The 57671-nt window shown below is 37.1% G+C and carries 52 protein-coding genes (1 of these 52 running past the window's edge); 36 read left to right on the top strand and 16 right to left on the bottom strand.

The window, feature by feature from the left end; genetic code table 11:
* The 10 genes from V7124_RS17360 to V7124_RS17315 all read left to right on the top strand — a co-directional run.
* Positions 1-1023, top strand: partial view of a fatty acid desaturase gene (locus V7124_RS17360; protein ID WP_335491476.1) — the 3' portion only. 9 nt of this gene lie to the left of the window's left edge; the window shows 1023 of its 1032 coding nt (coding positions 10-1032); its start codon lies off the left edge, out of view; its stop codon occupies positions 1021-1023.
* Between the two features lie 145 nt (positions 1024-1168).
* Positions 1169-2302, top strand: a complete 1134-nt coding sequence (locus V7124_RS17355; protein ID WP_335491473.1) for a sensor histidine kinase — start codon at positions 1169-1171, stop codon at positions 2300-2302.
* Positions 2303-2305: 3 nt separating this feature from the next.
* A complete protein-coding gene (locus tag V7124_RS17350) occupies positions 2306-2905 on the top strand; it encodes a response regulator transcription factor (protein WP_335413332.1) in 600 nt (199 codons plus the stop codon).
* Between the two features lie 243 nt (positions 2906-3148).
* Positions 3149-3913 (top strand): MerR family transcriptional regulator, encoded by a 765-nt coding sequence (locus V7124_RS17345; RefSeq protein ID WP_335491469.1) that lies wholly within the window; start codon positions 3149-3151, stop codon positions 3911-3913.
* Between the two features lie 237 nt (positions 3914-4150).
* Positions 4151-6682 (top strand): EAL domain-containing protein, encoded by a 2532-nt coding sequence (locus V7124_RS17340; protein ID WP_335491467.1) that lies wholly within the window; start codon positions 4151-4153, stop codon positions 6680-6682.
* Between the two features lie 30 nt (positions 6683-6712).
* Positions 6713-9967: a response regulator gene (locus V7124_RS17335; RefSeq protein ID WP_335491463.1), complete on the top strand. Its 3255-nt coding sequence runs from the start codon at positions 6713-6715 to the stop codon at positions 9965-9967.
* A 23-nt stretch (positions 9968-9990) separates the two neighbouring features.
* Complete coding sequence (locus V7124_RS17330; protein WP_335491458.1) at positions 9991-10833, top strand: CheR family methyltransferase; 843 nt, start codon at positions 9991-9993, stop codon at positions 10831-10833.
* Positions 10834-11024: 191 nt separating this feature from the next.
* Positions 11025-11276: an aspartyl-phosphate phosphatase Spo0E family protein gene (locus V7124_RS17325; RefSeq protein ID WP_335491451.1), complete on the top strand. Its 252-nt coding sequence runs from the start codon at positions 11025-11027 to the stop codon at positions 11274-11276.
* Complete coding sequence (locus tag V7124_RS17320) at positions 11239-13347, top strand: EAL domain-containing protein (protein WP_335491448.1); 2109 nt, start codon at positions 11239-11241, stop codon at positions 13345-13347. The genes V7124_RS17325 and V7124_RS17320 overlap by 38 nt, the downstream gene beginning before the upstream one ends.
* Before the next feature lie 4 nt (positions 13348-13351).
* Positions 13352-13816, top strand: a complete 465-nt coding sequence (locus V7124_RS17315; protein WP_335491446.1) for a PAS domain-containing protein — start codon at positions 13352-13354, stop codon at positions 13814-13816.
* Between the two features lie 27 nt (positions 13817-13843).
* Here V7124_RS17315 and V7124_RS17310 read toward each other — a convergent pair whose 3' ends face one another.
* On the bottom strand, positions 13844-14431 hold the full coding sequence (locus V7124_RS17310) for a YdcF family protein (protein WP_335491440.1): 588 nt from the start codon (positions 14429-14431) through the stop codon (positions 13844-13846).
* 280 nt (positions 14432-14711) lie between these two features.
* Here V7124_RS17310 and argC point away from each other — a divergent pair, with 280 nt between their 5' ends.
* The 9 genes from argC (at position 14712) to argH (ending at position 27037) form a co-directional block, all read left to right on the top strand.
* Positions 14712-15749 carry an N-acetyl-gamma-glutamyl-phosphate reductase gene (gene argC, locus V7124_RS17305; protein WP_335491438.1) on the top strand — a complete coding sequence of 346 codons (1038 nt, stop codon included), beginning with the start codon at positions 14712-14714 and terminating at the stop codon, positions 15747-15749.
* A 46-nt stretch (positions 15750-15795) separates the two neighbouring features.
* Positions 15796-17025, top strand: a complete 1230-nt coding sequence (gene argJ / locus V7124_RS17300; RefSeq protein ID WP_335491433.1) for a bifunctional ornithine acetyltransferase/N-acetylglutamate synthase — start codon at positions 15796-15798, stop codon at positions 17023-17025.
* A 14-nt stretch (positions 17026-17039) separates the two neighbouring features.
* Positions 17040-17834, top strand: a complete 795-nt coding sequence (gene argB, locus V7124_RS17295; RefSeq protein ID WP_335491430.1) for an acetylglutamate kinase — start codon at positions 17040-17042, stop codon at positions 17832-17834.
* A complete protein-coding gene (locus tag V7124_RS17290; RefSeq protein ID WP_335491427.1) occupies positions 17834-19021 on the top strand; it encodes an acetylornithine transaminase in 1188 nt (395 codons plus the stop codon). Before argB ends, V7124_RS17290 begins: the two co-directional genes overlap by 1 nt.
* A 19-nt stretch (positions 19022-19040) precedes the next feature.
* Positions 19041-20117, top strand: coding sequence for a carbamoyl phosphate synthase small subunit (locus V7124_RS17285; RefSeq protein ID WP_335491573.1), 1077 nt, complete (start codon positions 19041-19043; stop codon positions 20115-20117).
* On the top strand, positions 20104-23340 hold the full coding sequence (gene carB / locus V7124_RS17280; RefSeq protein WP_335491424.1) for a carbamoyl-phosphate synthase (glutamine-hydrolyzing) large subunit: 3237 nt from the start codon (positions 20104-20106) through the stop codon (positions 23338-23340). Before V7124_RS17285 ends, carB begins: the two co-directional genes overlap by 14 nt.
* Complete coding sequence (gene argF, locus V7124_RS17275) at positions 23324-24304, top strand: ornithine carbamoyltransferase (RefSeq protein WP_335413352.1); 981 nt, start codon at positions 23324-23326, stop codon at positions 24302-24304. Before carB ends, argF begins: the two co-directional genes overlap by 17 nt.
* Positions 24305-24380: 76 nt before the next feature.
* Positions 24381-25592 carry an argininosuccinate synthase gene (locus V7124_RS17270; protein WP_335413354.1) on the top strand — a complete coding sequence of 404 codons (1212 nt, stop codon included), beginning with the start codon at positions 24381-24383 and terminating at the stop codon, positions 25590-25592.
* A gap of 68 nt (positions 25593-25660) precedes the next feature.
* Entirely contained in the window at positions 25661-27037 is a 1377-nt protein-coding gene (gene argH, locus V7124_RS17265; protein ID WP_335491420.1) for an argininosuccinate lyase, read from the top strand.
* A gap of 708 nt (positions 27038-27745) precedes the next feature.
* Here the strand turns inward: argH and V7124_RS17260 are convergent.
* Together V7124_RS17260 and V7124_RS17255 are read right to left on the bottom strand one after the other, a co-directional pair.
* Entirely contained in the window at positions 27746-27934 is a 189-nt protein-coding gene (locus V7124_RS17260) for a YfhD family protein (RefSeq protein ID WP_090760423.1), read from the bottom strand.
* A gap of 157 nt (positions 27935-28091) precedes the next feature.
* Positions 28092-28226, bottom strand: coding sequence for a YfhE family protein (locus V7124_RS17255; RefSeq protein ID WP_335491416.1), 135 nt, complete (start codon positions 28224-28226; stop codon positions 28092-28094).
* A 146-nt stretch (positions 28227-28372) separates the two neighbouring features.
* On the opposite strand from V7124_RS17255, the gene recX reads away from it, so the two are divergent.
* Positions 28373-29212: a recombination regulator RecX gene (gene recX / locus V7124_RS17250; protein ID WP_335491414.1), complete on the top strand. Its 840-nt coding sequence runs from the start codon at positions 28373-28375 to the stop codon at positions 29210-29212.
* Positions 29190-29513 carry a YfhH family protein gene (locus V7124_RS17245; protein WP_335413367.1) on the top strand — a complete coding sequence of 108 codons (324 nt, stop codon included), beginning with the start codon at positions 29190-29192 and terminating at the stop codon, positions 29511-29513. Before recX ends, V7124_RS17245 begins: the two co-directional genes overlap by 23 nt.
* A 43-nt stretch (positions 29514-29556) precedes the next feature.
* Here the strand turns inward: V7124_RS17245 and V7124_RS17240 are convergent, their stop codons facing one another.
* Complete coding sequence (locus tag V7124_RS17240; RefSeq protein ID WP_335413391.1) at positions 29557-29730, bottom strand: small, acid-soluble spore protein K; 174 nt, start codon at positions 29728-29730, stop codon at positions 29557-29559.
* Positions 29731-29870: 140 nt separating this feature from the next.
* Here V7124_RS17240 and V7124_RS17235 point away from each other — a divergent pair, with 140 nt between their 5' ends.
* Positions 29871-30122 (top strand): YfhJ family protein, encoded by a 252-nt coding sequence (locus V7124_RS17235; RefSeq protein WP_335413369.1) that lies wholly within the window; start codon positions 29871-29873, stop codon positions 30120-30122.
* Positions 30123-30153: 31 nt separating this feature from the next.
* Here V7124_RS17235 and V7124_RS17230 read toward each other — a convergent pair whose 3' ends face one another.
* A complete protein-coding gene (locus tag V7124_RS17230) occupies positions 30154-31137 on the bottom strand; it encodes a metal-dependent hydrolase (RefSeq protein WP_335491409.1) in 984 nt (327 codons plus the stop codon).
* A gap of 162 nt (positions 31138-31299) precedes the next feature.
* On the opposite strand from V7124_RS17230, the gene mutY reads away from it, so the two are divergent.
* Positions 31300-32400, top strand: coding sequence for an A/G-specific adenine glycosylase (mutY, locus tag V7124_RS17225; RefSeq protein ID WP_335413373.1), 1101 nt, complete (start codon positions 31300-31302; stop codon positions 32398-32400).
* Positions 32401-32427: 27 nt separating this feature from the next.
* On the opposite strand, the gene V7124_RS17220 is transcribed toward mutY, so the two are convergent.
* The gene (locus V7124_RS17220; RefSeq protein ID WP_335413375.1) at positions 32428-32652 is read right to left on the bottom strand and encodes a hypothetical protein; all 225 of its coding nucleotides are present in this window, start codon (positions 32650-32652) and stop codon (positions 32428-32430) included.
* Between the two features lie 108 nt (positions 32653-32760).
* Between V7124_RS17220 and fabL the strand changes: the two genes are divergently transcribed.
* The 5 genes from fabL (at position 32761) to V7124_RS17195 (ending at position 36922) form a co-directional block, all read left to right on the top strand.
* Complete coding sequence (fabL, locus tag V7124_RS17215) at positions 32761-33510, top strand: enoyl-[acyl-carrier-protein] reductase FabL (protein WP_335491405.1); 750 nt, start codon at positions 32761-32763, stop codon at positions 33508-33510.
* 75 nt (positions 33511-33585) lie between these two features.
* A complete protein-coding gene (locus tag V7124_RS17210) occupies positions 33586-33894 on the top strand; it encodes a gamma-type small acid-soluble spore protein (protein WP_335413379.1) in 309 nt (102 codons plus the stop codon).
* A 151-nt stretch (positions 33895-34045) separates the two neighbouring features.
* Complete coding sequence (locus V7124_RS17205; protein WP_335413380.1) at positions 34046-34303, top strand: YgaB family protein; 258 nt, start codon at positions 34046-34048, stop codon at positions 34301-34303.
* Positions 34304-34498: 195 nt separating this feature from the next.
* Complete coding sequence (ntdP, locus tag V7124_RS17200; protein ID WP_045520047.1) at positions 34499-35029, top strand: nucleoside tri-diphosphate phosphatase; 531 nt, start codon at positions 34499-34501, stop codon at positions 35027-35029.
* Between the two features lie 117 nt (positions 35030-35146).
* A complete protein-coding gene (locus V7124_RS17195) occupies positions 35147-36922 on the top strand; it encodes an ABC transporter ATP-binding protein (protein ID WP_335491403.1) in 1776 nt (591 codons plus the stop codon).
* Positions 36923-37080: 158 nt separating this feature from the next.
* On the opposite strand, the gene V7124_RS17190 is transcribed toward V7124_RS17195, so the two are convergent.
* Positions 37081-37791 carry a glycosyltransferase family 2 protein gene (locus tag V7124_RS17190; protein ID WP_335491564.1) on the bottom strand — a complete coding sequence of 237 codons (711 nt, stop codon included), beginning with the start codon at positions 37789-37791 and terminating at the stop codon, positions 37081-37083.
* 23 nt (positions 37792-37814) lie between these two features.
* Positions 37815-38732 (bottom strand): NAD-dependent epimerase/dehydratase family protein, encoded by a 918-nt coding sequence (locus tag V7124_RS17185; protein WP_335491401.1) that lies wholly within the window; start codon positions 38730-38732, stop codon positions 37815-37817.
* Positions 38733-38929: 197 nt separating this feature from the next.
* On the opposite strand from V7124_RS17185, the gene V7124_RS17180 reads away from it, so the two are divergent.
* Positions 38930-39628, top strand: a complete 699-nt coding sequence (locus tag V7124_RS17180) for a glycosyltransferase (RefSeq protein WP_335419421.1) — start codon at positions 38930-38932, stop codon at positions 39626-39628.
* A 21-nt stretch (positions 39629-39649) separates the two neighbouring features.
* Here V7124_RS17180 and wecB read toward each other — a convergent pair whose 3' ends face one another.
* Positions 39650-40810, bottom strand: a complete 1161-nt coding sequence (gene wecB / locus V7124_RS17175) for a non-hydrolyzing UDP-N-acetylglucosamine 2-epimerase (protein ID WP_335491399.1) — start codon at positions 40808-40810, stop codon at positions 39650-39652.
* A 215-nt stretch (positions 40811-41025) separates the two neighbouring features.
* On the opposite strand from wecB, the gene V7124_RS17170 reads away from it, so the two are divergent.
* Positions 41026-42138, top strand: coding sequence for a glycosyltransferase family 2 protein (locus V7124_RS17170; RefSeq protein WP_335491397.1), 1113 nt, complete (start codon positions 41026-41028; stop codon positions 42136-42138).
* A gap of 49 nt (positions 42139-42187) precedes the next feature.
* Here V7124_RS17170 and V7124_RS17165 read toward each other — a convergent pair whose 3' ends face one another.
* Positions 42188-42952 (bottom strand): glycosyltransferase family 2 protein, encoded by a 765-nt coding sequence (locus V7124_RS17165; RefSeq protein WP_335491393.1) that lies wholly within the window; start codon positions 42950-42952, stop codon positions 42188-42190.
* Positions 42953-42990: 38 nt separating this feature from the next.
* Positions 42991-43740: a serine/threonine-protein kinase gene (locus V7124_RS17160; RefSeq protein ID WP_335419461.1), complete on the bottom strand. Its 750-nt coding sequence runs from the start codon at positions 43738-43740 to the stop codon at positions 42991-42993.
* A 177-nt stretch (positions 43741-43917) separates the two neighbouring features.
* On the opposite strand from V7124_RS17160, the gene V7124_RS17155 reads away from it, so the two are divergent.
* A complete protein-coding gene (locus V7124_RS17155; protein ID WP_335491389.1) occupies positions 43918-45075 on the top strand; it encodes a glycosyltransferase family 4 protein in 1158 nt (385 codons plus the stop codon).
* 118 nt (positions 45076-45193) lie between these two features.
* Here the strand turns inward: V7124_RS17155 and V7124_RS17150 are convergent, their stop codons facing one another.
* From V7124_RS17150 to V7124_RS17135, 4 genes are all read right to left on the bottom strand, one after another.
* Positions 45194-46174: an NADPH:quinone reductase gene (locus V7124_RS17150; RefSeq protein ID WP_335491387.1), complete on the bottom strand. Its 981-nt coding sequence runs from the start codon at positions 46172-46174 to the stop codon at positions 45194-45196.
* A gap of 83 nt (positions 46175-46257) precedes the next feature.
* A complete protein-coding gene (locus tag V7124_RS17145; RefSeq protein WP_335419438.1) occupies positions 46258-47331 on the bottom strand; it encodes an FUSC family protein in 1074 nt (357 codons plus the stop codon).
* Positions 47332-47519: 188 nt separating this feature from the next.
* Positions 47520-51989 (bottom strand): glutamate synthase-related protein, encoded by a 4470-nt coding sequence (locus tag V7124_RS17140; protein ID WP_335491384.1) that lies wholly within the window; start codon positions 51987-51989, stop codon positions 47520-47522.
* Positions 51990-52291: 302 nt separating this feature from the next.
* On the bottom strand, positions 52292-53587 hold the full coding sequence (locus V7124_RS17135; RefSeq protein WP_335419443.1) for a glutamate-1-semialdehyde 2,1-aminomutase: 1296 nt from the start codon (positions 53585-53587) through the stop codon (positions 52292-52294).
* 196 nt (positions 53588-53783) lie between these two features.
* Between V7124_RS17135 and V7124_RS17130 the strand changes: the two genes are divergently transcribed.
* From V7124_RS17130 to perR, 4 genes are all read left to right on the top strand, one after another.
* Positions 53784-54146, top strand: a complete 363-nt coding sequence (locus tag V7124_RS17130; RefSeq protein WP_335491380.1) for a potassium channel family protein — start codon at positions 53784-53786, stop codon at positions 54144-54146.
* A gap of 66 nt (positions 54147-54212) precedes the next feature.
* Positions 54213-54671, top strand: a complete 459-nt coding sequence (gene bcp / locus V7124_RS17125; protein WP_335491377.1) for a thioredoxin-dependent thiol peroxidase — start codon at positions 54213-54215, stop codon at positions 54669-54671.
* A 248-nt stretch (positions 54672-54919) separates the two neighbouring features.
* Positions 54920-55474 (top strand): cob(I)yrinic acid a,c-diamide adenosyltransferase, encoded by a 555-nt coding sequence (locus V7124_RS17120; RefSeq protein ID WP_335419453.1) that lies wholly within the window; start codon positions 54920-54922, stop codon positions 55472-55474.
* Between the two features lie 106 nt (positions 55475-55580).
* Positions 55581-56018 carry a peroxide-responsive transcriptional repressor PerR gene (perR, locus tag V7124_RS17115; protein WP_335419455.1) on the top strand — a complete coding sequence of 146 codons (438 nt, stop codon included), beginning with the start codon at positions 55581-55583 and terminating at the stop codon, positions 56016-56018.
* Between the two features lie 32 nt (positions 56019-56050).
* Here perR and V7124_RS17110 read toward each other — a convergent pair whose 3' ends face one another.
* Positions 56051-56404, bottom strand: coding sequence for a YgzB family protein (locus tag V7124_RS17110; RefSeq protein ID WP_335419465.1), 354 nt, complete (start codon positions 56402-56404; stop codon positions 56051-56053).
* 145 nt (positions 56405-56549) lie between these two features.
* Here V7124_RS17110 and V7124_RS17105 point away from each other — a divergent pair, with 145 nt between their 5' ends.
* The gene (locus tag V7124_RS17105) at positions 56550-57425 is read left to right on the top strand and encodes a nucleotidyltransferase-like protein (protein WP_335491373.1); all 876 of its coding nucleotides are present in this window, start codon (positions 56550-56552) and stop codon (positions 57423-57425) included.
* Positions 57426-57671 lie beyond the last annotated feature (246 nt).

Here is a 57671-nt window from a genome sequence, read left to right as displayed (position 1 = left end):
CAAAACCAAAAGAGTTTACGGAAACAAGTCGCAGCGTATGAAAAATCCAATTTACGAGCAAGTATTTGGCAATTGATCAACACACTAGTACCTTTCTTTTTATTGTGGATGCTTGCTTATCAAAGTCTTTCACTATCGTACATACTTACCTTGGGGATCTCGGTTATTGCAGCTGGTTTCTTGGTGAGAACATTCATTATTTTTCATGATTGCTGTCATCATTCTTTTTTGAAGAATCGGAAGGCAAATATGATTCTAGGAACCATTACAGGAATTTTGACGTTTTTCCCCTACCACCAATGGCAGCATGAACATTCTGTGCATCATGCAACGAGCAGTAATTTGGATAAGCGGGGAACTGGTGATATCTGGGTACTGACCGTGGAAGAATATTTAGCCGCTTCGACATGGGAAAGATTAAAATATCGGTTGTATCGAAATCCACTAGTAATGTTTGGATTAGGCCCAATTTACGTTTTTCTTCTTAAAAACCGGTTTAATCGCAAATGTGTACGATTCAATGAACGTATGAACACGTATATTACAAATGTAGGGATATTGATGATATCCACTATTCTTTGTTTAATGTTAGGCTGGAAGCAGTTCTTGTTCGTTCAAGCACCAATCTTTTTTATTTCAGGCTCTTTGGGAATATGGTTGTTTTATGTGCAGCATACGTTTGAGGATTCATACTTTGAAGAAGATACACATTGGGAATATGTGAGAGCAGCGGTTGAAGGCAGTTCCTTCTACAAGCTTCCAAAGATTTTGCAATGGCTGACAGGGAATATTGGTTACCATCATGTTCACCATTTAAGTCCAAGGGTACCTAATTATAAGCTAGAACAGGCACATAATCATACACTACCTCTTCAAAATGTTCCGACCATTACGCTAGCTACCAGCTTAAGTTCACTCAAATTTCGGCTATGGGATGAGCAGGCAAAAAAGTTTGTTGGTTTTAAAGAAGTAAAAGTTCTAGTAAAAAAACAAAAAGAGTATTTACGACCTGAGAAAGCGTAGAAACGACAAGCCCGCTAAAAATGGGCTTGTCGTTATTTCTGTTCTAATAAGGCATTGGTCGAATACATAGTAGTAAATGAAGATATTGGGGAATTATGATAAGATTAAGTTTATTAACTAACAAAAGCTGAAAATGAGGTCTTTTATGATTAAAAGGTATATGACATTCCAAAAAAATAGTGGTATATCACCTTATATATGGACAATTCTTTGCATATTACCATTCTATTTTATATTTCAAACGTCTTCGCCTATTAAAATTGTTGTTGGAATTATTCTTACGATTCTCTTTTTTATCTTCTATCGAATTGCATTTATTTCAAAAGGGTGGCCAGTATACCTTTGGACTTTCATCCTAATCGGGATATCTATCACGTCAACTAGCCTTTTCAGCTATGTTTATTTTGCCTTTTTCCTCTCTTATTTTATCGGAAATATAAAAGATAGGGTAACGTTCTTAACCTTATATTTTATTCATTTGATCAGTACATCTGCATCAATTAACTTTAGCATTGTCCAGCAGGATGAATTTTTTCTTAAACAATTGCCATTTGTCATCATCATCTGGATAAGTGTCATTTTGCTTCCCTTTAATATTCATAACAAGAATGAGATGGGGCAGTTAGAGGAAAAACTTGAGGACGCTAATAAGCGGATTTCAGAGTTGGTTAAGTTAGAGGAGAGGCAGCGAATTGCCCGAGACCTTCATGACACATTGGGTCAAAAGCTTTCACTCATTGGGTTAAAAAGTGATTTAGCAAGGCGATTAATTACAAAAGATCCGGATCAGGCTCGTAGTGAATTAAAGGATGTACAGCAAACAGCAAGGACTGCATTAAGTGAAGTAAGAAAAATGGTATCATCCATGCGTGGGATTCGTCTAAAGGATGAGATTGTACAAGTAAAGAAAATATTGAAGGCAGCAGAAATTAACTTCGAAGGAAACCAAGAGCTTTCATTAAAAAATGTCCCGTTACTAACAGAGAACATTCTCAGTATGTGCTTAAAAGAGGCCGTAAACAATGTGGTAAAACATAGTGGTGCCAGCTCGTGTTCTATCTCCATTGAGCAATCCTGGAAGGAACTGGTGATGACCATTCATGATAATGGTATATTTAAAAGTGATGATGTTATAGAAACAAGGGGCAGCGGTCTTTTAGGAATGAGAGAGCGCCTTGAGTTTATTAATGGCAGCTTAGAACTTTTGAAAAGAGAAGGTACAACATTAGTAATCAGAGTGCCCAATGACGTAAAGCCATTAAATAAGGGGGAGGCGTAAAGAATGATTAAAATCGTAATAGCGGAAGACCAGCAAATGCTATTGGGCGCCTTCGGTTCACTTCTGAATTTAGAAGATGATATGGAAGTGGTGGGAAAGGCATCGAATGGGGAAGAGGCCGTTGCGTTGGTTCGAAAGCATCAGCCGGATATTTGCATTATGGACATTGAAATGCCAGGAAAAACAGGACTTGAAGCTGCAGAAGAATTAAAAGGGTTAGAGTGCAAAATCATTATCTTAACTACCTTTGCGCGAACTGGTTATTTTCAGCGTGCCCTAAAAGCAGGAGTACGAGGCTATTTGCTAAAGGATAGTCCAAGTGAAGAACTGGCAAGCTCCATCCGTCGTGTCATGGAAGGAAAACGCATTTACGCACCTGAACTTATGGACGATGTCTACAGTGAAGAAAATCCACTTACAGACCGTGAAAAAGAAGTACTTGAACTCGTCGCAGACGGCAAAAATACACAAGAAATCGCAGAACAACTCAGCATCAAAACAGGCACCGTCCGAAACTACATCTCAACCATCCTAGACAAACTAGACGTAAAGAACCGCATCGAAGCCATCAAACAATCCAAAGAAAAAGGCTGGTTCAAATAATTGTGGTGCCTGTCACCGACGCTGCAGAGCAGCAGCGGTGACAGGCACCACTCGTGGACACTTTCCACCCCAGATGGACAATTTTACAAATTAGAAACAGGATATTGGTCCTGTTTCTTTTTATTCTGGCGTTCATGGTACATTCAGTTATTATAGTGCCTTTATTTTTAAAAAAATAGGCAAACTAGTTATTGACCTTACCGTTACGTAAAGGTGTATCGTTGTTTATGAGGAGATGATCACATGGAATATACCATACAAAAACTAGCAAGTCTTGCAGGTGTCAGCACCCGAACACTTAGGTATTATGATGAAATTGGCATTCTTAAGCCGGCAAGAATCAATTCATCAGGCTATCGAATCTATGGTCAAGCGGAAGTAAACCGATTGCAGCAAATTCTTTTCTATCGAGAATTAGGTGTCGGTCTAGACAGCATCAAGGAAATTGTTACAGCACCTTCCTTTGATGGAACAAAAGCACTGCAGGAACATCGTGAAAAACTCCTCGAAAAAAGAGAACAATTAGACTTATTAATTGCCAATGTTGATAAAACGTTAGCTGTAACGGAAGGAAGAATGACGATGTCAAATAAAGAAAAATTTAAAGGCTTTAAGAAAAAGCTGGTTGAGGATAACGAGAAAAAGTATGGCAAAGAAATTCGTGAAAAATATGGCAAGGATGCGGTTGAAGCGTCGAATGCAAAGGTAATGAACATGACGCAGGAACAATATGATGAAGTAACAGCTTTAGGAGAAAAATTGAGCCTTACCCTGGCTGAAGCTTTCAAAACTGATGATCCTGCTTGTGAATTAGCCCAAAGGGCCGCAGAACTTCACAAGCAATGGCTTTGCTTTTATTGGAAAGAATATAGCAAGGAAGCCCATGCAGGTTTAGCGCAAATGTATGTGGCCGATGAAAGATTTACAGCTTACTATGATAAAGAACAGCCAGGTACAGCCGAGTTCTTAAGAAATGCGATTCATATTTTTACAGGTCAGATAGAATAATAGGAATGAATTCACTCAACCATTTGTTGGGTGAATTTTTTTATGTCAAAAAATTCAATACTAACCAGAAAATTTCCATGTTAAATTTTGTCGATTGTATATCAATTTTTACATAAATTTGTCATAATTAATAAAAAAAGTTAACAACATATCAATAGTGAAAACCTATCAAATATTTCTAATCCTCAGAGGGGATTGGACTTCTAGAATGTGTTCTAGTTGAAGGGGGCAATAATAATGAACAATAAAGATAAAATTAATATCCTATTAGTTGATGACCGACCTGAGAACTTACTAGCTTTAGAAGCAATCATCGAGCAAGAGGACTACAATTTAATTAAAGCCTTTTCCGGAGAAGAAGCACTGAAATGCCTATTGAAACATGATTTTGCTGCGATTTTATTGGATGTTCAAATGCCTGGAATAGACGGTTTTGGGACGGCAAAAATCATAAAAGCACGTGAAAAAACAAAAAATATCCCGATTCTTTTTATCACGGCTAATTATTTGGATTCAGAGCATATTTTCACAGGTTATTCCGTTGGGGCGATTGATTATATTCTAAAGCCCTTTGATCCTACGATTCTAAAAGCAAAAGTAGAAGGTTTTGTCGACTTATATAGATTAAATCAACAATTAATTCATCAGGCAGATAGTTTAAGAGAGAAAACGAAGGAGATAGAACATGCCAACCTAGAGCTTTCTAAAACGGCTGCAGAACTACGTGTTTCAGAAGCAATTGCAACTGTAATTAGTGAAACATCTATAGATACCATGTTGGTAATTGACGAACATGGGATTGTCCTAAAAGTGAACCCTGCTGTAGAAAAGATGTTTAACTATATAGAAGACGAAATAGTGAATCAACATTTATCTGTTTTGTTTTCCGAAGAAAAATCTAAAATTTCTATCGATACTATTCTAAAAACGATTAAAAACGTAAATTATATTATAGGTTACGAGAATTTATATGAGGTTACTGCTTCACGAAAAGATGGATCTGCCTTTCCTGTTGAAATTCAAATAGGAAAAAGATATGTTCAAAATCGTAATCTAATAGCTTTTACGATTAGAGATATTACCAAAAAGAAACATGACCAAGAAATAATCACTCAGATGGCATATCATGACAGTTTAACGAATCTACCTAATCGACGGCTATTTAATGAACAGCTTACGTTAAAACTTAATGAAGCAAGGCAATCATATCAACCGCTTGTCATCATGTATGTTGATATGGACCGTTTTAAATATATAAATGATTCACTTGGCCACATGATGGGGGATCGTTTACTGCAGAAAATAGCAAAAAGACTATCAGAAAGTATACGTAAACAAGACCTTGTAGCAAGGATGGGCGGAGACGAATTTACAATTCTACTTCCTGAAACAGATCGAGAAAGCGCGCTAGAAATTGCAGAGGAAATATTCAAGGTTTTTAAAAGTCCATTCTACATAGATAACTATGAATTATTTCTTACCACCTGTATAGGAATAAGTACTTTCCCTTATGACGGGGAAGACTCCCAAGTTTTATTGCGGAATGCCGATGCTGCTTTACACCGTGCCAAAGAACAAGGGAAAAACCAGTATAAGGTATTCCACACAGGAATGAATATCCAATCTTATCGAACCTTTATTATGCAAAATGATTTAAGAAAGGCAATCGAACAAGAGGAATTAACCCTCGTTTATCAGCCGAAGGTTGAAATTGAATCTGGGACAGTAAAAAGTGCGGAGGCACTACTACGATGGAATCATCCAAGCTGGGGAACCATTTCACCTGCTGAATTTATTCCTTTAGCTGAAGAATCTGGACAAATTGTTGATATTGGTAACTGGGTACTAAGGAATGCTTGTGAACAAAGTAAAGCGTGGGAGGCTGCAGGCTATAATCCAATACCCATTTCAGTGAATTTTTCAGCACAACAATTTCTACAAAAGGATTTGATTGACAATATACAACGGATTCTCGCAGAGACAGAAGTCAGTCCCGAGTTAGTAGAGATTGAAATTACGGAGTCTATGCTTCTAGGCAATGGCGAAATTATTACTAGAACGTTAAATCAGTTAAGAAAGATGGGAATAAAAATTAGTATCGATGACTTTGGGACGGGTTACTCCTCACTAAGTTATCTAAACCGCCTGCCATTAGATACAATAAAAATTGATCAAACGTTCATTCAAGAAATTTCCTCCGAGTCTTCTAAAGGTAAATCACTTATTTCTGCCATTATATCGTTAGCCCATGGATTAAATATGAAAGTGGTAGCAGAAGGGGTGGAGACAGAGGAGCAGCTTAAATTTCTTAAACTCCATCAATGTCAAGAAGCACAAGGATATGTATATAGTCCTCCTATTTCTCCAAAGGAATTTGAAGGTTTTTTAAAACATCATCATAAGGAAACGTCCAATCGAAAAGGAGTCATCTACTTAGAAAATAAAGTAGTGAAGCCAAAAGTTGCCAAGGAAGCGGCTATTGTTGTAGAGAATAATCTAAAGGGCGGTCCCAGCCAACACATCCTTGTTGCCGCATTGGAGCGGACAAAAAATATTTACTCCATTTCATCAAGGGAAATGGATGTTTTTAAGTTGTTGGTGAATGGGTTAAGTAATAAAGAGATTTCAGATGAATTATTTATTAGTGAACATACAGTGAAAAATCATATTACACGGATCTTCCAAAAACTTGCTGTCAGTGATCGTCTACAGGCAATGGCTAAAGTCTATCAGGCTTGTATTGAAGAAGGGGGTCATTTCCGTGCCTAGTAAAGGAAAATATAGATTAGGGAGAACGGCATGAAAATCAAAACTAAATTATTACTAGGACTTAGTGCAAAACCTTTTATTATTATTTTGCTTATAGTTGTTGGCATCATTCAACTAAACAGCCTAACTAAACTTAGTGAAACGACACAGAGAAATTACCAACTATCCTTGTTAGCTGAACGCATTCAAACAGAAGTGAAGAATGAAGCAATAAGTCTAAGAAATATTGTTATTTTTACAGAGGACCAGCAAATACAAAGAAATATACATAGTTTGCAAAAGGGACAGACTTCTATTAATGAAAAAATAATAAAAATGGAAGCAATTGTGGAATCAGATGAACAAAAAATAATTGTAGGAGAATTAAAAAGTACCAACGATAAATTTAATAACTACGCAGAAAAAGTGGTTAATCAAATCTCCCAAGGGAATAAGGAGATTGCAATTAATCTGATTAGAAATACTAGTGGACCTATTCAGGATGAGTTCTTAAATATCATTTCAGAAATGACTAAACAGTTCGAAACGAATATGAATACTTCATTTAATAATGTCACAAAGGATTTCGAACAACAAATATGGGTTACCAGCCTTATTTCTTTACTAAGTGTCATCCTAATAACAGCCTTTGTTTTTCATACCGTTTGGACCTTTGCTATAAGGTTAAGCAAAGTATCGAGTATTATGACAAACATAGCGAATGGAAGTTCTGAATTGAGTAAGAAGGTCGAAGTGAAGGGTGATGATGAGATTGACGAAATAGCCCACTCCTTCAATAGGATGACTGAAACATTAGAAGAGCAAATGGCAAAGGAGAAAAATTTGCTTTGGGTTAAATCAAATAGTGCCGACATCATTACGAGTATAAGTGGTACTCATCATTTAGGAGCTTTGTCACGTACATTTCTTTCGAAAATTGTTCCATTACTTGAATCGTGTCATGCAGTCATGTATGCGAAGGATAGTGGGAATCAAATTGGTGGTGAGCCGATCTTTGACTTACTTGCTTCCTATGGTTTAGAAGAGGGTGGAAATCATCCTAAAAAGATTTTTCCTGGCGATGGACTTATTGGACAGGCTATACAAGAAAAAAGATCAATTGTCTTATCTGATATTCCTTCGGATTATATTAATGTTAGGACAGGATTGGGAGAAGCAGGACCGAGTCATATCTATCTACTACCTGTTACATTTGAAGGAAATGTTATAGCAGTTTTAGAATTTGCTTCCTTCAAATCATTTAGTTCAAAACACCATGCTTTATTAGCAGAAATAATCGACGGACTCGGGATTATCCTAGATAGTGTGTTTGGAAGAATTCAACTAGGTCGTGTATTAGAAGAAACACAAGTGCTAATGGAAGAGGTTCAAGCACAGTCAGAAGAATTACAATCGCAGCAGGAGGAACTGAGGGTAACAAATGAGGAACTGGAGGAACAAACCCAGTCCCTTCGTAACTCAGAGGAAATACTTCAGACACAGCAAGAGGAATTGGAGAAGACTAATGCCGAATTACATGAAAAAACAAAGATTTTAGAAGAACAAAATAAGATGTTTGAGCTGACCAATCGGGAATTGGAAAATGCCCGTTTAAAGCTTGAAGAAAAAGCAAAACAGCTGGCGTTAAACTCAAAGTATAAATCTGAGTTTTTAGCAAACATGTCCCATGAGCTCCGGACCCCATTAAATAGTTTATTAATTTTATCTAAATTACTTGCTGACAATCAAACAGAAAATCTATCAGAAAAACAAGTAAAATATGCAGATACGATATATTCTTCTGGCAGTGACTTATTAAGGTTAATTAATGATATTTTAGATCTCGCAAAAATTGAATCAGGTAAGATGGAAGTCCATTCAAGTAAGGTGTTCCTAACCAATTTACATGATTTCGCGGAAAGTAGGTTCCGTCCTATTGCAAATGAAAAGAACCTGCGTTTTACGATTTCCTTGGAAGATGACCTTCCACTTTACATCAATAGTGATGAACAGAGACTGCAGCAGGTCTTGGAAAATCTATTGTCCAATGCCTTTAAGTTCACTCATAAAGGAGAAGTGAGGCTTGAAATTCGAGTGGAGCCAGATTCGGGCATTGCTTTTTCTATTGTTGATACAGGTATAGGGATACCGAAAGAGAAGCATGAATTAATCTTTCAAGCGTTTCAACAAGCCGATGGGACAACAAGTCGAAAATATGGCGGGACTGGTTTGGGATTGTCCATCTCTCGAGAAATTGCTAATTTAATAAATGGTGAAATTAGAGTTATAAGTGAAGAGAATAAGGGGAGTATATTCACCTTATATGTACATGATTTAGATGAAGAGGAAAGTGACTTTCAAAAGCAACAGATTATTATCCCTCTTGAAGAGTCAGCCGTTTCAAAAGAGACCGTTGTTGGGGCCCCGCACATTGCTCATTTACCAGAACCAGAACCAGAACAGACACAGGTCTTTGAGCCAAAAAGGAACATAATGAGACTGTTAATTGTCAACGACGATTTAAAACAAGGAACTAGTTTAATGGAACAGATTGGAGAAAAGGATGTCATTATTAAAGCTGTTTCTTCAGCATCAGAAGCTGTTGATGTATTAAAGGTTAATCATTTTGATTGTATGATTCTAGATTTAGATCTAAGGGATGCCAATGGATTCGAGTTACTCGAAAAAATAAAAATGAATGGAGAAAATGAAAGTTTACAAGTTTTTATTTACACTGGACGTAATTTAACCCAAAAAGAGGAAACCTTCCTTAATAGGTATGTACATTCGATCATTATTAAGGATACTTATTCACTACAACGGTTAAAAGATGAACTTGATTTATTGTTAAATTTAAGAAATAAACAAGGCCTTATAAATGAAGAATTAGAACCAAGTGTAAATTTTGGAAATGCTGGTCTTGAAGGAAAAAAGATTCTTTTGGTGGATGACGATGTCCGGAATGTTTATGCCCTAATGAGCTTCTTAGAACAATATAATATGGACATTACATTTGCTGAAAATGGCAGAGAAAGCCTCGAAATTTTAGAAGAACATTCTGATTTCAACTTGGTATTAATGGATATCATGATGCCAGAAATGGATGGATATGAGGCCATAAAGAGGATAAGAGCAATTCCTCAATTTTACAGCCTGCCTATCATTGCATTAACTGCAAAAGCGATGAAGGAAGATCGAGAGAAATGTATACAAGCTGGAGCTTCAGATTATATTGTGAAACCATTTGATCCGGAGCAATTAATTTCTTTAATTCAAGTATGGCTTTATCAAAAAAATGAAAAATGAATGTCTAGAGATAGAGGGACAAAATGAATAAATATCAAGAAGGCTCTAATGAAAGTCTTGAAAAGCTAGAAATTGAATTATTATTACAAGGATTATATACTTGGTGCGGATATGATTTTAGAAATTATGCTTATAATTCAATTAGAAGGAGGATCTGGCATAGGGTTCATGCAGAAAAGTTACCTAGTATTACTGGACTATTAGATAAGGTTCTGCATGATTCTTCCTGTTTACAGAGATTAATCGCAGATTTCTCGATTACTGTTACGGAAATGTTTCGAGATCCATTGTTTTTTTTGAGATTTAGAGAAAAGGTGATACCGCTATTACGTACCTATCCTTCCATCAGAATCTGGCATGCTGGCTGTTCCACTGGTGAAGAAGTTTATTCGATGGCAATGCTTCTTCATGAGGAGGGACTATATGAAAAGACAAAAATTTATGCCACTGATATTAATCCAGATGTACTAAAAACGGCAAAAGCAGGACTTTTTCCAATAGAAAATATGAAAAAGAATACGATTAATTATATTAATGCTGGCGGTATGAATGCATTCTCAGATTACTACCAAGTTACTAAAAGTAGAGTAAAATTTCATTCGTATCTTACACAAAATGTTGTCTTTGCTCAGCATAATTTAGTTACAGATCATTCTTTCAATGAATTCCATGTTATCCTCTGCAGGAATGTGCTTATTTACTTCAATAAAGAATTACAAGAAAAGGTGCATAATCTTTTTTATGAAAGCTTGGGAATGTTCGGTGTTTTAGGTCTTGGAGATAAAGAAACGATCACCTTTATTGAGAAGGCAGGCTGCTATGAAGCTATAAGTAAAACACAGAAATTATATAAAAAAATTAAATAGCATTCCTTTGTTTCTATAAATGGCCAGCTTGGCCTATTTTTTTTGTCTAATAACCGATTTTTATATAGGAATGTCTTCCTGATTTCATTGATTTAAAAAATGGGGAAGGATAGGTGATTTATTATATCGTTATCTTACTACATACTGAATGCAAGATATAACATTAGAAAAGTAAAAAACGGAGGGTGATTATGGACCACACATCATCTTTGCTAGTAAGTATGGCGATCCAAATAAAAATGAAAAGAAATGAACTGCTAGGACTATTCGAGAAAAACGGTTTAAAAGATAGCAAGGTATTGAAATGCAGTCAGGAACTGGATTTATTAATATATCAAGTACAGTTAATACAAAGGGAAATAAATTTATTAGCTAGTCAAAGTTATGGGGAATGGGGAATGAGTAGTGGCAGTGTTGAACATGGCAAAGAGTCTATCTGTTAAACCAGATAATCCAAACTTCTTTTCAATAATCGATCATCATCCAGATACAATTTTTGCTATGGATATCAGTGGGAATATTTTGAGTTGTAATAATAATGTTGAAGGTATTCTGGGGTACACCTCTAGTGAAATCCATGGTCCTTTTCATAGATTAGTCAAAAAAGACAATCTGAATAAGGTAATAAACCATTTTGAAATGGCTGTTTCTGGAGTAGTACAAAATTATTCATGTATTACCATCCACAAAGACGGATATTTTGTTGACTTACAGATTACAAATATTCCAATGTTTTCAAATGGTGAAATAATAGGAGTTTATGGTATTGCAAAAGATATTACTACTATAAAAATTACTGAAACGCGTCTAAAGGAAAACGAAAAACAAAACCAACAGATTTATAATAGTTTAGATGTTGGAGTTTGGTCCTTGGATATCAGGCTACATAAAATATTATATGTATCAAAAGCCATCGAAGCCATATCAGGCATAAACCCCGAGGATTTTAAAAAGGGTTTTCATAATTGGAGAGAAATTATCCATCCAGCGGATATCGCAGAGTTTAAGAAAAACCAAATTGAACTTAGAAAGGGAATACCTTGTCAATATCAATACCGAATCATTGATATAAAGGGAAATGTCAAATGGGTTGAAGCAAGGACTTTCCCAGTCCTAAACTCTGAAGGGGAATTGGTACGACTAGATGGATTAATTACTGACATAAGTAAAAAGAAACTAGAAGATGAAAAAATAAATTTTTTTGCTTATCATGATTATTTAACTGGTTTGCCAAACAGAAGGAAGTTTGAAGGAGAACTTAAAAAAATAATTACTACAAAACAAGCGGCAGGAGAAAAGTTCGCTTTGCTATACTTAGACTTGGATCGCTTTAAGTTTGTAAATGATACGTTAGGACATTCGGTGGGGGACGAGCTTCTTAAAGCAGTTTCAAATAGATTGGGCAACCATCTTAAACCACAAGACCATTTAGCAAGAATTGGCGGAGATGAATTTGCTATCATTGTAAACCAACTTAATGATGCTAATGAACCCATCAACATTGCCTCAAACATCATAACAGAAATAGAAAAACATTTTAAGATTAATGAGTATGACCTACATATTACAACCAGTATAGGAATTGGAATCTACCCACAAGATGGTCAAACTGTATCTGATTTATTAGCCAATGCAGATGTGGCACTTTACCGTGCAAAATCAATGGGGAAGAACAATTTACAAGTATACAGCCCAACTATGAATATTGAGTCCTATAAGCAATTTGTATTGGAAAATGATCTGCGCAGTGCCGCTTTTGATAAGGAGTTCATCCTTCATTATCAACCTAAGGTGGATCCGAAGACACGACAAACCATAGGGGCAGAAGCTCTTATTCGTTGGAATCATCCAGAATGGGGAATGCTTAGCCCTTCTGAATTTATACCGTTAGCTGAAGAAACAAATATAATATTTGAAATAGGGGATTGGGTTTTATCTTCAGTCTGCAAGCAGATTAATCAGTGGAAAATAGAGGGACAACCAATTGTTCCTGTGTCGATTAATATTAGTGCTAAGCGCTTCTTAAAGGATGACCTTGTAATAAAATTATTAAAGATTCTTGATGAAACGAACCTAGAACCCAAATGGTTAGAATTTGAAATCACGGAGACATCTATCATTCAAAATGAGGAAAAGTCTTTGGCAATGATAAAGTTATTGAAAAAAATCGGGATTACTATTTCTCTGGATGACTTCGGTACAGGCTATTCTTCGATAAGTTATTTGAAAAAATTCAAAGTAGATTACTTGAAAATTGATCGGTCATTTATTAATGGCATCCATTCCTGTATAGATGACGAAGCCATTGTAAAATCAATTCTTCATTTAGCACATGATTTAAAAATGAAGGTAGTAGCAGAGGGAGTAGAAACAGAAGAACAGCTCGCATTTTTATTACAACATCAATGTGATGTTATTCAAGGATATTTGTTTAGTAAGCCATTGGAGAGGTCAGAATTTATGGCACATCTCTCAAATAATCAAATACTTACAGATGATTATGAAAGGATTTAGTTTAATGATTGAAAAGTTCAATTTAGAAATGTTAAATAGACTCGATCTGTTTTTTCAGTTGTTTAATAATATGACTGATTTAGTATTCTTGGCAAAAGTAAATAGTGATAAATCCTTTAGTTATGTTTTATTAAATAAACCAGCTAAAGACATTTATGGATTAACAAATGAATCCTTTGGAAAACCGATAAAGGAAGTTCTTCCAGAAAATTCCTACAGAATTATCAAGAGCAAGTACCAAGAGGCAATAGAAAAGAGAAAGCCTATCATCTATGAAGATATGATTAACGTTTCAACTCCACCTCAAAACATTAATAATAGTAAAGAGTTAATTTACTGGGAATCAACGATAACTCCTGTATTCAATCAGGATGGTGAATGCACCCATTTATTATCCATTGTTCGTCATCTAACGGAGCGAAGGCAGAAGGAAAAAGGAAGAAATATTTATCCTATCTATAATGACTAAGAACCCGGCTACTGTAGTAAGCCGGGTTTATTTTTGAAAAAGTTTAACAAGATAATATTTGGTTATAGCAAGATATTCCCGGCTGTATGATTTGGGAATGGCAACGACTGGAGTTTTAGCAGGAAGACCTTCTAAATTTAATCCTTGATCTCGCGCAATAGACTTGGCGCGATAAAGGTGAAAATCATTTGTTACGAGTAATCCAGTATGGAGATTTTTAGGAATGAGTTTTTTTGAATACTTGATATTCTCAACCGTATCAGTTGATTTATCTTCTAAAAGTATCCTTGACTCATGGATTCCGTGTTGAACTAACCCTCTTTTAATTGATTCCGCTTCACTAATATCCTCGCCTGCACCTTGTCCTCCAGAAGCAATCGCAATCGTCTGCTGATTATTTTTCATATACAAGGCTGCCGCATCTATCCGATATTGTAGTGCCAACGAAGGAACTTCCCCTTTAACCCGTGCTCCAAGAATAATGATATAGTCAGCAGGATTTGACGCTTCCATTTCGCTATGTTCTCTTATCTTCGTATGTAAGATAGCAAAGTAAATAAGGACAATGAGTATGAACAACCCTAAACCGATAAAAAAAGTTTTCCGTGTTTTCATAGCTTCCCAACCAATCTTAATAGGTAATAACACCCTTTTATTCTACCATGGTTTTCCATTCCAATAGAGTTTTTTGTACGTTCACGGTTAAATCCCCTGCTTTTTTATGCAATTTTCTGCATGTTTTTTGTATAATCATACAAAGGCATTTGTAAGCGTTTACAAATAATTCCTTAATAAAATTTAATAAAAACTGAAAATTAGGCAATTTTTATGTTGAATAATTATTACATCGTATGTATAATAATTCATTATAAAGAAATCGCAGGAGATGAAATGTATGAGAGCAGCGATTATTGGCGGAACTGGGTATGGAGCTATCGAGTTAATAAGACTAATAAACAAGCACCCGCATTTGGAAGTTGGATCGGTTATTTCCAACTCTCAAGCTGGTAACGACTTCAGTGAATCCTACCCACATCTCACCAACATTGTTAACCAGACACTTGAAAATTTTGATCCTGAAATGATTAGGAAACAAAATGATATAGCATTTCTTGCCACACCGTCAGGAGTCAGCAGCAAAATGGTTCCACAGCTGCTACAAACCGGTATAAAAGTAATCGATCTTTCCGGGGACTTCCGGCTAAGGTCGCAAACTGAATACGAAACATGGTATAAGCATCCAGCACCTGAAGAGAAATATTTGAGCAAGGCAGTGTATGGATTGAGTGAGATTTACGAAGAAGAAATCAAAGGTGCGTCCCTAATTGCCAATCCGGGATGCTACCCAACAGCGACCACCCTTTGTTTGATACCTATTTTGAAAGCAAATCTTGCTGATAAAAAAAGCATTATCATTGATGCAAAATCAGGAGTATCCGGTGCAGGCAGAGGACTTTCATTAACATCGCATTATGCAGAAATAAATGAAAACCTTAAGGCCTATAAACTAGGAGCACATCAACATATTCCAGAAATTGAGCAAGTACTTAAAGATGAGACTGGTAGTTTAATAACCATTTCGTTTACAACACACTTAGTTCCGATGAATAGAGGAATTATGACTACAGCATATGTAAATTTAACAGGAAAGATTTCAACGAGTGAAGTAAATGAATTATATAACGAATTTTACAAAAATCATCCTTTTGTAAGGATTAGGCCAGAAGGTACCTACCCAGCAACAAAAGAAGTGCAAGGGAGCAATTACTGTGATATTGGCTTACATGTTGATCCGCGTACCAATCGACTTACCGTCATTTCAGTAATCGACAATTTAGTTAAAGGTGCAGCAGGGCAAGCCATCCAGAATGCGAATTTAATGAACAATTGGGATGTCAGGACGGGTCTAGAGAGCATACCAATGTATCCATGATAATAACTTTCGAGATAAATAGTTTAGTAACAAGGGGGAAATTAAATTGACGTCAGCCATATCAAATAAAGAAATCATTGTACTAGAAGAAGGAAGTGTTACCCTGCCAAAAGGCTATACAGCAGGTGGCATGCATAGCGGGATTAAAAAGAAGCGTCTTGATCTAGGGTATATCGTGTCCGAAGTTCCGGCAACAGTTGCTGGCGTTTATACAACGAATATTTTTCAAGCAGCACCACTTTTACTTACTCAGGAGAGTATAGCAAAAGAAAATAAAATCCAGGCTATCATCGTCAATTCAGGAAATGCCAACGCCTGCACAGGGGAGCAGGGATTGTTAGACGCTATTGAAATGCAAAAAGGATTTGCAAATGAATTAGGTATCCAGGATCACTTGGTTGCCGTTACATCCACTGGTGTTATTGGTGAACCTATGCCAATGGATAAAATATCAGCTGGGATTAAACAAATCCTCAATCCGGAATATCAAGACGAGCAAAATTTCAAAAAAGCAATTTTAACAACTGACACTTGCATTAAGCAAGTTGCCGTTCAAATAAAAATTGACGGAAAAACAATAAGCATTGGCGGTGCGGCGAAAGGCTCAGGGATGATTCACCCTAACATGGCAACCATGCTTGGATTTATTACTTCAGACGCTAATATTGCGCATGAAGATTTGCAAACAGTCCTAAAAGACATTACGAATCAAACGTTTAATATGATTACCGTTGATGGTGATACAAGTACAAACGATATGGTTCTCGTCCTCGCAAATGGGTTAGCCGGAAATGACCAGTTAACAAAAGACCATCCAGATTGGGATCTATTCAAATCAGGCTTAAAACTAGTAAGTGAAGAGCTTGCTAAAAAAATTGCCAGAGATGGTGAAGGTGCCACGAAGCTTGTTGAAGTTCACGTAAACGGAGCTTACAGTCATGAAGCAGCAAGAGCTGTTGGAAAATCCATTATCTCTTCAAATCTTGTGAAAACAGCAATCTATGGAACGGATCCGAACTGGGGAAGAATCGTCACAGCAATCGGATATTCAGGAATACCAGTTGAGCCGAATGCACTAGTAGTAGCAATTGGTCCATACAAAGTATTTGAAAATGGCTTACCTTGTCCGATTGTAGAAGAAGAAGTAAAAGAGTATTTAGAAATGGAAACCGTAAAAATTCTTGTTGAACTCAATCAAGGTAAAGATAGTGCAACAGCTTGGGGCTGCGACTTAACATACGATTATGTAAAAATCAACGCATCCTACCGTACGTAAGTGGAGGGACAATAATGAAATATATAGTCATTAAGTGTGGCGGAAGTGTGTTAGAAAATCTGCCAAGGTCGTTTTATGAAGATGTCATTTCCCTCCATCAAAAAAGTGAGTGGACACCGATTATTGTCCATGGTGGCGGACCTCTAATAAATAAATTATTAAAAAGCTTAAATGTTGAAACCACGTTTGTAAATGGATTAAGAGTAACCAATCATGAAGTGTTAGATGTGGTAGAAATGGTTTTAAGCGGAACTGTGAATAAACAAGTTGTAAGGAACATCATTGAAGCAGGCGGAAGCTCATTAGGTGTTAGTGGAGTAGATGGAAGTTTGTTAAAAGCCATCCCGACCTTAGAAGAAAGTTTAGGCTTTGTAGGAGAAGTTGTTGAAGTAAATACTTCAGTGATTGAAAGTATTGTAAACCAAGGACATATACCTGTTGTTTCACCAGTTGGAATTGGTGCAGATGGTCAAAGATTTAATATAAATGGAGATGTTGCCGCAAGCGCTGTTGCCAAGGCACTCGGAGCAAACCTTTGCTTTATCAGCGACATCCCAGGTATCTTAGTTGAAAAAAACGGTGAAAAATCAAAACTAGATAAAGTTACGAAAAAAACGGTTGAAGAACTAATTGAGAATAAAACGATCTATGGCGGGATGATTCCAAAGGTACGGGCTGCCATTGATGGTCTCGTACACAAAATACCTGAAGTAGGTATCATCGACGGTTTTACGAAAAATAGTCTACTAGATTACGTGAATGGCAAAAATAGTGGTACAAAAATTGTTTTGGATGAGGAGATAGCCTAATGACCATGAATACTTCCGTCTCCCCAATCTCGCCTGTAATGGCAACCTACAGCCGATTTCCTATTACGCTTGTTAAAGGGAAAGGAAGCTATGTATGGGATGATAAAGGGGAAAAATTTTTAGATTTTACTTCTGGAATTGCTACTTGTAACTTGGGTCATGTTCCTGATGCCGTAAAAGATAAAGTTGAAGAACAATTACAGAACCTTTGGCACTGTTCAAACCTATATAACATTCCAAATCAGCAGCAGCTGGCAGCACTGCTGACAGCCAAAAGTTGTGGAGATCAAGTCTTCTTCTGCAATAGCGGAGCGGAAGCCAATGAGGCAGCCATTAAGCTGGCGAGAAGATACGCACAGAAGGTGAAAGGAACTGAATCCTTCGAAGTGATTACCTTTCAGCAATCCTTTCATGGCAGAACATTGGCAACATTATCTGCAACAGGGCAAGAAAAAATCCAACAGGGGTTTGCACCATTAGTGAAAGGCTTTAGTTATCTGCCATTTAATGATATCGAAGCACTTGATCAATTAAAAACGCTTCAGCCAGCCGCCATTTTACTGGAACTCGTCCAAGGTGAAGGTGGTGTCATTCCAGCAAATCCGGAATGGGTAAAGAAAATTGCAGAAATCTGCGAAGAAAAAGATATCCTGTTAATGGTTGATGAAATTCAAACAGGAATCGGCAGAACCGGTACACTGTTTGCTTACGAACAATACGGTATTGAGCCGGATGTTATCAGTGTGGCAAAAGGTCTTGGCTCAGGCTTTCCGATTGGTGCAATCATTGCAAAGGAGAACGCGGCGAAAGCATTCGAACCAGGAAGCCACGGAAGTACTTTTGGCGGAAATCCATTAGCAACTGCTGCTGGAGTTGCAACGATTTCCCATATCATTGAAAGCAATTTGTTAGGACATGTTAATGAAATTTCAGTGTACTTAGATGAACGGTTAACAAAGTTTAAACAAAAGTACACTTTTATAGAAGAAATTAGAGGAAAAGGTCTCCTAAAAGGGATCGTTGTCAGAGATAAGGCTCCTCAAATAGTTCAAAAGGCAATTGAAAATCAACTGTTGATTTTAACAGCGGGGCCAAATGTTGTTAGACTGCTTCCACCATTAACAGTAACGAAAGAAGAAATAAACGAATTTATACAAAAGTTGGAAAAGGCTTTCCAAAGTATATAGTGAAAGGCGCGTGAGTGTTTTGGAAATTGGATATCTTACTTTGGAAACCGGTGAAGTTTTTGAAGGAGTTCTAATAGGTGCAAACAAGGATTCAATCGGAGAAGTTGTATTTAATACAAGTATGACTGGCTATCAGGAGATCATCACAGATCCTTCTTATGCAGGGCAACTCATTACTTTCTGCTACCCAATAATCGGAAACTATGGAATAAATGCGATGGACGATGAATGCATTTCCCCTTCCTTAGCAGGAGTAGTGATTGGTGATTTATGTGAAACACCAAGCCATTACCAATCGATTAATAAATTTTCTGAAAAACTAATGCAGGCAGGCGTTCCAGGAATTGCCGGTGTCGACACAAGATTACTTGTTAAAACGATTCGAAGCCGCGGAACGGTAAAAGGATATTTAAGTAAATCTAAACAAGAAACTTTTGATGAAAACAAAACCATACCATTTTGGGTAGAGAAAGTTTCGACCGAAAAAATACAATATTTCAATAACGAAGGACCACACGTTGTCCTTATCGATTTTGGATACAAAAAATCGATACTAAATGCGTTGCTCGATGAAAATTGTTCAGTAACCATCGTCCCATTTAGTACCTCTTTTGAAGAAATTAAAGCCTTAAAGCCAGACGGTGTGTTATTAAGTAACGGCCCTGGAGATCCGATGGCACTGAAACCATGGTTTCCAGAAATCAAAAAGATTACCCAGCACTATCCAACTCTAGGTATCTGCCTAGGTCATCAGTTAATTGCTCTAGCTTATGGAGCAAAAACCGAAAAACTTGCCTACGGACATCGAGGAGGCAATCATCCAGTAAAAGAATTAGCAACGGGTAAGGTTAAAATTACAGCACAAAATCATGGTTATGTTGTTGTGGACGACAGTATTGATGCCCAGGTTTTCCAAATCACATACCGTAACGTTAATGACAAATCCGTTGAAGGGTTAAAGCACAGACGCTTTCCAATTCAAACCGTTCAATTCCACCCGGAAGCACACCCAGGACCAAGTGACACCCAATACATTCTAGAAGAATTTGTTTATCAGATAAATTCCGTGGGAGATAAACGTTATGCCATTAAATAAAACTCTAAAAAAAGTATTAGTCATTGGTTCAGGTCCGATTGTAATCGGGCAGGCAGCCGAATTTGATTATGCGGGAACACAAGCCTGTATCGCTCTTAAAGAAGAGGGAATACAGGTGGTTTTAATCAATAGCAACCCAGCAACGATTATGACGGACGAAAGTGTTGCCGATAAAGTATATATCGAACCATTAAACGTTGAAACCATTGAAAAAATAATCCAAAAAGAACAGCCTGATGGAGTTATTGGTACTTTAGGTGGTCAAACTGGTTTAAATTTAACAGTTGAACTCTATGAAAAAGGTATTCTTCAAAAATACAATGTAGCGCTATTAGGCACTTCTGTAGAATCGATAAAAAATGGCGAGGACCGTGATCGGTTCCGCAGTTTAATGATAGAAATTGATGAACCAATCCCGGAATCAGCGATTATTCATACCTTTGAAGAGGGTGTAGCGTTCGTCAACGAAATAGGTTTTCCTGTTATTATCCGACCAGCATATACACTTGGCGGACATGGCGGCGGCTTTGCCCATACTGTTGAAGAACTTGAAAATGTCTTGAAAAAGGGTTTAGCAGCAAGTCCTATTCATCAGGTTCTTGTTGAAAGAAGCATTAAAGGCTGGAAAGAAATTGAGTATGAAGTTATAAGGGATGCCAATGATACATGTATCATTGTTTGCAATATGGAAAATATGGACCCTGTTGGCGTTCATACAGGTGATTCGATTGTTGTCGCTCCATCGCAAACATTGACAGATGTTCAATACCAAATGCTGCGAAATTCTTCTTTAAAAGTCATAAGAGAATTAGAGATTATTGGCGGTTGTAACATCCAGTTTGCTCTTAATCCAGAATCCAACCAATATTGCATAATTGAAGTAAATCCAAGGGTAAGTCGTTCATCCGCATTAGCGTCAAAGGCTACCGGTTATCCGATTGCTAGGACGGCAGCTAAATGTGCGGTTGGTTATCATTTGGATGAGATTGTGAACCCTATAACAGGTAACACCTTTGCATCCTTTGAACCAGCGATTGATTATATAGTGGTTAAGCTTCCACGCTTTCCATTTGATAAATTTCCTGAAGCAGATCGGACGTTAGGTACACAAATGAAAGCAACGGGAGAAGTAATGGCGATTGACCGTACTTTTGAAGGTGCACTAAATAAAGCCATCCGCTCAATGGAATTAAATATCTATGGACTGTGTTTAGAATCAAACAAAAATATCGATACTGATGTCTTATTTGAAAAATTGGAAAGACCAAATGACCAAAGACTATTTATGATTGCAGAAGCATTTAGAAGAGGCATTTCTCTTGAAAAAATTAAACAATTGACGGAAATTGATTCATGGTTTTTATACAAGATTAGCTCCATCGTTTTTTTAGAAGTAGAATTGGCTTCTTATGGATGGAATGATGTACCACTTTCTTTGTTAAAGACAGCGAAGCGTCACAATATTTCCGATAGATTGCTTTCGCAAATATATAGCATTAATGAAAAGCAAGTAAGAAGTAAATGGAAAGAACTTAACTGGAAACCAGGATTCAAGATGGTAGATACCTGTTCAGCAGAATTTGACGCCGTCACCCCTTATTACTATTCAACCTGGCTTGGAGCAGATGAGGTAGAGGTGACAGGCACCAAGAAAATTCTCGTACTAGGCTCTGGTCCCATCCGAATTGGTCAAGGAATTGAATTTGATTACTGCTCAGTGCATGCAGCCAAAGCAATTAAGAAGATGGGTTATGAGGCTGTTGTCATCAATAATAATCCTGAAACGGTTAGCACGGATTATTCTGTGGCAGACCGCCTTTATTTTGAACCGCTGACGGCGGAAGATGTTCTTACCGTTATTGAAAAAGAGAATGTTGAAGGTGTGTTAATTCAGTTTGGTGGTCAAACTGCGATTAATTTAGCACATGATTTAGAAGAAGAGGGCGTAAAGATTCTAGGTACAACAGTTGAAAATGTCGACCGCTTTGAGGATCGAGAAGAATTTTATCAACTGCTTGAAGATTTAAACATCCCACACATCGTAGGAAAGACCGTAAATCATAAAGATGAATTGTTTGAAGCAGCAGCAAAACTTGGATATCCAGTGCTAGTTCGTCCATCCTACGTAATTGGCGGACAATCGATGTTTACTATTTTTTCAGAGGAAGAGCTAAACTATTATATCCAGCAGCTTGAGGAAAACAACTCGCAGGAAAAAATGTGGCCATTATTAGTGGATCGATTTATGCCAGGTCTTGAATGTGAGGTTGATGTAATCAGTGATGGGAAAAATATAGTTGTTCCGGGTATCTTTGAGCATATCGAAAGAGCAGGAGTCCATTCTGGAGACAGTATTAGCGTTTTTCCACCAATTTCTTTAGCAAAAGAGATAAGGGAAACACTAATTGATTATGCCAAAAAAATTGCTCAATCTGCACCTATTGTAGGAATTATGAATATCCAATTTGTCATTTACCAGGACCAAGTCCTTGTCTTAGAAGTAAATCCACGTTCATCACGTACAGTTCCCATCATGAGTAAGGTAACTGGTATTCCGATGATTGAGTGGGCAGTAATGGTTCAGTTGGGAGTATCCTTGGATGCGCTATCTGATGAAAAAGGGTTATTAGCAGAGCCTAATTATTATTCTGTTAAAGCACCAGTATTTTCAAGAAGCAAGCTAAAGGGTGTTGACCATGTACTAGGACCTGAAATGAAATCTACTGGTGAAGTATTAGGTTTAGGAGCAACTTTTCATGAAGCACTAGAAAAGGCGTTACCAACCACAGGTGGAGAAACTGAGAACTATCTTTTCTGCTCCATATCCGATCGTGAAAAACAAGCCAGCCTGCCGATACTAAAGCAATTTGTGAATAAAAATTATAAATTAGCTGCAACGGAAGGAACGGCGCGTTTCCTACAGGAAAATGGGCTTCCTGTTGAAAAAATTGTTAAGGATAACACAGATGTTAGTGGACTTTTCCAAAACAATTCGATTAATGCCGTCATCAATATACCAAACCAAGGGCGAAATAAAATTAAATTTGGTTTTTATATTCGTGAACAAGCAACTCGCTATAATATACCTGTTTTTACCCATCTAGATACGGTTGAGGCGATAATTGGACTTCAGGCTCAATCTATAACGCATTCAGAAGTACGGACTGTAACGGAATATTATCATATCGAAGAAAGCGGTGTGCAACATGTCAAATGTGATTAAATGGAACAACACAAAGGGTGTGTCACAGCAGCCACAATTTAAGGGCAAGGATTTCTTAACCTTGTCCGATTTCCATACAGATGAGATTCTTTATCTTTTAGAGGAAGCAAAAGAACTGAAAAGCCTTCAAAAACAAGGAAAACCACATCCTTATTTGAGCGGAAAGGTTCTAGGGATGATTTTTGAGAAAGCTTCTACACGTACTAGGGTTTCCTTTGAGGTAGGGATGCTCCAATTAGGGGGACATGCGATTTTCTTAAGTTCAAAGGACATCCAGATTGGCAGAGGAGAAAGTATATCGGATACGGCAAAAGTTTTATCACGTTATATTGATTGCATGATGATTAGGACGTTTTCGCACAACACGGTTGAAGAACTGGCGGAGCATGCAACAGTACCGGTAATTAACGGTTTAACTGACCTACATCATCCGACACAAGTCATGGCGGACTTATTAACCATACAAGAACATAAAGGCAAACTGGCTGGACTAAAGATGTGCTATTTAGGAGACGGGAACAATAATATGGCTCATTCCTTAATGGAAGGTGCAGCAAAGGTTGGAATGCATATCAATATTGCCAGCCCGCCTGGATATTTACCAGATGGAAAAATCACTGAGAAGTCGATTGAAGCCGGCAAATTAACAGGCAGCAATATTACGATAACACATAATCCGATTGAAGCAATTAAAGATGCCGATATTGTGGTCACAGATGTTTGGACTAGTATGGGTCAAGAGGCAGAAACGGAAAAAAGATTAAACGATCTAGCAGACTATCAAGTAAATGCAGAAATTTGTCAGCATGCAAAAAGTGACTATATCTTTTTACACTGTTTACCAGCACACCGTGGGGAAGAGGTAACAGCAGAAATTATTGATGGGCCACATTCGGTAGTGTTTGATGAAGCAGAGAACCGACTTCATGCTCAAAAAGCAATTTTAAAACTTTTGCTAGAATAGTAGATTTTTCTGAAATTTATTGTATAATAATTCTATTGGTTGAATATTAATTCATGTAAATGCGAGGAGAATATAAATGGCTAAGGAAAAAATTGTTTTAGCGTATTCAGGCGGATTAGATACATCGGTTTCAGTTAAATGGATTCAAGAGAAATATGGCTATGATGTTATTGCTCTAGGTCTAGATGTTGGTGAAGGTAAAGACCTTGAAGCCATTAAACAAAAGGCATTAAATGTAGGTGCTATTAAAGCATACATGATTGATGCGAAAGAATTGTTAGCAAAAGAATATATTTTACCAGCGTTAAAGGCGAATTGTTTATATGAAGGAAAATACCCTCTTTCTTCCGCACTTTCCCGACCGTTAATTTCAAAGTTATTGGTCGAAGTGGCTGAAAAAGAAGGTGCTGCAGCTGTTGCTCATGGCTGTACAGGAAAAGGAAATGACCAGGTTCGTTTCGAAGTTTCCATTCAAGCGTTAAACCCGAGTTTAAAGGTGGTTGCTCCTGTTCGTGAATGGGGCATGACACGTGATGAAGAAATTCAGTATGCTGCGGATAACGGTATTCCAATTCCAGTAGATTTAGACAATCCATTCTCGATTGATGCGAATATCTGGGGACGTGCTTGTGAGGCTGGTGTCTTAGAAGATCCATGGGCAGAGGCGCCTGAAGCGGCTTTTGACTGGACAGCACCAATTGAATTAACTCCCGACCAAGCGGAATATCTGGAAATTGAATTTGAGCAAGGTGTTCCAGTTGCCTTAAATGGTGAGAAACTGCCATTGGTACAACTGATTGAAACCTTGAACGAACTAGGCGGAAAGCATGGCGTTGGTCGTATCGATCATATTGAAAATCGTCTAGTTGGAATTAAATCCAGAGAAGTTTATGAAAATCCTGCTGCTTTAATCTTAATTAATGCTCATAAGGAATTAGAATTCTTAACACACACACGTGAAGTGACTCAGTTTAAAACGCAAGTTGAACAGCAAATGGCTAAAATTATTTATGAAGGACTTTGGTATTCTCCAATAAAACCTGCTCTCGATGCTTTTATTGATGAAACGCAAAAGGTAGTTAATGGTACTATTCGAGTGAAACTCCATAAAGGAAACCATACAGTTGTGGGTCGTAAGTCGCCAAACAGCCTTTATAATGAAGAATTGGCAACTTATTCAAAAGGTGATGCCTTCGATCATAATGCAGCTGTTGGCTTTATCAAACTATGGGGACTGCCAACAAAGGTATATTCTGAGGTAAATAATAAAGAAACGATATTGAAATAATCGGGTGCCCTCGAAACCATTTTCGAGGGCAAACTTGTTAGACTTGTTAGATTTGAGGAGGGACCACAATGTCCAAATTATGGGGCGGGCGTTTTACAAAAGAAACGAATAAATTAGTGGAAGAATTTACAGCTTCTATTTCCTTTGATCAAAAACTTGCAAAAGAGGATATTGCCGGCAGTCTGGCACATGTTCAAATGCTCGGGGAATGCGGCATTATTCCAACGGCGGATGCGGAAAAAATAAAAGCTGGACTCCTTGAAATAAAGAGTCTAGTTGACCAAGATGAGGTCGAATTTTTAGTAGAAGACGAAGATATTCATATGAATATAGAAAAGCTTTTAATAGAAAAAATTGGACCTGTTGGCGGCAAACTTCATACCGGCCGTAGTCGAAATGATCAAGTTGCAACCGATATGCATTTGTACTTAAGAACAAAGACAACGGAATTAATTAAATTGCTTGAGGATGTTCAAGAGTCACTACTTGTGCAGGCAAAAGAGAATGTAAACACACTAATCCCTGGATATACTCATCTTCAGCGTGCTCAACCGGTTTCATTCGCTCATCATCTGATGGCTTATTTCTGGATGTTTGAACGAGATAAAGAGAGACTGATTGATAGTTTAAAGCGTGTGAATTGGCTGCCACTGGGTTCTGGTGCCTTAGCAGGGACAACCTTTCCTATCAATCGTGAACGCGTTGCTGAAATTTTAGGCTTTGAAACGATATATCCAAACTCTATGGATGCAGTTAGTGACCGGGATTTTATATTAGAATTCCTCTCAATTGGTTCGATTATTATGACCCATATCTCGAGATTATCTGAGGAGTTTGTGATTTGGTCAAGTCAGGAGTTTCAATTTGTGGAGCTTGATGATTCTTTTTGTACGGGATCGAGCATTATGCCGCAAAAGAAAAACCCTGATGTTCCTGAACTATTAAGGGGAAAGACTGGGCGTACTTATGGTAACTTGATTGGATTGCTGACGGTTCTTAAGGGGTTGCCGCTGGCTTACAATAAAGATCTTCAAGAGGATAAAGAGGGAATGTTTGATACCGTAGAGACGCTTGAAGGGTCCCTGTTGTTATTAGCACCTATGATTGAAACGATGACGGTAAATAAAGATATTATGCGAAAAGCGATTAATAATGATTTCTCTAATGCTACCGACATTGCTGACTATTTGGTGAGAAAAGGCTTGCCATTCAGGGAAGCACATGAAGTCATCGGAAAAATTGTTTTATATGCCATTCAGCAGGGGAAATTCCTGCTTGATTTGAGCTTTGGAGAATATCAAGAGTTTAGTTCATTATTTGAAGAGGATATTTATAAAGTTTTAGCACCTGGGCACGTTGTGGCTGTTCGAAATAGCTTCGGAGGAACAGCACCGGAACAGGTGGAAAAGCAAATTAAGCTTGCTGAAGGAAAACTAGGTAATTAAGTGAAAACCACCGAATGGTGGTTTTTGTTTTGTCCTTTGTCAGGGATCTTGCGGTCATCATCAAGCCGATGATGACCAAAACTTATTAAAAAAATCATGGAAATGGTCATCATAACGCCGATGATGACCAAAACTCATGAAAAAAATCATGGGAATAGTCATCATAACGTCGATGATGACCAAAACTCATGAAAAAAACATAAAATTGGTCATCATTGGAGCGATCCCTATTATCTCTATAAACGTTTCTAACATAGTCAACTTAATAAGTTCACATACTATTCATATTTCTAATATTAATATGTTAAAAAACTGTGAAAGTCATTGTTAAGGGCTTAGAGGCCGGGTATAGTAAAGGTGTAAGGAGATAGTGATACTATTCACAATCACCTAGCGTTTTACCGGGTCCTATGCCGTTATCATTGGCATAATCTCTCTATAGGACTCGATGATTTAATCATTTTTTCCCCCTCTAAATTTTAAAAGAAGCAGGAAATCCCTGCTTCTCTTTTTTTACAAAAAATATGTTTTTGAACTTAGGTTACTGTCCAGCTCCAGCACCCTAGCGGCTAGTGTCCCTCGCTCTCCGCCCTACGATAAGTCAACATCGAATCGCCTACGGCTCTTCGTGTTTCCTTTATCTCAGTTGGAGTGCCCCAGGCCATACGCCGCTGACCAGGGTGCTTCCGCATTTCTAATTAAAAAGGGCTATTTTCTTCGTTTATTTGTAACGCGCTGGTTGGCTGCATTTGCGCGTGCCATTGCCTCAAGATCTGCATGATCAGCAAATTCTGCTGAATACTCCACATCATTTCCATCAGATTTCATGTTCTTAGGTACCTGTGGAAGTGATCCTTTGTTCTTATCACGAGTTTTATGTCCTTGAGCACGACCCATTACAAAAACCCCTTTCAAAGTTAGCATTTAGGAACGTAAATAGGTTCCCTTACTTAGGCTTTCCTATTTGAAAGTGTTCATGAATGGAAAAACCTTCAACTTGTCTAGCTTCAATCACCATCGGCAGTCGTCGATAAGCAGGCGACTTCTTATTCAGTTATAAACGGGTTTTCTTGTCGTGAAAGCCGCCGGCACGGTCTGCCATTTTAAATTCGCGCTGATAGGATACTTCCTGCATACTTGTTAGTGGATATTTCCCTCTATCCTTATCTTTTTTCTTTTTTTCAGCCATATTGTTCATTCCTTTCAACATTGTATTTGTTAATTGTTACGAAGCTTATGGAAAAAATTAAGCACATTTTCCATTTTTGCCTTTTCGGTGTGGAATGATACTAACGTTTTAAAAAATTGTGGTAAAGTAATGTTGAGGTGAAAACGATGACTGTTATTACAAAAATCACCACTCAACAAAAAAATCAGGACCGCTTTAATATTTTTATGGACTATGGTAAAGGTGAAGAATATGCCTTTAGTGTCGATAGTGATGTGTTGATTAGATTTCAATTAAAAAAAGGTATGGAGATTGATGAGTTTTCGATATTGGAAATTCAATTACAAGATGACATACGCAAGGCATATAATCAGGCCATTAATTATTTGGCGAGAAGAATGAGGTCCGAAAAAGAAATTAGGGAGTATCTTGCAAAAAAGGAAGTAGAAGAACCTATTGTTAATGAGGTTCTGCATAAGTTGGCTGCCCAAAAATATATTAATGATGAGGAATTTGCCTTTTCTTATATAAGGACACAAAAGAATACTACCGATAAAGGTCCAGATTTAATTCGGATGGAATTAAGGGAAAAAGGTATAACCGAGGGCATAATTAAAGTTGTAATTAGGGAATATCCATTAGAGGAGCAAGTTGAAAAAGCAATTAAGGTATCAGAAAAGCTGATGAAGAAGAGTTCGAAGGAGTCGCAAAGAATTGCTAAGCAAAAGGCGGAGCAATTACTGTTAAGAAAAGGGTACCCTTTTGATGTTATTCATTTGGCTTTAAATGAAGCGGATATAGAAAAAGAAGAAGACGAAGAAATGGAAGCGATTAGGTATCAGGGTGAAAAAGCTCAGAAGAAGTATAGTAAATACAGTGGTTTTGAGTATGTCCAAAAAGTGAAAGTAGCTTTATACCGAAAAGGATTTTCAATGGATTTAATTGAGAAATATTTAGAAGAAAGTAAAAATGGGGGTGGAAAAAATGCAACAGGAGAAACGATATAGTACAATGTCAGAGCATGAATTGAAGCATGAAATTGCTCTGCTTTTGGAAAAAGGTAGAAAAGCCGAGCAAATGGGAATGGTTAGTGAGTATGCGGTACTAGAAAGAAAGGCAGCAATGGCCCGAGCTTATTTATTGGATCCTACTGCTTTTAAACCTGGTGAGATTTATGAACTTGAGGGTGACCCTGGTGAATATTTTAAAATCGATTACATGAATGGTGTTTTTGCTTGGGGGTATCGTTTAAAGGGTGATGGTCATGAGGAAGCACTGCCTATATCCATGTTAAAAGTGTTAAAGTAAGAAACAAACCAGAGGAAATCTCTGGTTTATCTCTTTACAATTTTTAAAAATATTCAGGGGTATCATTTTCACGCTGACCAGAAGCACGCATCCGCTCTTGGGGATGTGTGTTAATGGTGCCGTCCGCTCGTCTTGAAGCGTATTCCGCTTTGGCTCTAGGCTCTCCCTCTAACTTGTTGTTATTTTGGTTCGGGAAATTTCTTGCTTTATTTCTCACCATGTTGGTACCTCCATCTAAAGGGAATGAGAAACACCGTGAAAAGCAAAGTGTCGTCACACCAGTGCTTACCACGTGATAATAGTATTTGAATATATGGTTCAGGTTATGTTAAAAGAAATTGGCAAAGAGGTGAGTGTATGAACGATTATCATCAACGATTATCGAAATTATTATTAGAAAAAAATGAACAGCTTTCACCCAATCAGGCACTAACATGGGTGGAGTTAATGTGGGAGGATTTTGAAACTAGCTCTGCGAAGGCAGGGAGGGATTACCTCGGCAGTGAAATGACGGAAAGAATTGTTAGGCAGTGGATCGAAAACTACGGGGATAGGCTTCACGACTTTGTAACGAAGAATCCAAAATACAAACACTTCCTAAATCAATAAAAAAAAGCGATGACAAAGTTCATCGCTTTTCTTAATCAGCTGGTAAAATACTTAGTTTTTTCCGTAATTTCTTTTCACTGAAGACCCAGCCGGTATATGAACTGACTGGATTTAACTCTAAATCTAATTGAACTACGGCCACAAACGGATAGTGACCATTGCTTCGATACCTCAAATCAATAAACCGAACCTCGTAGTATTCATCGTATTCATCTAATTCCCAACGATAAACAGGGGAAAAGGATAGAAAAGCAGCTAGGTTTTTATCCTTCTTTGCAGCTTCAAGAACGGGTGTCTTTGGAACCGGTATTCGCTTGAAACAATCTAAAATCTCGACATTGTTTCCTAATGCCTTTCCAACAAAAAACTCATCTTCATTCATGGCAGCAATTCTCCATTGATGAAACTTCATGGTTGGAGCAATAATGATATCTGTAGCATCAGGAATTATTTTTAAAACTTCAGCCCTTACTTTTCCCTGGACATGAAAGCGAAGGAGGTAATATCCAATTAATACTACAAACATCGTTAAAAAAGTATAACCAGGATCTGCGCCAAATACCCAAATAAGAATTGCTACTATGTGTATTCCAAAAATAATAGGGTCAAAGGTATTAATAACCCCAAGTGCGACCCATTTAGATGTAAAGGGTCTCAGAGCTTGTGTACCATAAGCGTTAAAAATATCCACAAATACATGGATGAAAACCGCAGCAAATGTCCATCCCCATAGGTGTAAAAGATTTGCCTCAGGAAAAAAAGGATAAATGACTGCTAAAAGGATAAGCGGCCATAAAAATATAGCTGGTATCGAATGGGTGACACCCCGATGATTCCGAATATAGATAGCATTATTTCTTAACTTTAAAACGGTATCTATGTCGGGTATTTGTGAGCCAATAATTGTAGCTATTAATACACTGGTTGCTGTTACAGAGCTCCCAGCCACCACAGGGTCTAGAGTTGCCAGACCACCTAAAGCAATTCCCATTACAACGTGAGTTCCAGTATCCAAAAGGAAAATTCCCCCTTTATTAATATAAGCTTGGTACCTGTCGAAAGAACCTCAGCTTTCTTTATTCCTTGTCAAAATGAACAAATTGGCTTATCGTTAAAAAATACTTATTATTATATTCCCTTTTTTTGTTTAGTTTAACAGGCTGGAGGAACTTTTTAAATGGTAAATGAGTTGAAAAATATAGAAAAGATCTCAATTGAAAATTTTCAAGATGATTTAATCTCCTGGTTTAAAGCCGAACAACGGGAGTTGCCATGGAGAAAAGACCAGGATCCATATAAGGTTTGGGTTTCAGAAATCATGCTCCAACAAACAAGAGTAGATACGGTTATTCCTTATTTTAATCGTTTTATTGAATGGTTTCCAACTATTAATGATCTAGCGAATGCAAATGATGAGAAAGTACTAAAAGCTTGGGAAGGACTAGGTTATTATTCTCGAGTGAGAAATTTACATTCAGCAGTTAAAGAAGTAAATGAGAAATACAATGGAAAAGTTCCGAATACACCAAAAGAAATTTCAACCCTAAAGGGAGTTGGTCCGTACACGGCGGGTGCCATTTTAAGTATTGCTTATGGAGTACCTGAACCGGCTGTGGATGGCAACGTAATGAGGGTACTTTCAAGAATTCTGTCGATTTGGGAGGATATTGCAAAGCCGTCCACAAGAAAGGTATTTGAAATCGCTGTTAGACAGCTTATCTCACATGATGAGCCTTCGGAATTTAATCAGGCATTAATGGAACTCGGAGCTCTTATTTGTACACCAACATCCCCTTCTTGTTTGCTCTGTCCGGTTCGAGATCATTGCCAAGGCTTTCATGAGGGGGTAGAGAAGGACCTTCCTGTTAAATCGAAAAAGAATTCACAAAGAGCAGTGGACTTGGCTGCAGTTATTATTAAGGATAACAGTGGAAGATTTTTAATTCATAAGCGGCCCGAAAACGGCTTACTCGCAAATTTATGGGAATTTCCGAATGTCGAGATGCATCAACCTTTTGTACTAGAGCGTACTCAAATAGCCGACCTTTTCCACGAATCATTTGATTTGGAGATTAAACTAGAAAAGGGTATTGGTCAAATCGAGCACATTTTTTCCCATTTGATTTGGAATATTCGCGTATATACTGGCACAATTCGTTCAGCTATTCAGGAAAGTGGTGAATGGAAATTTGTCACATTAGCTGAAATGGATGAGTATGCCTTTCCTGTTTCTTATCATAAAATCATAAAGCTCTATCATGACTACAATAAAAAATGAACGCCAGGTGTTGGCGTTCTTTTTCCATCAGTCATATCCAATATGCGTACCATGAGTATAATCCGCTTCTTGACGCTTCAATCCGCCTCTATTTTCTATCTCTTCGATGATTTCCTGATGTATAGTTACACCTTCACTATTTAAATAAGGAGCTATTTGTTGGAGTGAGTGATGGAAAAACGCCAACTCGCTGTTTTCCCATTCCGATTTAGCAACCATTGATAGTTCTGTCATATCACGACCTACATACATTTGCTTCTTCCTCTCTGATTTAATAGCTATAGGTTTTGTAATCAATTGTCTTCTATTCACGAAAAGGCTAAAATGAAAAGAATACTAAAATTGAAGGGGATACAATTTATGACACAAAAAGTAGCATTAATAACCGGAAGCAGCAGGGGAATAGGAAAGGCCACAGCCTTACGACTAGCACAAGAAGGATATGACATTGTCATCAACTATGCTAGAAGTAAAAGTTCTGCACTCCAGGTAGCTGAAGAAATTGAAGCTTTGGGAAGAAAAGTATTAATTGTAAAGGCAAATGTTGGTGATGTAAGTAAAATTAGGGCTATGTTTCAACAAATAGATGAAGAATTCGGCAGACTAGATATTTTTGTTAATAATGCAGCCTCAGGAGTTCAACGTCCTATTATGGAGTTAGAAGAAAATCATTGGGATTGGACGTTAAATATTAACAGTAAAGCATTGTTATTCTGTGCTCAAGAAGCAGCAAAATTAATGGAGAAAATTGGCGGCGGAAAGATAGTCAGTATTAGTTCTCTTGGATCCATCCGTTATTTAGAGAATTACACGGTTGTAGGGGTTTCCAAAGCTGCGCTTGAGGCGTTAACAAGGTATTTAGCAGTTGAATTAGCATCGAAGAATATTGTCGTCAATGCTGTCTCTGGTGGAGCTGTTGATACAGAGGCCTTAGCGCATTTTCCAAATCGAGAGGAACTTCTTCAGGAAGCAAAGAGGAAAACTCCAGCAGGGCGAATGGTGGAAATTGATGATATGGTAAATTGTATCATGTTCCTTTTATCTGAAGAATCTAACATGATCAGAGGGCAAACAATTATTGTTGATGGTGGGATTTCGTTGCTAGTGTAAATGAAATTTTTTGCAAAAATTTTTGGATAGTCTCCACTTCACATGGGTATCTTAATTTTTGTGGAGGTGATTACAATGGCAAAGTTCAATCAACAACCAAACAAAACTCAAGCTGGAACTAACATCCAAGAAGTTAGACAGCAAAATGCTCAATCTCAAGGCGGTGCAGGTGCGTCTGGCCAATTCGGAACTGAATTCGCTAGCCAAACAGATGCTGCTGAAGTGAGAAGACAAAATCAGCAATCTCAAAGCGGTCAAGGTTCTGCTGGTCAATTTGGACAAGAATTCGCTAGCCAAACAGATGCTGCAGAAGTGAGAAAGCAAAATCAACAATCCCAAGCCAATAAAGGCCAAGGAAACTCTGGCCAATTTGGTCAAAGCTAATAAGTCGTAACCAGAAGGCGCTCCGATTCGAAAGGGCGTCTTCTTTCTGTTCATTCGACAAAACTTCTATTCAGTCTACATAAGTAGTCAAAGGATAAATCATTCAGCTAAAGAATACATATTAGGAAGAAAATAAAAGGCGGTGTGGTAAATGGATCATTTTAACCGTTTAGTATCAGAGCAGATGATGACAATGGAAAAATTACTATACCTTCAAGGTGAACTTGAACGTTGTCAAGAAATCGAAGAACAACTACAGACCTTACAAAAGGAAACCGAACTAGAAAGTGTCCAATTTGATATCAATCAAATGAAAAAAGAATTAAAAGAGATTCAGGATGTATTTGAAAGACAAACAGAAGAAGTCATTCAATCCTATCGTGAAACTGATTTAGAGCCTTCAATTTAAGAAGAAAATCGAAAATTGATTGAAAAATATGCATTTTTTTCTTAAGAGTCATTGAAATCAATGGCTCTTTTGTTTTAAATTCTGTATTCAACCGTTATAATAATAAGAAACAGTAAATGAACTTTGTTGCCATTTGTCGTTTAATTGCAAGAGGATCGGTTACAAAGCGTTTAGAAATGAAAGAAGGGGAGAATCATGGGCGTACCCATCGAAGGTGAACCAATACAAATACACAGTTATAAACACAATGGGCACATCCATCGCGTCTGGGAGGAAACGACCGTTTTAAAGGGATCGCAAAATCTGGTGATTGGTGGGAATGATCGCACAATTGTAACGGAATCAGATGGAAGAACATGGATTACAAGGGAACCAGCTATTTGTTATTTTCATTCACAGTATTGGTTTAATATTATTGGGATGATTCGAGAAGATGGTATTTATTATTATTGTAATCTAAGCTCACCATTTATCTTTGATGGTGAAGCTGTTAAATATATTGACTATGACCTTGATATTAAGGTATTTCCTGATATGACGTTTAATTTGTTAGATGAAGATGAGTATGAACGCCACCGTCGCGAGATGAAGTATCCAGAAGTGATTGATCAAATTCTAAAGAGAAACGTGGATAAGCTCATTCATTGGATACGGCAGCGAAAAGGACCTTTTGCACCAGACTTTATTGATATTTGGTATGAGCGGTATTTAACTTACAGGCGTTGATGGAAAATGTTTAGCACCACGGAAAGATGATGAAGGCACCTACAACCTATATAGTGGTTGCCTTCATCATCTTTCCCTGTTCTTATTAAAGTGACACTATAGAATGGGGGGCCAATATTGAGTAGTGTTCGGAGATATCTCGAATTTGTAAAGCCATATCGCATACAAATAATAGGCACGATTATGATAGGCGTAATAAAATTTGCTATACCACTTATGATTCCCATACTGATTAAGTATGTAATAGATGACATTATTGGGAAAAGCGGTCTAACGAGTGATGAAAAAATAGATAAACTACTCCTCATTATGGGGGTTATGATTGTTGTCTTTGTAGTATTAAGACCACCCATTGAATATTACCGTCAATATTTTGCTCAATGGACTTCAAGTAAAATTCTTTATGATATTCGGGATCGTATGTATACACATATTCAAAAATTAAGCTTTAAGTATTATGCTAACACAAGATCTGGAGAAATCATCTCGCGTGTTATAAATGATGTTGAGCAAACAAAAACATTTGTTATTACTGGTTTAATGAATCTCTGGCTAGATATTGCAACGATTATTATTGCGATCATTATTATGTTTTACATGAATGTTAGTCTTACATTTGTTTCTATTTTGTTATTTCCTCTGTTTGCTATTTCAATTAAGTATTTCTTTGGGAATCTTCGTAAACTTACACGGTCACGTTCTCAAGCACTTGCTGAGGTTCAAAGCTATTTACACGAACGTGTGCAAGGAATGCCAGTTATTAAAAGCTTTGCCATTGAAGAGTTTGAACAAGCACAGTTTGCCAAACAGAATAAGAACTTTTTAGACAAGGCTTTAGAGCACACAAGCTGGAACGCAAAGTCCTTTGCAGCAGTTAATACGATTACTGATATTGCACCCTTGCTTGTTATCGGGTATTCCGCATACCTTGTCATTCAAGGAGGGTTATCGCTCGGAACAATGATTGCGTTTTTTGCATACATTGATAAATTGTACAGTCCACTAAGAAGACTTGTGAATTCATCAACAACGCTCACTCAATCCTTTGCCTCGATGGATAGGGTGTTTGAATTCCTAGATGTAAAGTATGATATTGTAGACTCTCCCAATGCGATTGAGTGTAAGGATGTAAAGGGAGATATTACATTTGATCATGTTCAATTTACATACAATGAATCAGAGGAAATGATACTTAAAAACATTAACCTTAATGTAAAAAAAGGTGAGACCATTGCCCTTGTTGGGATGAGTGGAGGAGGAAAGTCGACACTCGTCACCCTGATTCCGCGTTTCTACGATGTAACGGAAGGGAAAATCCTCTTAGATGGTGTAGATATCCGCCACTTCCAGGTCCAATCCTTACGTGACAAAATAGGTGTAGTTTTTCAGGACAATATTCTATTTAGTGACTCTGTTAAGAACAATATATTATTAGGGAAACCCTTCGCTTCGGATGAGGAAGTTTATCAAGCTGCCAAAGCGGCCAATGCTCACGATTTTATTGTTAATCTGGCAAATGGTTATGATACGAAGGTGGGAGAAAGAGGAGTAAAGCTTTCAGGTGGTCAAAAGCAAAGAGTTGCCATCGCTCGCGTATTTTTACGAAATCCACCGATTTTAATACTAGATGAAGCAACGTCAGCCCTTGATTTAGAAAGTGAGCACCTGATTCAAGAATCACTTGATGAGTTGGCAAAAGATCGGACGACATTTGTTGTAGCTCACCGGTTATCCACCATCACTCACGCTGATCGAATTATCTTAATCGAGCATGGACAAATAGTCGAAGTAGGCACACATGATGAATTGATGGCTAAACAGGGCAATTATTATAAATTATTTCAAGTGCAGCAGCTTGAGAAGCATAAAGAAGAAATTGCCGCAAAAGCTTAGCAAAGAGTAACAAGAAAATGCTGGGAAAAGTCTCTCTATAGAAAAAAGCCAACTCTCCTTCCAATACCCAGGAATGAGAGTTGGCTTTTTTTAAAACAATTAACTCTAACTTTTGGGGTGCAGTACAGACAAGAGGGTGCCTTTTAACATTCAATTGATCATTTTTGCTTTGACATTTGTTCAGGATGTCTTCTATAGTAATAAAGCACTTCTGGGAGGTTGTTTGCCTTAACACCATTAGTAATACATTTTTGAAGGAATTCAAAATCCGCTTCTTTACCTAATCTTCTAGTAAAGCCGCCAAGCCGGTCAAATACTGTACCTCGGAAAAGGGTTGTACCATGGCAGATGCAATGTCCTCCTCTTTTATAAATTTTATAAATTTCTGGATCGAATTTAATCCACCTAACAGGACGACGTAAGCCGATAAATTTTCCGTTTTTGTATTCGAAGAATGACGAAAATAAAGTTCCAACAAGCTCGTATTGCGGGTTAGCGTTTAAATAGCTGACCTGTTTCTCAATCCTCTCTGGATGTGACAGGTCATCTGAATCCTGAATGGCGATAAATTCACCCTTACTGAGAAACATTCCCAAGGTTAAAGGACCTGCGTATCCAACGTTCCTCGGCAGTGATATCGCGATGATTCGATCTTTCATTTCTGGTCTTTTTTCTACAGCTTCCCTTTGAAACTCATGAAAAATTTCTAATGTTTCATCAGTGGAACAATCGTCTACTAAAATAATTTCTATATCCCTATAAGTTTGTGCCAATATACTTTCCAAACATTCTTTTATATAGTTCTCCCTATTAAAACTAGTGACAATGATACTGACCAAATTCTTCTCTCTAGTGATCAATTCAACCATCTCCATTTTTTTCGGTTTTGCTGCTATGAGTTCTTATTGGTATAAATATCAATAGTTTCTTGTAATCCTCTATCCAGTGAATACCTAGGAACCCAGTGAAGTTCCGTTAAGGCTTGGGTATTATCCAGCCTGCTTTGTCCAATATCACCCTCTCGCTGGGTTTTAATGACTGGAGTCAAATTGGTGTTTGCCTTTTTCAACATTAATGTTAATAATTCATTGATCTTTGTTTCCGTATTGGTACTGATATTATATGTGCGATTCCTTCCGTTATGGAGTGCGCTATAGATACCATCTGCTACATCCTTTACATAAACAAAATCTCTTGTCTGCTCACCGCCATAAATAATCGGAGGGGTCTGTTCAAAAATAGAATGTAAGAAAATTGAAATTACACCTGCTTCACCATGGGCGTTTTGCCCCGGTCCAAATACATTAGCAAATCTTAAAATACTGTAATTCAATGCAAAATGTTTAGCATATAACTTGATATATTGTTCCGAAGTCTGTTTTGAAAGGGAATAAAATGAAATGGGTTGTTGTGGATGATCTTCATCAATTGGGAGATATGCTGGTTCTCCATATACGGCGGCTGATGAGGCGAAAATAAATTTTTTAACATTATATTTCACACAATTTTGAAGGAGATTAATGGTTCCAGCAATATTTGCTAGACAATCTCCTAACGGGTTTTTCATAGAAACTTGAACGGAGACCTGTGCTGCAAGATGAACGACGTAATCAGGCTTCTCCATAGCAAATATCTTTTCAATTGATAAATCTTCAATACTGACCTCGTAAAATGCTGCAGATTCTGGGATTCGTTCTCTGATTCCGCTTGATAAATTATCTACAATAACAACATCTATTTTTTCTTTTAATAATTTTTCAACCAAATGGAGACCAATAAAACCTGCTCCCCCTGTAATTAATATCTTCATCAATCATTCACTGCCCATTCTGTTATGATTAGTATTCATTTTTCTAAAAGAATGCAATATTATCATATTAATATTTCCTATTTTGGTTTGTGTGCTAGTCCTAAGAAATGAATAATTTAAGATATTCATTTAGCTGTCCAGAACCTGTCCCCAAAATCTTACATATAAATATATAAGGATTGGGGGAGTGAATAAATATGATTTCAATCATTACGTGTACCATAAGAGAACATTTAATTAGGAATATCATCGAAAACTACTTGAATCAATTATTCCAAGATAAGGAGCTTATCATTATTTTAAATAATGATGCGATGGATATGAACCTCATTAAGGAGAAAGTTGGACGTATAAAGGGTGTTACTATTTATCAGCTTCCCCAAGGTTATCCGCTGGGAGAATGTTTGAATTATGGTATAGAAAAAGCAAAATATGATTACATCGCAAAGTTTGATGATGACGATTATTATGGTCCGGAGTATTTAACTGAAGCAATGAATGCATTTAAAAAAACAAATGCTAATATCGTAGGTAAAGAGGAATGTTTTGTTTTTTTGAAAAGTAATAATGCGCTATTATTGCGAGGTCGTGGGCTTAGTAACAAATATGTTAAGCATGTTAGTGGAGCAACCTTGGTTTTTGAAAAGGCAATAATAGATAAAATTAAGTTTCCCAACTTAACATTGGGAGAGGATACTGAATTTCAAAAGAAATGTATTAAGTATGGTTATCGGATTTATTCAACTAGCAGGTATAATTTTGCAGCGATTAGAGGAAATGATGTAAATGAACATACCTGGAAAATAAGTGATAAAAGACTTATTGAACACGGAGAAATTATTGCGTATACAGATGACTTTAAAAGCAAGGTTATTGAACGATCAGATGGAATTTAAATAGTAATAAAAATGCAGAGATTAAGGAATCTCTGCATTTTTAAATAAATCGGTTGGTTTATTACGTTCGCCGAATTTATATAGGATAGTCTCGACTATCCGTCTTGAAGCTTCACCATCTCCAAATGGATTTGAAGCTTGAGCCATTTTCATATAAACCTGTGTATCTGTTAAAAGTTCATGAGCCATTGAAAAGATATCTATTTCGTCCGTTCCTGCTAATTTTAGTGTTCCGGCTTTAATTCCCTCAGGTCTTTCGGTTGTGTCTCGAAGAACTAATACTGGAACACCAAGTGAAGGAGCCTCTTCTTGGACGCCGCCGCTATCGGTTAAAATTAAATACGATCGAGAGGCAAAATTGTGGAAGTCGATCACCTCTAATGGCGGAATCAAATGGATTCGTGATTGGTCGCCTAAGCTATTTTTTGCAGCTTCCTGGACTAAAGGATTTAAATGAACCGGAAAGACGACTTGGATATCCTTATGTTCATTAACCAGTCTTTTTATTGCACGAAATATATTGCTCATAGGTTGACCTAAATTTTCGCGTCTATGGGCTGTTACTAAAATAAGACGATCCTTTCCAATTTTCTCAAGAATTTCATGAGTATATGATGATGTAACTGTTAACTTAAGTGCGTCAATGGCTGTATTCCCTGTAACAAAAATAGAATCTCTAATTTTATTTTCACGAAGTAAGTTGTTTTCAGCTTGCAATGTTGGAGCAAAATGTATGTCTGCCATAATACCTGTTAATTGTCGATTCATTTCTTCAGGATAAGGAGAGTGTTTATTATAAGTGCGAAGTCCTGCCTCAACATGTCCGATTAATACCTGATTAAAGAAAGCGGAAAGACTTGCAGCAAAAGTTGTTGTTGTATCCCCATGGACTAATACAAGGTTAGGGTGTTCTAATTTAATAATATCATCTATACCGTTAAGAACTCGAGTAGTAATACTGGAGAGTGATTGGCGGCTTTTCATAATATTTAAATCATAATTAGGTTTAATATTGAATACCTTTAGAACTTGATCAAGCATTTCTCGATGTTGTGCGGTGACTGCTACAATTGATTCAATTTTATCTTTATATCTGCTTAATTCATGTATTACCGGAGCCATTTTAATTGCTTCCGGCCTCGTTCCAAAAATAGTTAGCACTTTAATTTTGCCTTTATTCATTTTTTTACCATCCTTTTTTTACTATCTTAGAAAGAACTTATTTCAATAATATGATGGTAAATGGTTATTGGTATAGGCTGGGTCATTTTAGAAAATGGATGAACAGGCAGAACCAGCTTGTTCTTTTTGGGTGATCATACAAACATCTTTTGGATAAGCTCATACAATAATGAGATAGATAAATTGTTTATTCGTTTTTTAAAAGGAGGGGAAAAATGGAGATTGGAGTGGTTCTTCCAGTTTACAATCAGAGACCACAGTATATTTATGAATGTATTAAATCATTAGAATCCCAACTATTTCGTAATTTTCAATTAGTCATTGTCATTGATGGTGCTAATACAGAAACCGTTAAAGCTGTAAAAAAAGCATCTAAAATGTTAACCATTCCTTACGAAATCATTTTTCGGAATGAGAATAAAGGGATTGCGTATTCTTTAAATCAAGGATTTTCTCATTTAAATGACTGTCGATTTTTAACTTGGGTTTCTAGTGATAATCGACATGATCCTAAATTTTTACAAACGCTTTACAAACATTTGGTAAATGCACCTGAGGAAACGGTTTTAGTCTATTCACTTTTTAAACTTATTGATCAAAATGGAAAAAATAGGGTGAATGATGAAATTCGTCGAAAAAAACTGGAAGATTTTATGTCTCGGAATAAAGCAGACATACTTCAACAAAATTTTATAGGGGCATCCTTTTTATTTAAACAATCTGCTTATGATAAAGCGGGAGGATATGATTCTAAATTCGAAAAGGTTGAAGATTATGAGTTTTGGATTCGCCTTCTAAGGATTGGTGAAATAAAATTTATCGCCCATTTTCTGATGGAATATAGATTAAATGGGGAACATGCTTATACTACCATTACACAACCAGAAGACATTAGGATAAAAAGTATTGCAGCAAGTCATTATCATCACATGAAGCAAGGAAATACTCCTAAGGTTACCGTAATGACTCGTTTTTATAATCAGCGAAAAAATATTCGACAAGCGATTGAAAGTGTATTAAATCAAACCTTACAAGATTTTCAATTGATCGTCATTGATGATGGTTCTACAGATAATCCGTGGGAAGAGATTCTCCAATATAACGATACTAGAATTATTCCAGTTAAAATTGAAAATGGCGGAAAGGCAAGAGCATTAAATATAGGTTTAAAATTTGCATTGGGTGAATATATATTGGAACTTGATGGTGATGATTGGTTAGAACACGATACACTTGAAACAATAGTAAGTGGAATGTCCAAACAACTGGACGATATGGATCTATCCTTTGGGGATAGAAAGATATATCCTAATACAAAACTAAAGTGAAAATGAAAAAACACCTCCATTAGAAACAAATGGAGGTGTTTTACATTTGTCACATATCCAGTCCATAATGCTTTTTATAATAATCTTTCGCTTCCTGCAGTTTCTCAGGCTGGCGAAGATTTGAGCTGGGAACAGCTTGCGCCTTGTGAACGGCAACTGCGTTTTTGCATACGATGGTTTCATTAATACCTAAATTCCTGCAGATAAGGAAAAAGGCTGAATCTTCTCGGACAAATAGATTAGGAATGGTTACTTCCTTTTTTAGGGCATGGCGGCAAAGGACCAAACAACCTAAAGGTCCCCAGTCCGTTACGGTATATATTCCTGAAACCGTACGATTTTCTCTCCTTTTCAAGGAGTTTCTAGTAAATTTCATCCTTGAACCTGCAATTTGAACTCTTCCACGTGAATCTGTGACAACCCCCGTATAAATAGAATGCTCTGGGTAGTCTTCAATGCCTTTCAAGATAGCATCGAACCAGCCTTCTTTAATAAGCATATCATCATCAAGAGAAATAATAATATCAAATTTTTCTTTCATTTGTTCAAATAAAAAATGACGGCCGCCTCCACACCCAACTGGGTCCTTGTTAATTTCTCCAAGTTCATTGAAGCAAAGAAGGGTGATTTCCTTGTTTTTTGATACAGGAATGACCGTCTTAATATCATCATAAAGCTGAGGTCCTGCATCATTATATATATAGATTGTAAAGGGCGAAGGGATAAACGTAACTAGGCGTTCTAAGTTCTCAATTAATACTTGTTTCCTCACACTAACGGTAGTGATCATGATGCCGATTGACTTGCTTTGCATGATTTACTCCTTTCTTAATATACAGTAGAGGGGGCCTTTTACCTTCGAAGAGAGGAAATAGCCTCTTTCATTTCATTAGCAGATTGATAGCGATCGCTTTTTTTATAGCTTGTCGCCTTTTTTACTATACTTTTTAGAGCGGGGTTACTTATTTGATTACAAGTCTTGTTAATAAAGAAAGGGGCTTTTCCATTTATTAAATATAAAAAGATACAAGCTATACTATAAAGATCGGTACTATCGTCAAGAGACGATTTACCTTTCATTTTTTGTTCGGGCGGGTAAAATCCTAATGTGCCTATCATAGGCTTGCCATTGAATTTTCCATTTTTGTCTTTCTGAACTGTGCACCCGAAGTCTATAATTTGAATGGATTTTTGATCTTTAGAGAGTAGTATATTGTGAGGTGAAAGATCACAGTGGAGCATTCCTGCTTCATGAAAAGGTTCTATCCCGTCTAGAATATTCATAGTTATTTCTATTGCTTTGTTAAGGGGATAAATATTGCCAAATTTATAGAAACCAAGTCTTTCACCGTTTAAATACCCCATGATAATAAAGGCGTAGAGCTGATTTTCATAAAAGTCTATATATTCACAGAGAAAGGGATGTTTAGGGATTTTTTTCATGATATTCGATTCTTTATTTGCCTCTTCACTTTTTATCATACGCTTAATCGCAATTTCCCTCTTGGTTGCTGTATCGAATCCTTTAAAGACCTTGCTTGTTCGACCCTCGCCTATGTGCTCATGAAAATAAACATATCTGCCGTTTTTTAATTCTTCCATTAAAATCAATCTTCGCTCCTTCGTTTATAAATATGTTTTTACCATCTTATGTATCTGGGGTATAAAAGGGTCAATAATATAATTATTTTTCAAAAATTTGGCAGCCTGTACACACCCTTCAATTCCTTGGTGCGTAAGCTAGTAAAATAAAGTGTCTCAGAAAGGAGTAGAAATGAGGTGAAAAGGCTTAAGGTAGCTATCATTACGCCAGGATCTTATCCTATACCTGGCAGTAAATCCAGTTCAGTTGAGTTGGTTGTCCAACATACATCCAAACTTTTTCAAAAAGATGTAGATGTAATTATTTTTGGAATGAAGACGAGAAAACAATTATTCATTGAAAGAAGCGGCAACATAACCTTTTATCGATATTCCTTTAAAACCAAGACTTATATTCAACAAGTAATAGAGCAACTGCAACATGATTTGCCTGATATTATTCAAATAGAGAATCGCCCCAGAATCGTTAAAGCCATTCGTCGTGCATTTCCAAATGCTAAGATAATCCTTAACCTCCATTCCGTAAAATTTATCTCCCCACCATTCATGAACGAGCAAATACTAATTAGTTATTTAAATCAGACGGATGCAATTATGGTAAATAGCCATTTTTTAAAGAATTATATAGTAAACCAAACCAATTGTAATTCAGAAAAAATTATTGTTAATCATTTGGGTGTAAACACTGAACAATTTAAATCAAAGTGGGAGCTTGTTAGTAGGTCCTCATTAGAGGTTTTAAAAAAAGAACTAGGTGTGTCCAATTATAAAATTCTCTTGTATGTAGGTAGATTAATCGAAATTAAAGGGGTGCACCATATTTTAGAAGCTATGCCAGAGCTAATTAAAGCTGACCCTTCTATTCGGCTAGTAATTGCAGGAAGCACACTTGAATTTTCTTCTAAACATACGGAATATGCTGCCCGTTTAATTAAACAGACAGAGGAAATAAAAGATTACGTTGTTTTTACTTCTTTTATACCACATGATAAGATTCATGAATTGTTTCAAATATCAGATTTACTAGTAGTTCCTTCTGCAGAAAATGAAGCTTTTGGACTTGTAAATGTAGAAGGGATGTCTACTGGTACCCCTGTCATTGCCACAAAATCCGGCGGTATGCCTGAAATTATTGAACACGGAAAAACCGGATTTTTAATAGACCCTAATAATGTGCGTGGGGAAATAACTAAATACATTCTTTACTTGTTGTCAAATTCGGCAAAAATACAGCAAATGGGCCAGGAAAGTGTTTTACGGGTAAGAAACAATTTTACCTGGGAGCATACAGTTGAAAGACTGTTAAAGCTATACCATGAATTGCAAGAAGGATAAACGGAAGAAATAAGGTCATAGGAATGAAACAAAGCAAAATAAAAGAGTTCGGGAGGAAATCTCTCGAACTCTTTTATTTATACTGGTCAAACCGGTTGAAGATCTTTTAAATGAAAAATCAGTCAATGGTTAAAACAAGTTTACCATTTCCTATACCTTTTGCCAGCTGTTCAAAGCCCTGTGATGCTTGCTGGAGTGGCAATGTTGTCCCAATAATGGGACGAAGTGCGCCGCTCGTCAGCATGGTAATTACACCCTGAATGCCTTGTATATATTCATCTTTTGGTGCGTTCCAAAGGGCAGTTGCTAAGATATCACATTCTTTTTGCATGGCAAGACGTGGATTTATTTCAATGGAACCACGATTTCCAACTATTACAATTTTACCAAATGGTGCAATCAGCTTTAAATCTGTCTCTAGATTAATATTTGCTAAAAACTCAATAATGACGTCAGGTCCATTGCCATCGTTTAAAGCTAATACATCTTCAATCGTTGCTTCGGTCACATGATCAATGACAACATCTGCGCCAGCTTGCTGAACCATTTTTTTACCTTCTGGTTTACTTGCTGTACCAATCACTTTAGCACCGTAGGATTTCGCCATTTGTACAACCTGTAATCCAACCCCGCCGCTGGCTCCATGAATAAATACAGTTTGTCCAGGCTTCAGACAGGCACGATGAAATAATGCACGATAGGCAGTCAATGCGGGAACTCCTAATGCTGCACCTTGTTCAAAAGAAACATTTCCTGGTAATAGGTGAACCGAATTGGCATCACAAACCATTTTTTGTGCAAATGTGCCTGTACTTTTACTTTGCACTAAGGATGCTATAAACACACGATCACCAACGCGAACATTTGTGACCCCTTCTCCAATAGACTCCACAATCCCTGCGCCATCTAATCCTGGTGTATAGGGCAACTGAGGTATACTAAACGCATATGTACCTGTTAATGTGTAAATATCACTCGGATTGACACCTGCCGCATGTAAACGAATACAAACCTCTCCATTTCCTGGCATTACATCCTTAACGTCTGTATAGACTAATTTCTCAGGTCCACCAAATTGTGTAACTTGAATGGCTTTCATGTTACCAACCTCCTCGTAGCTATTATATCGAAAGAATAGTATGTAAAAAAGAAAACTTACCAACCTCCGGTAAGTTTTCTTTTTTATTCTATTTCCTTTTGTTCAATCGATACCTCATTATCATGAAACGAATAAAAGCTTGTTATCAAAGTATCTAGATGTTCAACTTGTTCTCCGTATTCAATAATGGAAGAAATAATTTGCATAGTATGGTATAAATGTGGATCATCTTGATTTGTATATAATTTTTGGTGTGTCAGGAACAGATTAAATAATTCCTTGTTATTAATACAAATACTAGCCTCACTAGCTACGGGCGTAGGAACTTTGCCAATAAAACGGAGCATTAATTGCTCATGGTGGTAAATAGTACTGTCAAGCTGCTCCTGTATCGACTGTAAAAAGCTTTCAGGCAGGTGAAGCATTTCATTTTCATAACGATGAAGTTTTTTTAAAGTATCAAGTGCTCTTTTAGCCGTCGAGGTCATCTGCCTAAAAATCACTAGTTTTCTCGACTTTTTTAAACTGGTCTTTTTGAAATAAATTCTTTCTTCCTTATACATTAAGTAGTACTGTCCGATTTTTATCAAATTATCTTTCAATTTTTCAATATCTGCTTTTAAAAGATTATGATCGAAGTCATGGCGGGTACTTAACCGTATCCAGCGAATAATCTCATCAGTGGTTCCAGAGATTTTAAAATAAAGCTTCTTTTCATATTTTGGCGGCAGGAATACTAGGTTGACTACAAAGGCGGAAAATACACCAATCATAATCGTTGAGAAACGGATCCCGGCAAACGGAATAAAGTCAGTTCCAGGGGTTTCCATAATTGAAAGCAGTGTAACAAGTGAAAGTCCAATCGTATTTCCAATTTTCAACTTTAGATTAATGGTAATAACAATAATAGCTGCCAATCCAATAATGAAAATATGATTTCCGATTAGAAGGACAAAAATGACTGCGAGCAATGCACCAATTAAATTCCCTTGTATTTGTTCAATAATCGTTAAATAGGAACGATAAATCGTTGGCTGAATTGCAAAAATTGCCGCTATACCTGCCAATACTGGAGCGGGTGAGTGCAGGAGCTGTGCTAAGTAAAGGGATAAGACAATGGCAATTCCCGTTTTAAAGATGCGGGCACCTAACTTCATACTAAAATGTTTCCTTTCAAATTTAAGTGACTTATTCTTAGTTTACTCTATAATGAACATTTACGTACTATACAGTGATTAAAACATTTTATCAAGAGATATTGTATGAAATTTTATTGACACCAGTGAAAGATTTTTTGTAATGCAGAAAAGAACGTCCACTTTAAAAGCGGACGTTCCTAAAAAAATCATTCTGTAGATACAGCTGGGTCAGCTTGTTCTTTTACTGGAACAATTTGAACAAAGTGTTCTTCTGGGTTAGAGAGCAAAGTACGAAGCAGGTTTGCTTCTTCCGTCTGCCCGTCCGTTGCAAGCAAATCTGTATATTTACCTAATAGCTCTTTCACATCATTTTTACCATTTTCATTTAAATTCATGACGGATACCTTAGCGCCTTTAGCAATCCTTCTTTTAATTGCTTCGGCAGTTAAGCCGACTTCAGGCTGTTGGCGAACGTAAACAACGCCACCGGTCATACCTGCGCAAATCCATGGACCTGGATCCCCTAAAACTAATCCTCGACCGTTCGTCATATATTCAAAGGCAAATCCTTTAATGTTAGCATTGGATCCTATATTTCCAGCCTCTTTTTCCGGAATATGCTTCTTAACGAAACCTCCAATGATGATATCAGCACCAGAAAGGCGAATTCCGGCACGTGCATCCGCATTACCTTGGGCTACTAAAAGGCCTTTTTGTGCACCATAACCGAAACCTTTACCTACAGAACCATTATAGTAGTTACCATCTTTTCCTTTAGACTTAAGGATAAAGATATTTCCTCCAAAAGAAGTTTTTCCAACGCCATCTTGTCCGCCGCCGTTAACAGTGATGTCAATTCCTCCACTATTATAGGCACCTAAGCCATTACCAGGAATTGAGCCATTCTTGTACTTAAGCTGAACAGGAGGGAGCTGTTGGTATGATCCATCCAGGCGTCCGCGAACACGGTGACACGAAACTCTGCTTCCTAACACTCTTTGTTCAGAGGTAACACGATCAAACTCACGAGAAGAATGTAATTGCTCGATGCTCGCGTCTAGATACTCAGCACCTACAGCAACTTGCATTTGAACCTCTTGGAATGCCTTTGATTCTTCTGTTTTTGTGAATTGGCTAATTTCTAATGGCTTTAATAAATAGGATAAGCTAAGCTGATTGTTTCCTTTAACCTGCTCTAATAAATCAGAACGTCCAACTGCCTCTTGCAAATTCGTAATACCGATAGAAGCCGCAAGAGCTTTTAATTCGTTTCCGAAGGACGAAAACAAATTCATGATTCCATTAACAGCCAAGTCGAGCTGGCGTGGCACAAAACGACGAAGTCCATGTTCCTTAGCTTGAACCTCTGACTCAATTTGAGTAGCAATACCAACGTGACATGTATCTAAATGACATCCACGGCATGTTGTACATCCGATTGCCAGCATGGAAAGAGTTCCAAAGCCAACACGGTTTGCACCTAGAAGCATGACCTTCATGACATCCATAGCACTCTTCATGCCACCGTCTGCCCATATTTCTACTTTATTGCGGAGTCCGCTTTCGAGTAGGGCGTTATGGGCAGCTTTGACACCGATTTCTACTGGGAGTCCAACATGCTGAAGGGCATGAATTCTTGCAGCACCTGTACCGCCGTCAAATCCACTTAATGTAATAATATCAGCGCCTGCTTTAGCGATGCCGACAGCAATGGTTCCGATATTCGGTACTACGGGTACTTTAACGGCAATTTTCGCTTGGTCATTACCTGTCTTTAATTCAAGAATCATTTGTGCTAAGTCTTCAATTGAATAAATATCATGGTTGTTTGATGGCGAAATTAAATCTGATCCAAGGGTTGCATTACGAGCTGCTGCAACTTTAGCGGTTACCTTCGAACCAGGTAAGTGCCCGCCTTCACCAGGCTTCGCACCTTGACCGATTTTGATTTCTAATAGATTAGAAGAGTTCAATAGCTCAGCGTTTACGCCAAATCGTCCAGAGGCAATTTGTTGCCCTCTTGTTTTTGGATATTTACCAAGCATATCCTTAATCTCTCCGCCCTCACCATTGAGACTGACCATATTTAGGCGGTCAGCGCCTTCAGCGTAAGCTCTAAAGGCAATCTCATTTTGTGACCCAAACGACATGGAAGATATTAAAAATGGCAAATCATGCTCACCAACACGGATGTCAACATCCTCTGGTGAAATGACTTGATTACTCTTTTTTAATTGAATTAAATGTCGAATAGTTGTAGGGTTCTGCTCTTCTTGTTCGCTGATTTTATCTCTGTAGGCAGTGTAATCGCCAGTTGCTGCCACTTCACCAATCGCCTTCCAAATTCTCGGGAAAAGGTGAAAGGTTTTACCGATTCTTTCTTTTTCATTCTGGTAATCTTCAGCTCGGGAAAAAGAGTCATTCTTCATGGCTTCAAAATCATTCTCAATATCCTTTGAGCCAAAGAAGTTTACAATATTTAATACATTAGCGATATCTTCGTGTAAACCAATGCTTGAGTAAAGTCTGCCATACCCACGTAGTTCATGAATGCCGATGGTTGAAATTACTTTTTCAAGTCCTTTTGTTAAAGCACTATATAGGTTAATCAGCGGCTTATTGTCTTCATCGAGAACGGTCATAAACATATAATATGGACTGATTAAATCGGCACCTAATCCAAAAACAGTAATCATATCGTGAAGAGAACGTATCGCAGCAGACCGTATCACGAGTGAACAATCTCTTCGTAATCCGGCCTTGACTAATGCCTGGTCAATCGCAGAGGTGACTAAATGCGGGTCAATCCAATAGAAATCTTCCTGATGTGCGTTTGCATCATCGAGGACAAGTAAACTCTTTCCTGATTGGACGGCTTGAATGGCTTCATCAGAAATTCTTGTTAAGGCAGCATCAATATTTTCTTCTTTCCTAAAAGTTGCCGGAATAAACGTAACAAGTTTTTGTTTTTGGAAATACCCAATAACTTGATCAAAGCTAGGCTGACCAATGGACTCTGAACAGCTATAACCTGCTTTGCCTTCTAACAGGAGGGGGGAGGTTAATTCAAGTACCGTTTCTGTCTTTTCATTCGTGAATAAAGCAGGACGTTTGCCGATAATAACGCGTGTTGAAAAATGCTCCGTTTCACGATCGCGGTCAATGGCTGGATTGGTAACAACTGCAACGCTTTCTTTAATATAATCCGCAATGTTTTTGCGTTCAGGATTAAGTGCTGCGAGCGGAGCATCATGTCCAAGTGAGCGAATTGGTTCAACACCCTTTTCAGCCATTTGTTCAATTAACTGGATGTGATCTCTTTCCCAACCAAAAGCTTTATATTGCCCATTATGAATTTTGTCAGGGTAATTCATGGTAATTGTTTTTTCTAAAGCTGGTACCAGTAATCGAGCTCGTGCATCTTGAAGATTTAAGCGATTCGAAAAACGGTTAAAAACCTCTTGTTGGAAGCGGTTTTGGTCGTAAACTTCTAACGTACCATCGCCCCATTTAAAACCAACTTTTTCTCCAGGTGCTAATGGCTTAGGATCGTTAACATACTCACTGGAAGGAATGATCCCCGGTTCAGATGAAAATAAATAAGAAGTCTCGGTTTCAAGCATCCAAAGTGGTCGTAGACCTAAAGCATCGACACTAAAAACTGCTTCATCCCCAAATCTGGAAATAATCCCTGCTGGACCTTGTGCAAAATGCCCCCATGCCTCGCGGATATAAGTGTATAAATCTTGTAAATCTTCAGAGTAGGATTTAATTTCATTGATAATTGGAGGGAACAAAAGATCAATTGCTTCAAATAATGTATATCCTTCACGGCAAATTAATGTTTCCATTGTCCGGCTTAAATCTTGTGAGTCACTGCCGTCCTTTACAAGTGGAACACGTATCATTTTTGCTTCGTCACGAAGCTTTGCAATTGTATTTATTTCTCCATTGTGTCCTAGTACACTAAATGGCTGTACTCGGAAAAAACTTGAAAGTGTGTTTGTAGAATATCGATTATGGCCGAGCGTTACAGAGGAGGCAACGATTGGGTTGGCTAAATCTTTGTAGAAGCGTGGGAGGATATCCCCTGCACCCATTACTTTATAGACAGCATGATTTTGGCTTAAAGACGCTACATGAACCTGATCATTCACTTCTAAATCAATGATCGCGTCAAATAATACCTTTGTTAGTTCTTTCTCTGACTTTCCAGAAAGACAGGCGAACTGCCAGAAAATTGGGTTTTCTTGAATCGCAATGGGACCAAGCGCACTTGAATCGGTTACTTGAGTTGTTTCAAAAATGACTTCTAAATTATATTTTTTAAGTTTCTGAAGTAATTCTAGTTTAATAGAATCCCAGTTCACTTTTTTGCTGATAAACACATGGCCAACCGCAAAGCTCTCTTTGTCTACATGAGAGGGGTCAATACCAGCAAGTTGTAATTTTTCCTTCCATAGAGCCTTTGGAATATCAACGTGTATTCCAACTCCATCACCCTCACCGTTTATGAAGCCAGCGCGATGGTTCATTGTAACTAGGGCATCAATACAATCAAAAATATTTTTTCTAGTCGGCTGCTTGTTCTTTTCGAGACAAGCGACAATTCCGCAGGCATCGTGTTCATGTTTATGGAAATCTTTAAATTGGGAAGGGGTCCATCTTTTGGTCATTTAAATTGGGCTTCAGGGAATGATCCTCTAAAGCCGCTTCACCTCCTATAGAGCTTATTAATGTGAGATTTGTTGCCAAAAAGAGCGGGGAAAATTGAAAAAATCATTATAAAAAAATAATAAATTAATAGTATCATATGAATATTCAGAAATCAAATAAATATACAATAAAGTGGATAGAGAATTTAGGGGAATTTTGACTAGTAAAGTTGTATAAAGATGTTAATGTAAACGTTTTCAAAAAAGTCGATAAAAAAGAGAGTGTGTTTACCACTCTCTAATAGTGCATAAAAAATGAATATTTATTCGTCTTTAAGTAGAGAAAATGCATGATTAACCGCATGAAGTGTTGCTTCAATGTCTTCTTCTGTATGCGCAATGGTTAAAAACCATGCTTCGTATTTTGATGGTGCTAAGTTTATACCTTGATGAAGCATAAGCTTGAAGAATCGTGCAAATGTCTCGCCATCAGTATTTTCGGCCTGCTCATAGTTTTCAATTTTTTCATTTGTAAAATAAACGGTGAAGGCCCCTTTTAAACGGTTGATGGTAATTTGAATATCGTGTTCTTTCGCTGCTTTCAAAATTCCTTCTTCCAGCATTGCGCCTAAGCGGTCTAAATAATCATAAATACCTTCTTGCTTTAAGACTTCCAAACAGGCAATTCCGGATAAGATAGAAGCCGGGTTTCCAGCCATTGTACCAGCTTGATAGGCAGGTCCGAGCGGGGCGACTTTTTCCATAATTTCTTTTCGCCCGCCATAGGCACCAATCGGCAGACCGCCGCCGATAATTTTTCCGAGGACTGTTAGATCTGGCTGGATACCCAATAAATCCTGTGCTCCTCCATACATAAATCTGAATGCTGTAATGACCTCATCATAGATTACCAGTGCACCGGCAGCATGGGTAAGGTCATTTACTTCTTGTAAGAAGCCCGGATTTGGTTCAACAATTCCGAAGTTGCCAACGATAGGCTCTACAAGAACAGCTGCTATTTGATCTCCCCATTTTTCTAATGCTTCTTTAAAAGGCTCAATATCATTAAAAGGTACAGTAATCACTTCCTGTGCAATGCTTTTTGGAACACCAGCAGAATCAGGTGTTCCAAGTGTAGCCGGGCCAGAACCAGCTGCAACAAGCACGAGGTCAGAGTGTCCGTGATAACAGCCGGCAAACTTAATAATTTTATCTCTGCCCGTATAGGCACGTGCAACCCGAATGGTTGTCATAACAGCTTCTGTACCAGAGTTGACAAACCGAACTTTCTCTAAAGAGGGCATTGCTTCCTTAAGCATTTTCGCAAATTTTACCTCATGTGGTGTTGGAGTTCCGAATAACACACCACTTTCCGCCGCCCTTTTTATAGCTTCGGTGATATGTGGATGGGCATGCCCTGTAATAATCGGACCGTAAGCAGCCAGATAGTCAATATATTGATTTCCATCAACATCAAAAAAATAAGCACCTTGTGCCCGCTCCATCACGACTGGAGAACCGCCGCCAACAGCTTTATATGAACGTGAGGGACTATTTACTCCACCGACAATATGCTCGAGCGCTTCGTTATGTATCCGTTCGGAATTAATAAATTGCATCTTTTTTCCTCCTATTAATTATTTCCTTCCTATTTTAGCACTTTTTTAATGGACATTTATTTGTTTCACTTTTTGAAAAATTTTCATTCTCTACATATATATAGTCCAAGCTTGCATAGAAATAGACTAACTAACTCAATAGAGGTGTCTGCTCGTGTTCTATTTCTTACTTCCTATTGTTATTTTCTGTATTTTTATGAGTATCAGAACGATGTTTATTCCTAACACAGTAAAAGGAAAGTTTGTTTCAATTGAAAATGCTCTTTTTTTAGGGTCTATTTATTTAACCGTTATTCTTGGCTTTGGACTCATTTATTTGTTGTTTGAGCTAAAGGGGATATCATTGCTAGTAGAAACAAATCATGAAAATAGCTATAACCTGTTTGAAACAAGTTTTTATTTCAGTGCCATGACATTGTTTTCTGTTGGTAATGGCGATGTAATTCCCCATGGTGTTGGCAGGATGGTTGCTGTTGTTGAAGCGTTAATTGGATATACATTACCAGCTGCGTTTGTTGCTCGGGCATTGATGGATCGTGAAGTGAAAGAAATCAAATAGTTGTATTGTTGAGAATGTTTGGTTAGGCTTATGGAAGAAAATATTTTTCATGAGGTGATTTACGTTATGACAATTGAAATAGGAAAGCAGGCTCCTGATTTTGAACTGCCAGCAAGTAATCGTGAAAAAGTAAAATTATCAGATTTTAAAGGAAAAAATGTTGTATTGTATTTTTATCCTAAGGATATGACCCCAGGTTGTACGACTGAAGCATGTGACTTTCGTGATCAAAGTGAACAATTTAATGAATTAGATACCGTCATTCTCGGGATTAGTCCTGATCCAGTTGAACGTCATCAGAAATTCATAGAAAAATATGGATTGCCATTCCTGCTGCTTGCTGATACTGAACATTATGCAGCAGAAGAATTTGATGTATGGAAATTAAAGAAAAACTTTGGAAATGAATATATGGGAATTGAAAGATCGACTTTTATTATTGATAAAAGTGGGAACCTAGTAAAGGAATGGAGAAAGGTTAAGGTTAAGGNNGCGTTAATATACATAAAAGAAAATCTTATCTGACTGCCTAATTTCTATAGTAAAGGCATTTGTCCAATGCAAAGCCATCAGGTTTGAATATCATTTTATTAGGGCATACCTCCTCAGATAAAACTTGTAGGGTCGACTATCGGCCCTTTTTTTTGTCTTCATATATGTTTTTATTTTATAGACATTGGTTAGATGTTATGATGAAGGAAATGCACTGAATTTGACTAATAACATTCATAATATACATAAGATAAAATATAGCTAAAAATGGGGGATAAAAAATGAAGATTTATACAAAAACGGGTGACAAAGGAACTACATCGTTAATTTACGGACAAAGGGTTGCAAAAAATGACCTGCGAGTTGAAGCATATGGAACCTGTGATGAAACTAATTCAATGATTGGACTTGCAATGAGTTATTTACATCGTGAAACTTTTCAAAAGAAAGAATTAATCGAGAATGTGTATCATAAAATACAAACAAATCTTTTTCACGTTGGAGCAGAGCTAGCTACCCCAAAAGGAAAGGAAGTAAAGTGGTCTCTTAAAGCAAGTGATATCGAGGAAATGGAAATGCAAATTGACGAGCTAAATAAATCACTTCCGGAACTAACAAATTTTATTTTGCCTGGAGGACACTCTGCAGGTGCTGCATTCCATGTTGCTCGTACAACTGCTAGAAGGGCAGAAAGATGTGCGGTTTCTTTGGGGGAAGAAGTTAATCCACTTGTTTTGGCCTATTTAAATAGACTTTCTGATCTTTTATTTGTAACCGCTCGTTTTGTTAATCATGTGCTGGGGAGTAAAGAGCAAACGTTACACAAAGATAATTAATAAACATTTGTTTGATAATGATATTACAATATTGACAAAAGTATTAATTCCTTAGTAAACTAATTATAACAATTATAATTTAAGAATACTTTTGGAATAGAGGTGCATGACGATGACTCAATTGAAAGAAGCTTTGGAAACCTTAAAGGAAACCGGAGTACGGATCACTCCACAACGTCATGCGATACTTGAATATTTAATAAACTCAATGTCACATCCTACAGCAGATGATATTTATAAAGCCTTAGAAGGAAAATTCCCTAATATGAGTGTGGCGACAGTTTATAATAATTTACGAGTATTTCGTGAAGTGGGTTTAGTAAAGGAATTAACGTATGGTGATGCTTCAGCCAGGTTTGATTTTGTTACATCACATCATTATCATGTGATATGTGAAGCTTGCGGAAAAATAGTGGACTTTCATTACCCAGGATTAGATGAAGTAGAACATCTCGCTTCCCATGTTACGGGATTCAAAGTTAATAATCACCGTATGGAAATTTACGGAACATGCCCTGAGTGCACAAGTAAAGAAGTGCATTAATAGAAATAAAGCCGATTATTTAAAATCGGCTTTTATTTTTGAGATTTTTTATTATACGATTCATCAAACTCTTTGCCTACTAGGTTTGGATCAAGTGTCAAAGGTTCCCGACAATACATACACATATCTACTTTTCCGAGCATTTTCGTGTGTTTTCCACAGCTTGGGCATTTTACTTGTATCGTTTTAGTTGAAAGCATCCCAATCCAAAAATAAACGACCGTACTTGCAATAATAAATAAAAGACCAAAAAGCATAAAAATGGTCATAATAAGTGGAGAGTTACGAAAGTATATTCCACCATACATAACGATAAAACCTATAAATATTAAGGATAATGCAAAACTACGAATTTTATTAATTTTACTTGAATATTTAGCCATAATTCTCCCTCCTAGCCAAACTATAACATATTTACTTCTGGTGAAAAAAGGTTATGTTAAAGAATGTCGAAATATGTCTCCTCTATTTAAAGGAGATTTACTATTACTGTCGAACTTATAGTTATCGAAAAAAATGGAGGAATGATGGATGAAAGACATTCTTCGGCCCATTTATCAGGAAAGGGCTAGTCAATCTAATACTCTTGGGGTATTAATGGTAGAAAAAAGACATAAATCAAGTCATACGACAGATACTTTTGATGTGATTCTTTTAATTATTGTAAAAGTGGGAGAGCAGCCTGTATTGATTAAGCATTACACTTATAATGATAAAAAGGCTGCGATGCATATTGTTACTGAGGCCCAATTAAAAGATTGGCTATTATTAGGAACGAATCGAAAAATATTTGAGTGGCTCCAGCATGCAAAAGTATTATTTGATCGAAATGAATATATAGCAAATTTAAAAACAGAGCTTCGAGAATTCCCGTTTAATGGACGTAAGGTTAAAATGGGATTAGAATTTGCAAAGTTAATTAGAAGGTATGTAGATGGAAAAGCACTTTTTGAAAATAAACAATATTTAGATGCCTATAATTATGTTGTCCACTCTTTGCACCACTTAGCGAGACTAGCTGTGATCGAAAATGGTCTTCATCCAGAACTAACTGTTTGGCAGCAGGTAAAACAGTTAGAACCTGAGATTGTAAAATTATACGAAGAGCTCGTGAACAGTGAAGAGCCAATTGAAAAGAGGCTGGAGTTATTATTTTTAGCCAGTGAATTTATGATTCATTCTCGAACTAAAATAGGCTGTGCTCATCTTTTGGATGTTCTTAGTACGAAGGAATATTGGACATTTAATGAGATTCAAAATGAAAAAGAGTTAATTCCTTATTCTGTAGATCTTGCTGTAATGATTGAGTATCTAAATGAAAAAGGGTTTATAGATGTTGTTAGCATTGATACAAAGGGACACGGAATCTTCCATAGATGTTATAAGGTGAGTAAAAAATTATTGTAAAAAAACAATAAATGCTATTGACCTTTTGTGAAATCCTTGATATATTAATAACCGTCGCTGCGAACGAATGATTTAAAGTTTTTCGCAGGAGACGGTTTCTGTTTTTAAAAGTGTTGACATGGCTAATCAAATCATGTTATATTAATCAAGTCGCTTGCGAGCGATGAATGAGAATTTTAGAAGCTTTGTTCTTTGAAAACTAAACAAACAAGAACGTCAACAAACAATTTTTTAGCTTTTTATAAA

The organism is Neobacillus niacini (genome assembly GCF_036961885.1).
Classification (GTDB): domain Bacteria; phylum Bacillota; class Bacilli; order Bacillales; family Cytobacillaceae; genus Neobacillus; species Neobacillus niacini_H.
The sequence above is the reverse complement of the archived record's forward strand: the minus strand, read 5'-3'. Positions and strand labels throughout refer to the sequence as shown.

What these genes read in the sequence shown, in the direction of transcription:
- V7124_RS17260 (WP_090760423.1), bottom strand. Translation starts at nt 27,934, where the DNA reads ATGGGTCGTGCTCAAGGACATAAAACTCGTGATAAGAACAAAGGATCA.
- V7124_RS17135 (WP_335419443.1), bottom strand. Translation starts at nt 53,587, where the DNA reads ATGCAATTTATTAATTCCGAACGGATACATAACGAAGCGCTCGAGCAT.
- V7124_RS17190 (WP_335491564.1), bottom strand. Translation starts at nt 37,791, where the DNA reads ATGGTTGAATTGATCACTAGAGAGAAGAATTTGGTCAGTATCATTGTC.
- V7124_RS17270 (WP_335413354.1), top strand. Translation starts at nt 24,381, where the DNA reads ATGGCTAAGGAAAAAATTGTTTTAGCGTATTCAGGCGGATTAGATACA.
- argF (WP_335413352.1), top strand. Translation starts at nt 23,324, where the DNA reads ATGTCAAATGTGATTAAATGGAACAACACAAAGGGTGTGTCACAGCAG.
- ntdP (WP_045520047.1), top strand. Translation starts at nt 34,499, where the DNA reads ATGGGCGTACCCATCGAAGGTGAACCAATACAAATACACAGTTATAAA.
- carB (WP_335491424.1), top strand. Translation starts at nt 20,104, where the DNA reads ATGCCATTAAATAAAACTCTAAAAAAAGTATTAGTCATTGGTTCAGGT.
- V7124_RS17340 (WP_335491467.1), top strand. Translation starts at nt 4,151, where the DNA reads ATGAACAATAAAGATAAAATTAATATCCTATTAGTTGATGACCGACCT.
- perR (WP_335419455.1), top strand. Translation starts at nt 55,581, where the DNA reads ATGACGATGACTCAATTGAAAGAAGCTTTGGAAACCTTAAAGGAAACC.
- V7124_RS17170 (WP_335491397.1), top strand. Translation starts at nt 41,026, where the DNA reads ATGGAGATTGGAGTGGTTCTTCCAGTTTACAATCAGAGACCACAGTAT.
- recX (WP_335491414.1), top strand. Translation starts at nt 28,373, where the DNA reads ATGACTGTTATTACAAAAATCACCACTCAACAAAAAAATCAGGACCGC.
- V7124_RS17235 (WP_335413369.1), top strand. Translation starts at nt 29,871, where the DNA reads ATGAACGATTATCATCAACGATTATCGAAATTATTATTAGAAAAAAAT.
- V7124_RS17220 (WP_335413375.1), bottom strand. Translation starts at nt 32,652, where the DNA reads ATGTATGTAGGTCGTGATATGACAGAACTATCAATGGTTGCTAAATCG.
- argB (WP_335491430.1), top strand. Translation starts at nt 17,040, where the DNA reads ATGAAATATATAGTCATTAAGTGTGGCGGAAGTGTGTTAGAAAATCTG.
- V7124_RS17325 (WP_335491451.1), top strand. Translation starts at nt 11,025, where the DNA reads ATGGACCACACATCATCTTTGCTAGTAAGTATGGCGATCCAAATAAAA.
- V7124_RS17245 (WP_335413367.1), top strand. Translation starts at nt 29,190, where the DNA reads ATGCAACAGGAGAAACGATATAGTACAATGTCAGAGCATGAATTGAAG.
- V7124_RS17290 (WP_335491427.1), top strand. Translation starts at nt 17,834, where the DNA reads ATGACCATGAATACTTCCGTCTCCCCAATCTCGCCTGTAATGGCAACC.
- V7124_RS17310 (WP_335491440.1), bottom strand. Translation starts at nt 14,431, where the DNA reads ATGAAAACACGGAAAACTTTTTTTATCGGTTTAGGGTTGTTCATACTC.
- V7124_RS17350 (WP_335413332.1), top strand. Translation starts at nt 2,306, where the DNA reads ATGATTAAAATCGTAATAGCGGAAGACCAGCAAATGCTATTGGGCGCC.
- V7124_RS17180 (WP_335419421.1), top strand. Translation starts at nt 38,930, where the DNA reads ATGATTTCAATCATTACGTGTACCATAAGAGAACATTTAATTAGGAAT.
- V7124_RS17345 (WP_335491469.1), top strand. Translation starts at nt 3,149, where the DNA reads ATGGAATATACCATACAAAAACTAGCAAGTCTTGCAGGTGTCAGCACC.
- mutY (WP_335413373.1), top strand. Translation starts at nt 31,300, where the DNA reads ATGGTAAATGAGTTGAAAAATATAGAAAAGATCTCAATTGAAAATTTT.
- V7124_RS17120 (WP_335419453.1), top strand. Translation starts at nt 54,920, where the DNA reads ATGAAGATTTATACAAAAACGGGTGACAAAGGAACTACATCGTTAATT.
- V7124_RS17205 (WP_335413380.1), top strand. Translation starts at nt 34,046, where the DNA reads ATGGATCATTTTAACCGTTTAGTATCAGAGCAGATGATGACAATGGAA.
- V7124_RS17160 (WP_335419461.1), bottom strand. Translation starts at nt 43,740, where the DNA reads ATGGAAGAATTAAAAAACGGCAGATATGTTTATTTTCATGAGCACATA.
- argC (WP_335491438.1), top strand. Translation starts at nt 14,712, where the DNA reads ATGAGAGCAGCGATTATTGGCGGAACTGGGTATGGAGCTATCGAGTTA.
- V7124_RS17145 (WP_335419438.1), bottom strand. Translation starts at nt 47,331, where the DNA reads ATGAAGTTAGGTGCCCGCATCTTTAAAACGGGAATTGCCATTGTCTTA.
- V7124_RS17355 (WP_335491473.1), top strand. Translation starts at nt 1,169, where the DNA reads ATGATTAAAAGGTATATGACATTCCAAAAAAATAGTGGTATATCACCT.
- V7124_RS17185 (WP_335491401.1), bottom strand. Translation starts at nt 38,732, where the DNA reads ATGAAGATATTAATTACAGGGGGAGCAGGTTTTATTGGTCTCCATTTG.
- V7124_RS17335 (WP_335491463.1), top strand. Translation starts at nt 6,713, where the DNA reads ATGAAAATCAAAACTAAATTATTACTAGGACTTAGTGCAAAACCTTTT.
- V7124_RS17105 (WP_335491373.1), top strand. Translation starts at nt 56,550, where the DNA reads ATGAAAGACATTCTTCGGCCCATTTATCAGGAAAGGGCTAGTCAATCT.
- V7124_RS17165 (WP_335491393.1), bottom strand. Translation starts at nt 42,952, where the DNA reads ATGCAAAGCAAGTCAATCGGCATCATGATCACTACCGTTAGTGTGAGG.
- V7124_RS17130 (WP_335491380.1), top strand. Translation starts at nt 53,784, where the DNA reads ATGAGTATCAGAACGATGTTTATTCCTAACACAGTAAAAGGAAAGTTT.
- V7124_RS17140 (WP_335491384.1), bottom strand. Translation starts at nt 51,989, where the DNA reads ATGACCAAAAGATGGACCCCTTCCCAATTTAAAGATTTCCATAAACAT.
- argH (WP_335491420.1), top strand. Translation starts at nt 25,661, where the DNA reads ATGTCCAAATTATGGGGCGGGCGTTTTACAAAAGAAACGAATAAATTA.
- fabL (WP_335491405.1), top strand. Translation starts at nt 32,761, where the DNA reads ATGACACAAAAAGTAGCATTAATAACCGGAAGCAGCAGGGGAATAGGA.
- V7124_RS17255 (WP_335491416.1), bottom strand. Translation starts at nt 28,226, where the DNA reads ATGGCTGAAAAAAAGAAAAAAGATAAGGATAGAGGGAAATATCCACTA.
- V7124_RS17210 (WP_335413379.1), top strand. Translation starts at nt 33,586, where the DNA reads ATGGCAAAGTTCAATCAACAACCAAACAAAACTCAAGCTGGAACTAAC.
- V7124_RS17315 (WP_335491446.1), top strand. Translation starts at nt 13,352, where the DNA reads ATGATTGAAAAGTTCAATTTAGAAATGTTAAATAGACTCGATCTGTTT.
- V7124_RS17150 (WP_335491387.1), bottom strand. Translation starts at nt 46,174, where the DNA reads ATGAAAGCCATTCAAGTTACACAATTTGGTGGACCTGAGAAATTAGTC.
- V7124_RS17330 (WP_335491458.1), top strand. Translation starts at nt 9,991, where the DNA reads ATGAATAAATATCAAGAAGGCTCTAATGAAAGTCTTGAAAAGCTAGAA.
- wecB (WP_335491399.1), bottom strand. Translation starts at nt 40,810, where the DNA reads ATGAATAAAGGCAAAATTAAAGTGCTAACTATTTTTGGAACGAGGCCG.